General features: G+C 32.2%; 52 protein-coding genes, 7 tRNA genes and 2 riboswitches (2 of these 61 cut by a window edge). Of the genes, 39 read left to right on the top strand and 20 right to left on the bottom strand.

All coding sequences use genetic code 11. The features are described from left to right. Positions 1-8, top strand: partial view of a rhomboid family intramembrane serine protease gene (locus tag B3I31_RS07680; protein WP_286494940.1) — the final stretch only. Its footprint begins 700 nt before the window's first position; only the last 8 of its 708 coding nucleotides appear in the window; its start codon lies beyond the left edge, outside the window; it ends in the stop codon at positions 6-8. A 56-nt stretch (positions 9-64) separates the two neighbouring features. Here B3I31_RS07680 and B3I31_RS07675 read toward each other — a convergent pair whose 3' ends face one another. After that, positions 65-697, bottom strand: coding sequence for a C40 family peptidase (locus B3I31_RS07675; protein ID WP_038334971.1), 633 nt, complete (start codon positions 695-697; stop codon positions 65-67). Positions 698-915: 218 nt separating this feature from the next. On the opposite strand from B3I31_RS07675, the gene B3I31_RS07670 reads away from it, so the two are divergent. The 5 genes from B3I31_RS07670 (at position 916) to B3I31_RS07650 (ending at position 1,948) form a co-directional block, all read left to right on the top strand. Then, positions 916-987 (top strand) — tRNA-Glu (locus B3I31_RS07670). Between the two features lie 94 nt (positions 988-1,081). Then, on the top strand, positions 1,082-1,336 hold the full coding sequence (rpsT, locus tag B3I31_RS07665) for a 30S ribosomal protein S20 (RefSeq protein WP_038334974.1): 255 nt from the start codon (positions 1,082-1,084) through the stop codon (positions 1,334-1,336). 12 nt (positions 1,337-1,348) lie between these two features. After that, a tRNA-Glu gene (locus tag B3I31_RS07660) sits at positions 1,349-1,420 on the top strand. A gap of 286 nt (positions 1,421-1,706) precedes the next feature. Beyond that, a tRNA-Glu gene (locus tag B3I31_RS07655) sits at positions 1,707-1,778 on the top strand. A 98-nt stretch (positions 1,779-1,876) separates the two neighbouring features. Continuing rightward, positions 1,877-1,948, top strand: a tRNA-Glu gene (locus tag B3I31_RS07650). A gap of 131 nt (positions 1,949-2,079) precedes the next feature. On the opposite strand, the gene B3I31_RS07645 is transcribed toward B3I31_RS07650, so the two are convergent. After that, entirely contained in the window at positions 2,080-3,801 is a 1,722-nt protein-coding gene (locus B3I31_RS07645; RefSeq protein ID WP_291059791.1) for an ABC transporter ATP-binding protein, read from the bottom strand. A 192-nt stretch (positions 3,802-3,993) separates the two neighbouring features. Here B3I31_RS07645 and B3I31_RS07640 point away from each other — a divergent pair, with 192 nt between their 5' ends. Further along, positions 3,994-5,415 (top strand): hemolysin family protein, encoded by a 1,422-nt coding sequence (locus B3I31_RS07640; RefSeq protein ID WP_114998216.1) that lies wholly within the window; start codon positions 3,994-3,996, stop codon positions 5,413-5,415. A gap of 52 nt (positions 5,416-5,467) precedes the next feature. Here B3I31_RS07640 and B3I31_RS07635 read toward each other — a convergent pair whose 3' ends face one another. Further along, positions 5,468-6,175 (bottom strand): 3'-5' exonuclease, encoded by a 708-nt coding sequence (locus tag B3I31_RS07635; protein WP_038334981.1) that lies wholly within the window; start codon positions 6,173-6,175, stop codon positions 5,468-5,470. After that, positions 6,150-7,355 (bottom strand): serine hydrolase domain-containing protein, encoded by a 1,206-nt coding sequence (locus B3I31_RS07630; RefSeq protein ID WP_219034028.1) that lies wholly within the window; start codon positions 7,353-7,355, stop codon positions 6,150-6,152. Before B3I31_RS07630 ends, B3I31_RS07635 begins: the two co-directional genes overlap by 26 nt. Positions 7,356-7,490: 135 nt before the next feature. Between B3I31_RS07630 and B3I31_RS07625 the strand changes: the two genes are divergently transcribed. From B3I31_RS07625 to B3I31_RS07605, 5 genes are all read left to right on the top strand, one after another. Continuing rightward, a complete protein-coding gene (locus B3I31_RS07625; RefSeq protein ID WP_219034029.1) occupies positions 7,491-8,093 on the top strand; it encodes a superoxide dismutase in 603 nt (200 codons plus the stop codon). Between the two features lie 70 nt (positions 8,094-8,163). Then, positions 8,164-8,520 (top strand): dihydroneopterin aldolase, encoded by a 357-nt coding sequence (folB, locus tag B3I31_RS07620; protein ID WP_219034030.1) that lies wholly within the window; start codon positions 8,164-8,166, stop codon positions 8,518-8,520. Positions 8,521-8,572: 52 nt separating this feature from the next. Then, a tRNA-Cys gene (locus B3I31_RS07615) sits at positions 8,573-8,643 on the top strand. 476 nt (positions 8,644-9,119) lie between these two features. Then, the gene (locus B3I31_RS07610) at positions 9,120-12,248 is read left to right on the top strand and encodes a SusC/RagA family TonB-linked outer membrane protein (RefSeq protein WP_286494933.1); all 3,129 of its coding nucleotides are present in this window, start codon (positions 9,120-9,122) and stop codon (positions 12,246-12,248) included. 15 nt (positions 12,249-12,263) lie between these two features. Then, a complete protein-coding gene (locus B3I31_RS07605; protein WP_286494932.1) occupies positions 12,264-13,748 on the top strand; it encodes a RagB/SusD family nutrient uptake outer membrane protein in 1,485 nt (494 codons plus the stop codon). A 152-nt stretch (positions 13,749-13,900) separates the two neighbouring features. On the opposite strand, the gene B3I31_RS07600 is transcribed toward B3I31_RS07605, so the two are convergent. Both B3I31_RS07600 and B3I31_RS07595 read right to left on the bottom strand, forming a co-directional pair. Next, complete coding sequence (locus B3I31_RS07600) at positions 13,901-14,299, bottom strand: DUF4296 domain-containing protein (protein ID WP_291087851.1); 399 nt, start codon at positions 14,297-14,299, stop codon at positions 13,901-13,903. After that, positions 14,296-15,018 carry a polyprenol monophosphomannose synthase gene (locus tag B3I31_RS07595; RefSeq protein WP_114998203.1) on the bottom strand — a complete coding sequence of 241 codons (723 nt, stop codon included), beginning with the start codon at positions 15,016-15,018 and terminating at the stop codon, positions 14,296-14,298. Before B3I31_RS07595 ends, B3I31_RS07600 begins: the two co-directional genes overlap by 4 nt. 66 nt (positions 15,019-15,084) lie before the next feature. On the opposite strand from B3I31_RS07595, the gene B3I31_RS07590 reads away from it, so the two are divergent. The 3 genes from B3I31_RS07590 to recJ are packed head-to-tail and all read left to right on the top strand — an operon-like array spanning position 15,085 to position 18,265. Continuing rightward, a complete protein-coding gene (locus tag B3I31_RS07590) occupies positions 15,085-15,759 on the top strand; it encodes a DUF4271 domain-containing protein (RefSeq protein WP_038336743.1) in 675 nt (224 codons plus the stop codon). Between the two features lie 7 nt (positions 15,760-15,766). Continuing rightward, positions 15,767-16,516, top strand: coding sequence for a uroporphyrinogen-III synthase (locus B3I31_RS07585; RefSeq protein WP_114998197.1), 750 nt, complete (start codon positions 15,767-15,769; stop codon positions 16,514-16,516). A gap of 48 nt (positions 16,517-16,564) precedes the next feature. After that, positions 16,565-18,265 (top strand): single-stranded-DNA-specific exonuclease RecJ, encoded by a 1,701-nt coding sequence (recJ, locus tag B3I31_RS07580; protein WP_114998194.1) that lies wholly within the window; start codon positions 16,565-16,567, stop codon positions 18,263-18,265. Here the strand turns inward: recJ and rsmI are convergent. Further along, positions 18,262-18,936 (bottom strand): 16S rRNA (cytidine(1402)-2'-O)-methyltransferase, encoded by a 675-nt coding sequence (gene rsmI / locus B3I31_RS07575; protein ID WP_114998191.1) that lies wholly within the window; start codon positions 18,934-18,936, stop codon positions 18,262-18,264. The two genes, recJ and rsmI, sit on opposite strands and share 4 nt — an antisense overlap. Positions 18,937-19,051: 115 nt before the next feature. On the opposite strand from rsmI, the gene B3I31_RS07570 reads away from it, so the two are divergent. Further along, a complete protein-coding gene (locus B3I31_RS07570) occupies positions 19,052-19,381 on the top strand; it encodes a hypothetical protein (RefSeq protein WP_291087846.1) in 330 nt (109 codons plus the stop codon). A gap of 13 nt (positions 19,382-19,394) precedes the next feature. Here B3I31_RS07570 and B3I31_RS07565 read toward each other — a convergent pair whose 3' ends face one another. Both B3I31_RS07565 and B3I31_RS07560 read right to left on the bottom strand, forming a co-directional pair. Next, positions 19,395-19,889: a DUF4252 domain-containing protein gene (locus B3I31_RS07565; protein WP_114998185.1), complete on the bottom strand. Its 495-nt coding sequence runs from the start codon at positions 19,887-19,889 to the stop codon at positions 19,395-19,397. A 63-nt stretch (positions 19,890-19,952) separates the two neighbouring features. Next, positions 19,953-21,704 carry a 1-deoxy-D-xylulose-5-phosphate synthase gene (locus B3I31_RS07560; protein WP_291087843.1) on the bottom strand — a complete coding sequence of 584 codons (1,752 nt, stop codon included), beginning with the start codon at positions 21,702-21,704 and terminating at the stop codon, positions 19,953-19,955. A gap of 71 nt (positions 21,705-21,775) precedes the next feature. Between B3I31_RS07560 and B3I31_RS07555 the strand changes: the two genes are divergently transcribed. From B3I31_RS07555 to B3I31_RS07540, 4 genes are read left to right on the top strand one after another with little or no spacing between them, the layout of a single operon-like run. Beyond that, entirely contained in the window at positions 21,776-22,354 is a 579-nt protein-coding gene (locus tag B3I31_RS07555) for a DUF3109 family protein (protein WP_038336749.1), read from the top strand. Positions 22,355-22,364: 10 nt separating this feature from the next. Then, positions 22,365-24,026: a DUF6909 family protein gene (locus B3I31_RS07550; RefSeq protein WP_286473826.1), complete on the top strand. Its 1,662-nt coding sequence runs from the start codon at positions 22,365-22,367 to the stop codon at positions 24,024-24,026. Positions 24,027-24,031: 5 nt separating this feature from the next. Beyond that, entirely contained in the window at positions 24,032-25,036 is a 1,005-nt protein-coding gene (locus tag B3I31_RS07545) for a Gfo/Idh/MocA family protein (RefSeq protein ID WP_219034045.1), read from the top strand. Further along, a complete protein-coding gene (locus B3I31_RS07540) occupies positions 25,017-25,412 on the top strand; it encodes an acyl-CoA thioesterase (RefSeq protein WP_038336752.1) in 396 nt (131 codons plus the stop codon). The genes B3I31_RS07545 and B3I31_RS07540 overlap by 20 nt, the downstream gene beginning before the upstream one ends. A 48-nt stretch (positions 25,413-25,460) precedes the next feature. Here the strand turns inward: B3I31_RS07540 and B3I31_RS07535 are convergent, their stop codons facing one another. Then, positions 25,461-25,982 carry an acyl-CoA thioesterase gene (locus B3I31_RS07535; protein WP_219034046.1) on the bottom strand — a complete coding sequence of 174 codons (522 nt, stop codon included), beginning with the start codon at positions 25,980-25,982 and terminating at the stop codon, positions 25,461-25,463. A gap of 180 nt (positions 25,983-26,162) precedes the next feature. Here B3I31_RS07535 and B3I31_RS07530 point away from each other — a divergent pair, with 180 nt between their 5' ends. The 4 genes from B3I31_RS07530 to B3I31_RS07515 all read left to right on the top strand — a co-directional run bounded on the left by B3I31_RS07530 (position 26,163) and on the right by B3I31_RS07515 (position 32,424). Further along, complete coding sequence (locus tag B3I31_RS07530) at positions 26,163-26,558, top strand: hypothetical protein (RefSeq protein WP_125349977.1); 396 nt, start codon at positions 26,163-26,165, stop codon at positions 26,556-26,558. A gap of 156 nt (positions 26,559-26,714) precedes the next feature. After that, positions 26,715-27,797: an efflux RND transporter periplasmic adaptor subunit gene (locus tag B3I31_RS07525; protein WP_219034048.1), complete on the top strand. Its 1,083-nt coding sequence runs from the start codon at positions 26,715-26,717 to the stop codon at positions 27,795-27,797. Between the two features lie 18 nt (positions 27,798-27,815). Beyond that, a complete protein-coding gene (locus B3I31_RS07520) occupies positions 27,816-30,983 on the top strand; it encodes an efflux RND transporter permease subunit (RefSeq protein ID WP_286495287.1) in 3,168 nt (1,055 codons plus the stop codon). Beyond that, complete coding sequence (locus B3I31_RS07515) at positions 30,976-32,424, top strand: TolC family protein (protein ID WP_291059769.1); 1,449 nt, start codon at positions 30,976-30,978, stop codon at positions 32,422-32,424. Before B3I31_RS07520 ends, B3I31_RS07515 begins: the two co-directional genes overlap by 8 nt. Positions 32,425-32,502: 78 nt before the next feature. On the opposite strand, the gene B3I31_RS07510 is transcribed toward B3I31_RS07515, so the two are convergent. After that, positions 32,503-33,657 (bottom strand): SPOR domain-containing protein, encoded by a 1,155-nt coding sequence (locus B3I31_RS07510; protein WP_291059767.1) that lies wholly within the window; start codon positions 33,655-33,657, stop codon positions 32,503-32,505. Between the two features lie 88 nt (positions 33,658-33,745). Between B3I31_RS07510 and dprA the strand changes: the two genes are divergently transcribed. From dprA to B3I31_RS07490, 4 genes are all read left to right on the top strand, one after another. Then, positions 33,746-34,843: a DNA-processing protein DprA gene (gene dprA / locus B3I31_RS07505; protein ID WP_291059765.1), complete on the top strand. Its 1,098-nt coding sequence runs from the start codon at positions 33,746-33,748 to the stop codon at positions 34,841-34,843. Positions 34,844-34,901: 58 nt separating this feature from the next. After that, positions 34,902-37,154 (top strand): two-component regulator propeller domain-containing protein, encoded by a 2,253-nt coding sequence (locus B3I31_RS07500; RefSeq protein WP_291059763.1) that lies wholly within the window; start codon positions 34,902-34,904, stop codon positions 37,152-37,154. Then, the gene (gene recO, locus B3I31_RS07495; protein ID WP_291059761.1) at positions 37,154-37,873 is read left to right on the top strand and encodes a DNA repair protein RecO; all 720 of its coding nucleotides are present in this window, start codon (positions 37,154-37,156) and stop codon (positions 37,871-37,873) included. The genes B3I31_RS07500 and recO overlap by 1 nt, the downstream gene beginning before the upstream one ends. Before the next feature lie 83 nt (positions 37,874-37,956). Then, positions 37,957-39,108 carry a cystathionine gamma-synthase gene (locus tag B3I31_RS07490; RefSeq protein WP_286495281.1) on the top strand — a complete coding sequence of 384 codons (1,152 nt, stop codon included), beginning with the start codon at positions 37,957-37,959 and terminating at the stop codon, positions 39,106-39,108. A 50-nt stretch (positions 39,109-39,158) separates the two neighbouring features. Here B3I31_RS07490 and B3I31_RS07485 read toward each other — a convergent pair whose 3' ends face one another. Beyond that, positions 39,159-40,217 (bottom strand): hypothetical protein, encoded by a 1,059-nt coding sequence (locus B3I31_RS07485; RefSeq protein WP_291059759.1) that lies wholly within the window; start codon positions 40,215-40,217, stop codon positions 39,159-39,161. 124 nt (positions 40,218-40,341) lie between these two features. Here B3I31_RS07485 and B3I31_RS07480 point away from each other — a divergent pair, with 124 nt between their 5' ends. Then, entirely contained in the window at positions 40,342-40,935 is a 594-nt protein-coding gene (locus B3I31_RS07480) for a hypothetical protein (protein WP_291059757.1), read from the top strand. A gap of 2 nt (positions 40,936-40,937) precedes the next feature. Here the strand turns inward: B3I31_RS07480 and B3I31_RS07475 are convergent, their stop codons facing one another. Further along, on the bottom strand, positions 40,938-41,522 hold the full coding sequence (locus B3I31_RS07475) for a hypothetical protein (RefSeq protein WP_291059755.1): 585 nt from the start codon (positions 41,520-41,522) through the stop codon (positions 40,938-40,940). 27 nt (positions 41,523-41,549) lie between these two features. Beyond that, on the bottom strand, positions 41,550-42,029 hold the full coding sequence (locus tag B3I31_RS07470) for a hypothetical protein (protein ID WP_114998135.1): 480 nt from the start codon (positions 42,027-42,029) through the stop codon (positions 41,550-41,552). A 45-nt stretch (positions 42,030-42,074) separates the two neighbouring features. On the opposite strand from B3I31_RS07470, the gene B3I31_RS07465 reads away from it, so the two are divergent. Beyond that, complete coding sequence (locus B3I31_RS07465) at positions 42,075-42,821, top strand: alpha/beta fold hydrolase (protein ID WP_114998131.1); 747 nt, start codon at positions 42,075-42,077, stop codon at positions 42,819-42,821. Here B3I31_RS07465 and B3I31_RS07460 read toward each other — a convergent pair. After that, on the bottom strand, positions 42,818-43,258 hold the full coding sequence (locus B3I31_RS07460) for a nucleoside deaminase (RefSeq protein ID WP_115001927.1): 441 nt from the start codon (positions 43,256-43,258) through the stop codon (positions 42,818-42,820). The genes B3I31_RS07465 and B3I31_RS07460 overlap by 4 nt on opposite strands. 77 nt (positions 43,259-43,335) lie before the next feature. Between B3I31_RS07460 and B3I31_RS07455 the strand changes: the two genes are divergently transcribed. Beyond that, a complete protein-coding gene (locus B3I31_RS07455) occupies positions 43,336-44,241 on the top strand; it encodes an EamA family transporter (protein WP_291087839.1) in 906 nt (301 codons plus the stop codon). Between the two features lie 36 nt (positions 44,242-44,277). Here the strand turns inward: B3I31_RS07455 and B3I31_RS07450 are convergent, their stop codons facing one another. After that, positions 44,278-45,354: a DUF5074 domain-containing protein gene (locus B3I31_RS07450; RefSeq protein ID WP_280049930.1), complete on the bottom strand. Its 1,077-nt coding sequence runs from the start codon at positions 45,352-45,354 to the stop codon at positions 44,278-44,280. 6 nt (positions 45,355-45,360) lie between these two features. After that, positions 45,361-47,169, bottom strand: coding sequence for a TonB-dependent receptor plug domain-containing protein (locus B3I31_RS07445; protein WP_291047928.1), 1,809 nt, complete (start codon positions 47,167-47,169; stop codon positions 45,361-45,363). Positions 47,170-47,203: 34 nt separating this feature from the next. Then, a riboswitch (cobalamin riboswitch) is annotated at positions 47,204-47,346 on the bottom strand. Between the two features lie 174 nt (positions 47,347-47,520). On the opposite strand from B3I31_RS07445, the gene B3I31_RS07440 reads away from it, so the two are divergent. The 5 genes from B3I31_RS07440 to B3I31_RS07420 all read left to right on the top strand — a co-directional run bounded on the left by B3I31_RS07440 (position 47,521) and on the right by B3I31_RS07420 (position 53,594). Continuing rightward, positions 47,521-47,772 (top strand): TM2 domain-containing protein, encoded by a 252-nt coding sequence (locus tag B3I31_RS07440; RefSeq protein WP_219034059.1) that lies wholly within the window; start codon positions 47,521-47,523, stop codon positions 47,770-47,772. 158 nt (positions 47,773-47,930) lie between these two features. After that, positions 47,931-48,908 carry a pyruvate dehydrogenase complex E1 component subunit beta gene (locus B3I31_RS07435; protein ID WP_114998120.1) on the top strand — a complete coding sequence of 326 codons (978 nt, stop codon included), beginning with the start codon at positions 47,931-47,933 and terminating at the stop codon, positions 48,906-48,908. A 76-nt stretch (positions 48,909-48,984) separates the two neighbouring features. Next, complete coding sequence (locus B3I31_RS07430) at positions 48,985-51,522, top strand: DUF5686 family protein (protein ID WP_291059752.1); 2,538 nt, start codon at positions 48,985-48,987, stop codon at positions 51,520-51,522. A gap of 30 nt (positions 51,523-51,552) precedes the next feature. Further along, positions 51,553-52,035: an inorganic diphosphatase gene (locus B3I31_RS07425; RefSeq protein ID WP_038336778.1), complete on the top strand. Its 483-nt coding sequence runs from the start codon at positions 51,553-51,555 to the stop codon at positions 52,033-52,035. Positions 52,036-52,160: 125 nt separating this feature from the next. Next, positions 52,161-53,594, top strand: coding sequence for a M28 family peptidase (locus tag B3I31_RS07420; RefSeq protein ID WP_260392384.1), 1,434 nt, complete (start codon positions 52,161-52,163; stop codon positions 53,592-53,594). Positions 53,595-53,634: 40 nt separating this feature from the next. Here the strand turns inward: B3I31_RS07420 and B3I31_RS07415 are convergent, their stop codons facing one another. After that, complete coding sequence (locus B3I31_RS07415) at positions 53,635-55,011, bottom strand: tryptophanase (RefSeq protein ID WP_114998113.1); 1,377 nt, start codon at positions 55,009-55,011, stop codon at positions 53,635-53,637. Positions 55,012-55,130: 119 nt separating this feature from the next. After that, on the bottom strand, positions 55,131-55,544 hold the full coding sequence (locus tag B3I31_RS07410) for an acyl-CoA thioesterase (protein WP_114998110.1): 414 nt from the start codon (positions 55,542-55,544) through the stop codon (positions 55,131-55,133). Positions 55,545-55,673: 129 nt separating this feature from the next. Then, a riboswitch (adenosylcobalamin-variant (AdoCbl-variant) riboswitch) is annotated at positions 55,674-55,761 on the bottom strand. 126 nt (positions 55,762-55,887) lie between these two features. Here B3I31_RS07410 and B3I31_RS07405 point away from each other — a divergent pair. From B3I31_RS07405 to B3I31_RS07395, 3 genes are all read left to right on the top strand, one after another. Then, positions 55,888-57,039 (top strand): LOG family protein, encoded by a 1,152-nt coding sequence (locus tag B3I31_RS07405; protein WP_291087836.1) that lies wholly within the window; start codon positions 55,888-55,890, stop codon positions 57,037-57,039. A gap of 169 nt (positions 57,040-57,208) precedes the next feature. Beyond that, positions 57,209-57,281, top strand: a tRNA-Met gene (locus tag B3I31_RS07400). 6 nt (positions 57,282-57,287) lie between these two features. Continuing rightward, a tRNA-Met gene (locus B3I31_RS07395) sits at positions 57,288-57,360 on the top strand. A gap of 254 nt (positions 57,361-57,614) precedes the next feature. Here B3I31_RS07395 and B3I31_RS07390 read toward each other — a convergent pair. Then, positions 57,615-57,671, bottom strand: the 3' end of a protein-coding gene (locus B3I31_RS07390; RefSeq protein ID WP_286495268.1) for a hypothetical protein. Its footprint extends 345 nt past the window's final position; 57 of the gene's 402 nt are visible here — the last part of the coding sequence; the start codon falls outside the window, past its right edge — the gene reads right to left on this strand; the stop codon is at positions 57,615-57,617.

Raw genomic sequence — 57,671 nt, 5'->3', positions numbered from 1 at the left:
GAAAATAAAAAAATAAGACAAAAAAAAAGCATCAAAATTACTTGATGCTTTTTTTATGATAATGTTATAATATTCTTTTTACGTATAAGAATTTTGGTCCCCAATATCTATCATTTAAAGAAGATACCATAACACCTTGAGAAGTAGATGAATGAATAAATTCTAAAACTCCATCTTTATTTCTTCCATGAACAATTCCTACATGCGAAACTCTACCACGACCTCTTGTTGCAAAGAAAACTAAATCTCCTTCCTTTGCTTCGTCTGTACTAACTGTAAAACCTTCTCTTGCCTGATCTGCAGATACACGAGGTAAATTTTTATTGAAAGTTTCGAAAACGTTTCTAACAAAGGCAGAACAATCAATACCACTTCTTGTTGTGCCTCCGTATCGGTAAGGTGTACCAATATACGTTTCTGCTTCTTTTAATAAAAACCCTGCAAACAATTCATTCGTTTCTTCTAAAACGCTGTTTAACACAACCATAGATTTCGCTTCATCGTTAATTTCTATTGGTGTAACATCTAAATTGGCATGTTTATTGATTATTTTAGCTTGAGCTTCAATAGCTCTTGGTTTCGGTACGAAACTTCTCGAAGAATATTCTGTAGCTTCACTAACTGGGGTTAAAGATGAACATGATGTAATAAACATCGTGCAAACCACTGCAGCTACACCTAATATCGATGCTTTCATATATTGAGTATTCGTTTGTATAAATTTTAATAGCACCGCTAAAGTAATTGTTAAAATTATAACTCATTATATATAAGAGTTGTTTTGACAAAATATTAACTTCCTTAACATTTTTTAACAAAAACATATTCAAAAAAACTTTTAAATATATTTGGAAGTCCAAAAAATTGTTCTACATTTGCACTCGCTTTTCACAACAAGTGGTTAAGCCGTCATGCGGCCCATTCGTCTAGTGGTTAGGACATCAGGTTTTCATCCTGGAAACAGGAGTTCGATTCTCCTATGGGCTACATAAAAGTGTTTTAGAAAATTATTAAATTAATTTGGCGAGATAAAATATTTGTTTATATCTTTGCCGAACTAAAATAGAAAGAGATTTAAGTTATGGCAAATCATAAGTCAGCATTAAAAAGAATTAGACAGTCAGCGGTAAGACGCGATCGTAATAAATATTATCACAAATCAGCTCGTACAGCTATTAAAGCTTTAAGATCTGAGTCTGATAAAAATGAAGCAGAAACAGTTTTTCCGAAAGTTTCTTCAATGATTGATAAGTTAGCAAAAAGAAACATTATTCACAAGAATAAAGCTTCAAACTTAAAATCAAAGTTAGCGAAACATATTGCGGGATTAGCTTAATAAAATAAAAGTGGTCCCTTCGTCTATCGGTTAGGACACTAGATTTTCATTCTAGAAAGAGGGGTTCGATTCCCCTAGGGACTACAAATTAATAGATGGATTGCATTATTGCAATCTTTTTTTTCCTTGTTCATAGTTGTTGATTTTTTAAACAACCAGTAGAATACTGTGTAAAGGAAATTGTTTTTTGTGTTTTGTTTGTAAAGGTTAATCATAATGTTTAGATGATTAATCGGGAATGAAAATGTCGCTGTATAATTCAACTTGGTTCAAATTATTAGAATTATACATCGACTTTTCTACAACTCCCAACACAAAATGACGTTCATTCAAAATAAATAATATTCGAATTAATTAATTCATATTAAGTGGTCCCTTCGTCTATCGGTTAGGACACTAGATTTTCATTCTAGAAAGAGGGGTTCGATTCCCCTAGGGACTACAATTTGACTTGATTAAAAAAAATAGTATAAATTTTTCGAAAATTGTTTGGTAATAAAAAATAAACGTTTATTTTTGCACCACAATAATACGAAAGGAGGTCCCTTCGTCTATCGGTTAGGACACTAGATTTTCATTCTAGAAAGAGGGGTTCGATTCCCCTAGGGACTACTAAAAAGCATTCAGATTTGGATGCTTTTTTTATTTTGAAATAGTTTAGTTTATATTGATTTATTGCGATCAATAAAAAAGCGTTTGAGGAAATAAACTTCAAACGCTTTTTGCTTTTATAAAAGATCCTTTTATAGCTTTGGAATAGCTTCTATCAATTCTTTGGTATAGTTTGTTGTCGGATGCGCATAAACCTTGTCTGCATCGTTCAATTCTTTCATTTCTCCGTGTTGCATCACCAATAATTGATCGCTCATATATTTTACAACCGCCAAATCGTGCGAGATAAATATATAGGTAAATCCAAATTCTGTTTTCAAATCATTTAATAAATTCAAAACTTGTGCCTGAACAGAAACATCCAACGCAGAAACAGATTCATCACAAATGATAAATTTAGGATTTAAAGCCAAAGCACGAGCAATCCCGATACGTTGACGTTGCCCACCAGAGAATTCGTGCGGATATTTGTTCAAATCTTGATCTGATAAACCCACTTTTTGTAAAAGAGATGAAGCCGTTTTTAATCGCTCAGCTTTATTCAGACCAATTTTATGCACTTGCATTGGTTCTGTAATAATTTGCGCAATGGTTTGGCGAGGATTTAAACTTGAATATGGATCTTGGAAAATAATCTGAATTTCTCTTCTTAATTTACGAATTTGCTCTTTTTTTAGTTTCGTAATATCTATACCATTATAATAAATTTCGCCGGCAGTTGGTTTTTCTAATAACAAAACCGTTCTACTCAAGGTTGTTTTTCCAGAACCCGATTCGCCAACCAAGCCCATTGTTTCACCTGGATATACTTTGAATGAAATATCATCGACAGCTTTTACATTCGGGATTGTAGCGTTTCCAAATAGAGTCGAAGGATAGAAATATTTCTTCAAGTTCTTAACCTCTAAAATTGGAGGATTTACATAAATTTTTTCGTGAAAAGCTTCTCGTTCTTCTTCTGTATAGATTTCAGTTTTGAAATTTGGATTTTCTAAGAAATCTTTCACCGTAGGTAAACGTTTTGCGCGTTCATCCAATCGAGGTCGACAAGCAATTAAACCTTTTGTATAATTTTCTTTCGGATGATTAAAAATAGTTTCCACATTTCCTTGTTCTACAACATCACCACGAAACATCACCAAAACTTCTTCGCAAACATTTGCAATTACGCCCAAATCGTGAGAAATAAACAACATGCTCATGTTATTTTTTTCTTGTAATTCTTTCAATAAATCTAACGTTGCTTTTTGTACCGTAACGTCCAAAGCTGTTGTTGGTTCGTCAGCAATCAATAATTTCGGCTCGCAAGAAATCGCCATTGCAATCATTACACGTTGCTTTTGTCCACCAGATAATTCGTGCGGATAGGCTTTATAAATACGTTCGGGATTTGGTAATTTTACTTGTTCAAAAAGATGAAGAACTTTCTTTTTAGCTTCTTCTTTCGATAAATTTTGATGCAAACGAATCTCTTCTTCCACTTGTTCCCCGCAACGTAAACTTGGATTTAGAGAAGTCATTGGTTCTTGAAAAATCATTCCGATTTCATTTCCTCTTATTTCCTCCAGTTCTTTAGGCGAAAGTTTAAGCAAATCGATCATTTTATCATCTTGACGAAAAAGAATTTCACTTTCGGGATGAATTGTCACATTAGGAGACAATAAACCCATAATTGCCAATGAAGTTAATGACTTTCCAGAGCCGGATTCTCCAACAATTCCTAATGTATCACCTTGTTCTACTTTGAAATTGATGTTATTCAAAACTTGTTTATCTCCAAAAGAAATCGATAATTTTTTGATCTCGATAATATAATGTAAATCTTGCTTTTGCATGGCAAATTGTTGCTTGATAAATGAAGTGGAAATTTAGTGATTTTTTAATCATTTTCTCGAATCAATAATTTCTAAGATTTTGTATTTATAAATTTTGTAATTTTGCTACGAATCAAAACGTTGTGATTTTTATTTTTTTTTATTAATTTAGATGTATTGATTTACTGGCTTATAAAAACTTATAACAAGTCAGTTTTTTAAATTCGAAGAATGGATACATACTCCCAGATTTCGACATTGTTTTTAGTCGCTAATCACAATGTCGCCGATGAAATTTCTGTAGCAAAACTTTTGCTTACAATTTTCCTTGTTTTATTAAATGGTTTTTTCGTTGCAGCCGAGTTTGCAATTGTAAAAGTACGTTCGTCACAAATTGAAGTTAATCAAGATATTAACGAAAGAACTTCAAATGCTGCAAAACGAATCGTTAATCATTTAGATTCTTATCTTGCCGCAACACAATTAGGTATTACATTAGCTTCGCTTGGTCTTGGTTGGGTTGGAGAAAGCTCTTTAACACCTGTAATCGTAAAACTTTTTGAAGTAGTTGGTTTAACTTCTCCTTCTTGGACAGCGATTGCGCATAATGTTGCATTCCCAGCAGCTTTCGTTATCATTACTATTTTGCACATTGTTTTTGGTGAGTTAGCGCCGAAATCTATTGCGATTCAGTATCCAACAAAAACTACTTTTACAGTAGCTTGGCCTCTTCGTGCATTTTATTTTGTTTTCAAACCTCTTATTGTTTTAATGAATGGTTTGGCAAATGTAATTCTTCGTGCGATTGGAATTCATCCTATTCATGGAGGTGAAATTCACACAGAAGAAGAGTTGAAAATGATTATTACAGAAAGTTCTGAAGGTGGAGCAATTGAAGAATCTGAGCGTAATTTAATTCAAAATGTGTTTGAGTTTGATGATCGTCGAGTGATGAATATTCAAACATTACGTAAAAATGTTTCTGCAATTAATATTAATACTTCTGTAAAAGATGCGTTAGATTATGCGATTAATGAAGGTTATTCGCGTTATCCTGTTTACGAAGAAGAATTTGATAATATAAAAGGTATCATTTACGCTAAGGATTTAATCAAGCAATTATTGGAAAATCCAAATCAAACTGAAATTGAAGGATTGTTGCGAGAGCCAATTTTTATCTCAGAAAATGCATTGATTAAGAATGTAATGAAACAATTTCAGAAAAAACATATGCAAATTGCAATTGTAACAAATGAAGTTGGTGAAGTTGCAGGAATTGTTTCGATGGAAGATATTTTGGAGGAGTTGGTTGGAGAAATTCAAGACGAATATGATAACGAAGATCCGATAGTTTCTCGTGTTTCTGAAGGTGTTTATAATATAAATGCACACAACGCGATAAGCGATATTAATCGTTTAGTACCGTTTAGATTCGAAGAAAGTGAACATTATGATACGTTGGCTGGATTGATTTCTGAATGTTATCCTGATAAAGAATTAACAGAAGGAGATTTGATTGATTTGGAAGAATATACAGGAACAATTATCAAAATGTACCGAAATTCTGTTGAGCAAGTTCAATTGAAAGTGAAAGATGAATTGATTGAAAACTTTCGCGATGAACCAGATTCAGCAGAAGATGATGAAAATTAATCATTAAAAAATATAGAATAAAAAATCCGCTCATTAGCGGATTTTTTCGTTTTTATAAATCTTCTTTTCGTTGTAAAGGTTGATCGTAGCGCATTTTTCGGAAAACATTAATCAAGGTTACAACATCTTTTTCACAATAATCTTTGATGCGTTCTACATTGTTTTCATCGTAATAAACTCGTGCAACTTGTGAACCATCGATATCATCTTTTGGTGTTGGAATTTCGAAAACATTTGCCAATAAATCTAACGATGTAAAGTTCTTGTAATCGCCAAATTTCCATAATTCCATTGTATCCAAATGCTGAACTTCCCATGGCTTTTTACCAAATAATTGCAAAATAGCTGGAATTTCAATTTGATTAATCATCATTCGGCGAGCTATATACGGAAAATCAAACTCTTTTCCGTTGTGTGCACATAAAATATGATCAGGCTTGAAAAAATTTTCAATCAACATTGAATTAAAATCTTCTAACAATTTCTTTTCGTCGTGACCATAAAAACTTTTGATATGAATAAAAGAATCTTTAACTACAATTCCGACTGAAATGCATACAATTTTTCCAAATTCAGCCATAATTCCAGCACGTTCGTGGTAAAATTCTTCAGGAGAAATTTCATTATTATTGCGTTGATAAGCTGTTTTCTTTTCCCAAAGAGCTTGTGTTCTTTCAGACAAAAGATTCCAATCATCGGTTTGTGGAACCGTTTCGATATCTAAAAATAATATTTTACTGTAAGGAATTCGTTGGATCATTTTCTTTCACTTTTTGATTAATTCTCATTGCTTCGTCTACCAATCGGTAAACATCGCCATCTGCAATTGGATGATTGTTTGGTTGATCATTATGCGTTTTTCCAGTTCGAACAATAACTAATTTTTCTGAAGGAATTACAATGATACGTTGTCCCAAATGTCCTAACATTGCATAAAAAGGCGTTTTGTAATTGTAATCCATCCAAACTGAATAACCATAAATTTGTGACTCATTTGGTCCGAATGCTTTTTTGTTTGGTAAAACCATTTTCTGAACAAATACTGAATCTAAAATTTGTTTTCCGTACCAATTTCCATCATTCAATAATAATTGTCCAAGTTTGGCAAAATCTCGCGCTGTTGCATTGAAGCAACAATAGGTTTTCTCCATTCCTTTCGGATTATCTTTCGACCATTGTGCATCTAATTCCATACCCATTGGTTGCCAAAATTCTTCTTGAAAATATTGTGATAACGATTTATTTTTTAACGCGCGTTCAATCACAATTCCTAATAATTGCGTGTCACTCGATTGATATTTGAAATGTCCACCAGGTTGAGAAACAAATTTTCGAGCTAACATTTGTTTAACTATATCATCGCCATAATATGCTTTTGCAGTAGGATTTAGAGGAAAATAATAATCTTCGTCCCAATCATAACCAGAAGTCATCGCAGATAAATCACCAACGGTGCATTCAGCTCCAAATTTATCGTTTTTAAATTCGGGAATAAAATCTGTTATTTTTTGATCTAAACCTTTGATATAACCTTGTTCAATCGCTTTTCCTAACATCATTGTCGTGAATGTTTTCGCCATCGAAAAAGAATTGGTAATATCATTTTGCGCATATCCATTGAAATAATATTCGCTCAAAATTTGATTATCTTTTATAATAACTAACCCAGCAGTTCCGAAATCGTTCATCTCCTTTTCGAAATTAGCTGACAACGGAAATTGATTATAATCTAAATGTTGATGCCAAACTCGCGGTGCATCTGCCAAAATTACATTGTTATCAAAATCTTTGTAATCGTTGATATTTGCAGTGCTTTCACCTTTCATATAGGTTAATTTTACGCCACGAAAAATGTAGTCATTCCCTGTTGCATAAAGAATTAGGATTAATACACAAATGATTACGATGAACCATTTTATTATTTTCCAAAGTATTTTCATTTCAAAAATTTAGAATCTTTTACTAAAATAAGCTTTTACTATTAAATAATGTTAAAATTCTATCATTTCGGAATCATATTTGTTGAGTTATTGTGTATCTTTATACAAGAAAATTAAATCTAAAAAATAAATATTATGGCTTTTGAATTAGCAAAATTACCTTATGCATTTGATGCATTAGAACCTCATATTGACGCAAAAACAATGGAAATTCACCATGATAAACACCATGCTGCGTACACAAATAATTTGAATGCTGCTATTGAAGGAACTGATTTAGCAAACGCTACAATCGAAGAAATTTTAGCAAAAGGAACTGACAAACCTGCTGTTCGTAACAATGGTGGAGGTTTCTATAATCACAATTTATTCTGGGAAATTTTAACTCCAGGTGGTGCTAATCAACCAACTGCAGAAGTTGCTGATGCAATTAACGCTGCTTTTGGATCTTTTGAAGCTTTCAAAGATGAGTTTTCTAAAGCTGCTGCAACACGCTTTGGTTCTGGATGGGCTTGGTTAATCGTAAAAGATGGAAAATTAGTTGTTACATCAACTCCAAATCAAGATTCTACTTTGATGCCGGTTGCTGATGTACAAGGATTTCCAGTTTTAGGATTAGATGTTTGGGAACATGCTTATTACTTAAACTACCAAAACCGTCGTCCTGATTATATTGAGGCTTTCTTCTCTGTAATTAACTGGGATAAAGTTGCGGAAAGATATGCATCTGCAAAATAATAAGGTTTAAAAAAATTAAACAATACAAGACTTGTGTAGAAATACGCAAGTCTTTTTTTATCTTTGAACTATGGGAATAATTATTTTAGAAAATATAAAAATATATTCGAATCACGGATGTTTAGATGAAGAAGCACGTATTGGTTCTGATTATTTGGTTGATTTGGAAGCGCATGCAGACTTTACGAAAGCAACAGAATCGGATGAATTGATAGATGCTTTGGATTATGTTTCGTTAAATAAAATTGTGAAGGAAGAAGTAGGTATTCGTTCAAAACTTTTGGAACATGTTTGTAAAAGAGTCTTAGATCGTATAGGTCAAGAACTTACGAATGTCACGTATGCAAAAGTAAAATTATCTAAGCTGAATCCTCCTATTGGTGGGCATGTAGAAAAAGTGAGTGTTATTTTAGAAAAATCGTATTAAACTTTTTTTTTCTGAAATTATTGCTATATTTGCAATCCAAAACAACGGGAATGGTTCCTTGACCGAGAGGCTAGGTAGCGGTCTGCAAAACCGTCCACAGCGGTTCGAATCCGCTAGGAACCTCAAAAAGCACTAATCAATTTGATTAGTGCTTTTTTTATTTTCGTCCATTTATTTTTCCACAAAAAAACCTCACAATAGGTATCGAAAAGCTTTTAAATCTATCAACTATTAACTGCTTTTGATAGTTATTATCTTATGCAATATTGTGAAAACAACAATATTATATATAAGGATGATTTTAGTTGTTTTGAAGTCTGTTTGATTTTTATATTAAGTCATTTTGTAAGAAGCATAAAAATTTATTTTTTACAATTTTTTTCATCTTCTGAAAATCAGGTTGTGCGTTTTAGTACAATTATTATGTTAAAAATAGTTAAAACGTCATGTTTAAAATTTTACTTAATTATTCCATTAAATAATAAACAAAATCATTCATTATTTATGTTAAGTAAATTCTAATTAAAATTGAATGAAAGTTAAAATAATCTCGAAGTTAAAGATGTCAAATATCATTGTAGCATCAATTTATATTAAACATGAGAAAAAAATTAACTTCATTAAGCTTATTCGCTTTTCTTGGTTTTGCTGCATTTTCGTATGGGCAAACGAAAGGAATTATAAATGATGGCAATGGTTTTCCAGAAGCAGATGTGCAAATTAGAATCAAAGGTTCAGACAAAGTAGCTTACACAGATGAAAATGGAGAATTTGATATTGATGCTAAAATTGGTGATATTTTAATCATTAATGGAAAAGATTATGTTGTTTCGAGCAATCATTTAGGTGTTATTAAATTACAGTCTAATACTACTGTAGATCTTGCAGAAACGGTTGTAACCGCTTTTGGTGTACAGAAAAAGGAAACTGTAGTTGGTTCTGTGGGAACTATAAAAGCTGAAGATATAGAAAACAGACCTTTATCTAATGTGGCAAAAGCTTTAGATGGTGCTGTAGCTGGCGTACAAGTTTCAACTGGTTCTGGTCAGCCTGGTTCTGGATTGGAAGTGCAAGTTCGAGGAGTAGGTTCTTATAACTTATCTAGTTCGCCATTGTATGTTGTAGACGGGGTTATCTACACAGGAAGTTTACAAGATTTGAATCCAAATGATATCGAATCATTGACCGTTTTAAAAGATGCTGCTTCAACTTCTTTATATGGAGCATCAGCTGCAAATGGAGTTGTTATGGTGACAACAAAAAAAGGTAAAAAAGGTAAAGGATCTTTTAGATTATCTTCAAATACAGGAGTTGTAACGAGAGCTATACCAGAATATTCGAGAGTTGGAGCAGGAGATTATTATGTTGCTACTTGGGAATCTATGCGAAATGGCTATTTAGCTTCAAATTCTTCTGCAACATTAGCACAAGCGAATGCTTATGCTTCAACGAATTTAATTACAAATAATCTTAAAAATAATATTTACGGAGTTGCCGATAATCAAGTTGTTGTAGATGGAGTTTTAACTTCATCTGATGCTTTATACAATGATTTTGATTGGCAAGATTATATCTCTCGTGTAGGGTCTTTTCAAAAGTATGATATAGATTATTCGGGTGGTGATGAGAAGACAACATATTTTGCAGGTTTTGGTTATAATAAAGAATCTGGTTATGTGATAAAATCTGATTTCGAACGTTATAATGCACGTGTAAATGTAGATTCTCAAGTTACAGATTGGTTAAAATTAGGAACTAATTTATCAGGAAGTTTAATTAAATCGAATCAAGCTGATTCTAGTGGAGGTTCTTCTTATATCAATCCATTTTATTTTACACGAGCAATGGGGCCAATTTATTCGCCTTATTTGTATGATGCAAATGGACAACGTGTTTATGATACAGAAGGAAATCCTGTTTATGATGGAAACGAATCTCGTGGTAGAGGTTCTAGTGCAAGTTCTGGACGAAATGTGTTGCAAGAAACTTTGTTGAATAATCAATATCAAGATTCTAATTCTATTAATTCAAGATTTAATGCAGAGATTAAACTTGCAAAAGGTTTAACATTTACTTCAAACTTATCATATGATGTAAGAAATTACAAATACAAAGAATATGGTAATAAAGAAATTGGAGATGCGTCTGGTACTGCTGCTTTAGAAATTACGGAATATAAGTATACAGGTACAACATTCAATCAAATCTTAAATTATAGAAAATCATTCGGTTTACACAACTTCGATGCAATCTTAGGTCACGAAAGTTTTGAGAGAAAAACTGATTATTCTAATATTCGTAAAACTGGAGAAACTGTTTCTGGTATTTATGAACTAGTCAATTTCTTGAATACAACAAGTGCAACGGGGTACAATTACATCATTAGAAAAGAAGGATATTTTGCACGCGTTAACTATGATTATGCAAGCAAATATTTGTTGTCTGCTTCTGCTCGTTTAGATAAGTCATCTCGTTTTTCGGATGAAAATAATCAAGGTATTTTCTGGTCTGTAGGTGGTGGATGGAATATCCACAAAGAAGATTTCTTAAAAGATTCATCAGTTATTAATGAATTAAAATTACGTGCTTCTTATGGACAAGTTGGGAATGATGGCGGAATTGGCGAAGAACCAGGTTATGAGGTCGATTTAGATTTATATTCTTTGGGATATAACAATGGGACAGAATCGGGAGTCTTACTTGGTCAAGTTGGTAATTCTAACTTAACATGGGAATCTAAAAATTCGTTTGATGTAGGATTAGATTTTGCATTGTTCAGAAATAGAATTTCAGGATCATTAGAATATTATTTACAAGATGTAAAAGATATGATTTTCGCTGTTCCTGTGCCAAATTCTGCTGGAGTTCCAGGAAATTCTATTTATCAAAATATTGGTAAAATGAGAAATCAAGGAATCGAGCTTTCATTAAACTTTGGGATTGTTAGAAATGATAAATTCTCATGGGATTTAGGTCTGATTGCTGCTCATAACGAAAACGAAATGTTGAAAATGGCTAATGGAAAAGATGATGCAATTATCAATGGAACAAAACGTATTGCAGAAGGTCATTCTTTGTATGATTTCTGGTTGCGTCAATGGTATGGTGTAGACTCTTCGGATGGAGCAGCTTTGTATGTTCAAGATCCAACAAAAGCAGACGATTCTAATACACGTACAGTTAACGGAACTAAAGTAACTACTAATTATGCGAATGCATTGTATGATTATTCAGGATCATCATTACCAGATGTTTATGGTAGTATTACAAATAATTTCAGAGTTGGAAATTTTGATGCTTCAATTATGTTGAATTATCAATTAGGAGGAAAAACATATGATAGTAATTATGCGTTATTAATGAGTTCTTATCCACAAGGACAAGCAATTAGTACAGATATGTTATCAGCTTGGAAAAGTCCAGGAGATGTTACAAATGTGCCAATTATGAGTACTGCGAATACAACAAATGCTTCTGCTGCTTCGTCAAGATGGTTGGTTAGTTCAGATTATTTAACAATCAAAACAGTACAATTAGGTTACAATTTCGATAAACGAGCAATTGAAGGAATTGGTTTAAGCAATTTGAAAGTTTATGTTTCTGGTGAGAATTTATATTCTTGGACCGCAAGACAAGGTTTAGAACCAGCGCAGTCATTCAACGGTACAACAACTTATCGTTACACTCCGTCTCGAACAGTAAGTTTAGGACTAAATGTTTCTTTCTAAAAAAATGAATTTACAATGAAAAAGATAAAATTATTACTAGTAGTTATTGGATTATCATCATTTTCGTTATCATCATGTAATGATGATTATTTAGATGTTGTTCCGACATCCTCAGTAAGTGATCAAACAATTTATTCTACAGCAGATAACTTAATGGCTGCAATAAATGGAATGCATAGAAATATGTATGTTAGACAAAATGAATCTCAAGGTAATAATGGTTATACAGCACAACTGATTATTACAGATGTAATGGGAGAAGATGTTGTATTTCCTTCTACTGGAAATGGCTGGTTTGTAAGTGAATTAAGATGGATTTCTCAAAGCAACAATTCTTCTACAACTTCATCTTATCCTTGGACATTTTGGTACGAAATGATCAAAAATGCTAATAACATTATTACATACGGAGATGATGCATCGGGAGATCAGGATATAAAAGATCAAGCTATTGGAGAAGCCTATGCTTACCGTGCATTTGGATATTTTCAATTAGTTCAGTTGTATGGTAAAAGATATGTAGCAGGTGCCGCAAATTCTGATTTAGGAGTTGTTTTAAGAGATGATCCAAAAGATGTTGATCCAAAAACGCGTGCAACTGTACAAGAAGTTTATACTGAAATTTGGAATGATTTAGCCAAAGCAGAAACTTATTTAACAGGAAAAAAAGCGTCTAATGCTTCACATTTTTCGATCGAAAATGTAAAAGGTATTATGGCAAGAGTTGCTTTGGTTCAGCAAGATTATGCAAAAGCTGCTGAATATGCTAACGAGGTAAAATCACAATTTTCGTTAATGTCACAAACGCAATACAAAGCTGGGTTTAATGATTATTCAAATCCAGAATGGATGTGGGGCGTAACAATTCAAGAAGATCAATCCGACTATTTCGGAAATTTCCATGCTTATATGTCTCGAAATTACAATTCATCTCAAATTCGTACTGCTCCAAAAGTGATGAATACCAATTTGTACAATGCTTTTCCAACAACAGATGTTCGTACGCAAGTTGTGGATCCGACAGGAAAGCATACAAGTTTAGATTTACCGTCTAACTATTCACTATTTGCATATACATCTCAAAAATTTTTAGCACAAAGTACATCAAGTTCTTTAGGAGATGTACCGTTTATGCGTGTGGCAGAAATGTATTTGATAGAAGCAGAAGCGTTATATAAATTAGGAAAAGAAACAGAATCTAAAGCAGTATTAACAACTTTAGAAAAAGCAAGGGATACATCTTTCACAGGATTTACAACTTCTGGGGATGCATATTATCAACAGATTTTACTGAATAGACGAATCGAATTATGGGGAGAAGGATTTAGATTCTTCGATTTAAAACGATTAGGTCAAAAATTAGATCGTACAGGAGCAAATCACAATGCAACTGTTATTAACAACGTTTATACAATAGAGCCAACAGATTTAAAATGGCAATGGATAATTCCTGTCGCTGAAATCAATTCGAATCCGTTGTGTGAACAGAATCCATCGTGATAACATTTTTTATATATATCTTCTCCTCATAGAGAAATATAACATTTTTAGAGGTTTTCCATTTGGAAAGCCTCGATTTTATTTAAAAAAAAATTATGTATACTAAAATATAGTAAACAAAAAAAAACTCAAGTGATTCACTTGAGGTTTTGTTATTTTTCTGCTTCTATAACGTTATTTAAGCTATTCTTTTGATTTTTTTGACGCTCTTTTTCTTCGTCCGATAATTTATCTTCAAGATTTTTTTTCACATCATTCAGCATTTCTTTGAATTTTTCGGGCTGCATCATATAATATTTGTAGCTCTCCGAAAACTGATGAAATGTGATATCATAACTTTTCATAATATCTACCGCATCTTTTGCTAAATCTATACTTTGATCTTGGTGTTGAGTAGGAAACATTTGTATTCCTTGCTGACTAATATATAAATCAGTAAGAATATCAATCATTTCAGATTTACTGATAAGATCTTTTGGTTTGTCGTAATTTTTTGGTGCACAACTAAAAATACTCAAAAAAATCAGTGATAAGAAGATCAAGTTTTTCATAATTTGCCAAATATTTTTCTTAATCGTAACGAAATTACACCAAAAACGGCTTCTCCAATAATATCAGAACTAATTTTTGATTCGCCTAAAGTTCTGTCCGTAAAAATAATCGGAACTTCTTTTAGCTTAAACTTCTTAATCCACGTTTTATACTTCATTTCAATCTGAAAACCATAACCTTTGAATTGTATTTTATCCAAATCCAAAGATTTCAACACGTTTGCTCTATAACCAACAAACCCTGCTGTAGCATCATGAACAGGTAGTCGCGTGATGATGCTCACATATTTCGACGCAAAATATGACAATAAAACTCTGTTCATTGGCCAATTCACAACATTTACACCGTTAGAATAGCGTGAGCCAATTGCTAAATCGGCACCATCTGCTAAGGCTTGGTATAAGCGAGGTAAATCATTTGGATTGTGTGAAAAATCGGCATCCATTTCGAAAATATATTCGTAATTATTTGCCAAAGCCCACTTAAATCCATGTACATAAGCGCGTCCTAAACCATCTTTTGTGGTACGAATTTCTAAATGCAAACGTCCATTAAATTCAGGAATCAAGCGTTTTACAATATCATTTGTTCCGTCTGGAGAACTGTCGTCAACAATAAGCACATCAAATGCTCCGTCAACAGCCAAAGCTGCACGAATAATGGCTTCTATGTTTTCTTTTTCGTTGTAGGTCGGGATAATAACTAATTTGTCCGACATAAATATTATTTTGTGGGCATAAAGATAGTTATAAGATTGTTAGTCTTTTGTATTTTTGAAAAAATTATGAAAACAAACGATTTAATCTCGATAGGAAAAAATACACTTGGCAATGATACTGTTCTTATTGCTTTGACGGTGTGTTTGTTATTGGTTTGTGCAGCAAAATACTTGTTTGCTAAAAATTTCAAAACGCTAGATAACAAAACCGAATACATGAGTTTTACGGATGATAATACGACATTATTTAGTTTTATTGTCAATGGTGTGACGGTTTTGTTGATAAGTTTGTTGTTGGTTTCTTATTTTGATATCACGTATAATCATATTCCAAATTTTAAGTTTTATTATCTTTCTCGTGTCGGAATTACCTTTGGTGTAATCAGTTTGATTATGCTTTTTAGGTTGATGATTGAGGTGGTTTTTTATCGTGTTTTCTACGAATCTAGTTCTGTTTCATATTTTATGAAAAGTTCGAGTTTTGTCAATGCAAAAAATGTTTTACTCTTACTTATTATTTGTTTTTTGTTTTTTTATACACAAATTAACAAAGATTACTTGATGGTGATTGGCTTTATTTTGTTGTTTTTGAATAGAATATTCGAAATTTATCATATATACGCAAAACAAATAAGTGACAATAAATCAGTTTGGTATTATAATATTTTGTACCTTTGCACCCTAGAAATTTTACCTATAATGGTATTAGCAAAACTATTAATTGTAGGTAAAGTAATCTAAAATTACTATGAAAGTTAAATCAATATTAGTATCTCAACCTAAGCCTCAGGCAGAAAACTCGCCATACTACGAGATTGAAAAAAGAAATAAAATCAAAATTGATTTTAGACCATTTATCCAAGTTGTCGGAATAGACGCTAAAGAAGTAAGACAACAAAAAATTGACTTTAGCAAAGTGACTGCTGTAATTTTTACAAGTAGAAACGCTATTGATCATTTTTTCCGTTTAGCAGAAGAAATGCGCTTTACTGTTCCTGACTCTATGAAATATTTTTGCGAATCAGAAGCAATTGCATTCTATTTACAGAAATACATTGTTTACAGAAAACGTAAAATTTATATTGGAGAAAAAGTTTTTGCGGATATGGTGCCTTTATTTAAAAAGCACAAAGACGAAAACTTTTTATTACCAGCATCTGATGTTTTAAAACTAAATGTTCCTACTTTACTAGATAGTTTAGGATTAACTTGGCAAAAAGCAACTTTGTTTAGAACTGTATCGAGTGATTTATCTGATTTGTCTGATGTAAAATACGATATTTTAGTATTTTTTACACCTTCAGGAATCAAATCATTATTCGAAAATTTCCCAGATTTCGTGCAAGAAAATACAAGAATTGCCGTTTTCGGAAAATCGACAGTAGATCAAGCAAAAGAGATGGGATTACGTGTAGACATTGAGGTGCCAACACCACAAACGCCTTCAATGACAATGGCGTTAGATAAATACGTGAAAGAAGCAAATAAATCAAAATAATATTCGCTTTACCCTTCTCTCTAATTAAAAAATATGTAAATTAAAGAGATGGAAAAAAGATGGGAAATAAAAGAACAGCCCAATACTGAAGTTGTTAAGGATTTAAGAGAATCGCTTAACATTTCTGAGGTGCTTGCTATTTTATTAGCCCAACGTGGAATTACGAATTTTGCGCAAGCCAAATCGTATTTTAATCCATCCTTAGACGAATTGCATGATCCTTTTTTGATGAAAGGAATGTCTGATGCGGTTTCACGTATCAAAAATGCAATTGATGACGAAGAAAATATCTTAATATTTGGAGACTACGATGTAGATGGAACGACAGCCGTAACTTTGTTTTACGAATTTCTGACTTCTATCTACTCGAAAGTCTTTTTTTATATTCCAGACCGAAATAATGAAGGTTATGGAATCTCTCAACAAAGTATAGAATTCGCTGTACAAAACAATATTTCACTTGTAATTGCTTTAGATTGTGGAATAAAAGCACATGAAGAAATAAAATATGCCCAATCAAAAGGCATCGATTATATTATTTGTGATCACCATTTACCAGATCGTTCTGTGCCAAAAGCGTACGCCGTTTTAGATCCGAAACAAAAAGGTTGTCGTTATCCTTACAAAGATTTGAGTGGTTGTGGCGTTGGGTTTAAATTGGTGCAAGCTTATACAGAGAAATTCAACCTTCCGAAAGAAAATCTTTTGCCACTTTTAGATTTAGTTGCAGTAAGTATTGCGGCTGATATTGTTCCAATTACAGGAGAAAATCGTGTGTTGGCCTATGCTGGCTTGAAACGATTAAATTCAGATCCTCGTTTGGCTTTTCAGCAATTAATTCCGACTAATATTAAAAATAATGTCAATATTTCTAATGTTGTTTTTTCTATTGCACCAAAAATTAATGCTGCAGGTCGTATAAAACATGGTTCGGAAGCGGTTCGTTTTATGTTGAGTACAGATGAAGAGGATTGCCGTAAATATTTGAATGATATTAATTCATTAAATAACGAACGCAAAACCTTGGATCTTGATATGACGCATGATGCACTCTTTCAATTGGATCAAATCAATACCAAAGAAAAATATTCGACCATTGTTTACGATGCGTCTTGGAATAAAGGTGTAATCGGAATTGTAGCTTCTCGTTTGGTCGATTTGTATTATAAACCAACCATTGTTTGCACGAAGAATAATGAAGGTGAAATTGTAGGTTCAGCCCGTTCTATTCAAGAGTTTGACATACATTCGGCAATCGAGAAAAACAAAGATTTGTTAACACAGTTTGGTGGACATATGGCTGCTGCTGGTTTAGCAATGAAAGAAGAAAATTTCGAAGAATTCAAGATTAGATTTGATCAAACAGTGAAAGAAATGTCGAATGGAAAACATTTTACGCCATCAATTTTGATCGATAAAGAAATTTCTTTTAATGATATGACGCGTTCTTTCTTGGAATCGGTGATGCGAATGGCGCCTTTTGGACCAGATAATATGAATCCAGTTTTTATTTCGAAGGATTTATTAGCAACCGATTTCCGATTAGTTGGTAAAGAACACGCGCGTTTGTACGTACATCAGCGAGATACACGTATTACGTTTCCTGCAATTGGTTTCAAATTAGGGAAATTTGGACCAAAATTAGAGAAAGGACAATCGTTTGATATGGTATACACAATCGGAATGAATTATTGGCAAGGAAAAGGAACTTGGCAATTGAATATCAAAGATATTCGTTTCAACGATTAATGATTTCCTTCTACAACTAAAACCATTTCACCTTTCAAATTTCTTTTTTCGGCTATTTCGGCTAATTCAGTTAATGTTCCGCGTAAAGTTTCCTCAAATTTTTTCGAGATTTCACGAGATAAACTTGCTTTGCGTTCAGCTCCAAAAGCTTCGGCTAAATCTTTTAAAGTGCGTCCAATTTTATGTGGAGATTCGTAGAAAATCATCGTTTTCTTTTCTTCTAATAATGAATCTAATTTCGATTTTCGACCTTTTTTTACAGGTAAAAATCCAACAAAAGTAAATTCGTTATTTGGTAATCCAGAAACAACTAATGCAGGAACAAAAGCTGTTGCACCTGGTAAACATTCTATTACAATATTATTTACCACACATTCTTTTGCTAACAAATAACCTGGGTCAGAAATACCTGGAGTTCCAGCATCTGTAATAATTGAAATGATTTGACCATCTTTTAACTGACGAATGATATCCTCAGTTGCTTGATGCTCATTGTGCATATGATAGCTACGCATTGGAGTAGAAATTTCGAAATGTTTCAGTAAAATACCACTATTTCGCGTGTCTTCTGCCAAAATCACATCTGATTCTTTTAGCACATCAACCGCTCTAAATGTCATATCTCCCAAATTTCCGATTGGCGTCGGAACCAAATATAATTTTCCACTCATGCGACAAAGTTAAGAAGAATTGTTTTGAGATAAAATTTATCTATCTTTAATGTATAACTCTAATTTCATTATGATGAAAAACTACCGATTTCTTGGATTTATAATTCTCCTTTTTATGTTAAATAGCTGTTTGATGGTGAAATTGCCTGAAACTAAGACAGAAATAATAGTTGTGAAAGACTTTGGTAAATCTTGTTTAAATTATGATGAAGAAGATTATTTAGCTGAAAAAACTCGAAAGTCAAAAAAGAATTTCACGACTTCTCTTTATACAGTAAAAGGCTGTAAAGATTTATACGTTTTAGATGATAGTAAATTTGATTTTAGATCGTTTTATGATAATCAAAAATTATTTATAAATCATCAAGCAATAGTTTACTTTAGAGAATATAATTTTAAAGGAAAACCGATAAAAGTCGTGTATAAAATAAAGCCAGCTATTTAGCTGGCTTCTTATATTATTTCAAAATATCTGCTAAATCTGCAATATCTTCAGCCGAAACTTTGTCCAAAATTTTGTCTAAATCTGTTCTTGGAATATCTAATTTAGAATCGATAACCAATACATTTCGCAAACCGTTAATTCCAAAAATCATTTTCTTAACTCGTCCGCCATCTTCTTGTAATGAAATGTTCAAACGGCTATCTTTCGCTTTGAATTTTACCAAGTTCTCATATTTTTCACCACGCATAGAAGATTGCAAATCATTCATAATTCTTTTTTGTTTTCCTTGCCCTGCATCTGAAACAACAAAAACTTTAGCCGATTTTAAATAATTAAATAAATCTGTACCACCAGCTTTTCCAGCTAATTTCAACGCAAAAGAAGGTAAAGGAATTACAGTAGATTGATTATCATATTTTGTGTAGAATTCTTGCATGTTGCTTGTTGTTCCGCAAGATTGCAACGTTAACAATACTGCTATAAAAGATAAACCGATTATTTTTTTCATTGTTGTTGTGTTTTATAAATTAGAGAAAGCTATAACAACTCTCGTACCGAAAATTATTAATTTTTAGGATTGTTGAATTTTTAGGTAAGAAAAAAGCATTTCTAATATTGATGAATCATCTAAACCAACCATTTTTTCTAATTCAGAAATCGAAGCATGTTCGATAAATTCGTCCGGATATCCATTAATTGTGATATTTCCTTTGTAATGAATAGAGTTTAAAAACTCTAAAATTCCACTTCCGAAACCACCTTTTTTTATTCCATCTTCAAAAGTTAGAATGGTAGAATATTTTAATGAAATAGCTTTTAAGCGAGATTCATCCAAAGGTTTGATAAATGGAAAATCAATCAAAGCAACTTTATCTTGAAGATGATTTTGAATGATAATTTCTTCAATTCGAGAACTAATTAATCCAGTCGAAAGAATTGCTAGTTGATTTCCTTCAAAAATAATTTCAGATTGACCAATTTCTATTTTTTTGACTTTAAAATTGCTTGTTTGAATATTATTTTTTGGATAACGAATTGCAAAAGGTTGAGTTGTAAACTGCGCTGTGTACAATAGATTTTTGAAATCTTTTTCGTTTCGAGGCGAAGACACAATCATATTCGGAATTTCGCGCAAATAAGCAATGTCAAAATAACCATGATGCGTCGCGCCGTCTGTACCAACGAATCCTGCACGATCAATACAAAATACAACAGGCAGATTCTGTAACGCTACATCGTGAATGACTTGGTCGTACGCACGTTGTAAAAATGTCGAATAAATCACACAATACGGAATGGTATTTTGCGTCGCCAGACCAGCAGCAAAAGTTACTGCATGTTGTTCTGCAATTCCAACATCAAAAACACGTTCGGGGAAATCTTGATGACACTTTACCAAATTACTTCCTGTTAACATTGCAGGCGTTATCGCAACGATTTGTGAATTTTCTTCAAGTAATTGATGCATGGTTTCACCAAAAACATCTTGATACGATTTTTCTTTTTTCTTCGATTTTATTTCGCCCGTTTCTTTATCAAACAAACCTGGAGCATGCCATTTTACTTGATCGATTTCGGCTTGTTCGTAACCTTTTCCTTTTATTGTTTTGATGTGTAAAACTTTCGGACCTTTGATTGAATCAGTTTTATTGAAAGCATTCAATAATTCATCAAAATTGTGTCCATCAATTGTTCCAATAAAATTTAAACCGAAATTGCTAAAGAGATTTTCGGATTGATTTTCTAATGATTTAAAATGTTTTTTCAAACCACCAACCGAAGGATCAATTCCGATATCATTATCATTCAAAATCACTAAAACATCCAAATCTGTCGATCCAAGATGATTTAATGCTTCTAAACTCATTCCAGAAGTAATCGATGCATCACCAATAATTGCAATGTGTTTTCTATTGATTTGATTAATTTTATCCGCAGTTGCCATCCCAACAATTGCTGAAATAGAGGTAGAAGAATGTCCCGTTCCAAATGTATCAAACTCACTTTCTATACGTGTAGGAAAACCGGAAATACCATCTTTTTGACGAAGTGAATCGAAAATTTTTTGACGACCTGTCAAAATTTTATGAGGATAACATTGATGACCTACATCCCAAATCAACAAATCTTTTGGTGTATTGTAGTGATAATGTAGTGCAATCGTTAATTCAATCACACCCAAACTAGCACCTAAATGTCCTGGTTTTACACTCAAAGTATCCAAAATAAACTCGCGCATCTCGTGAGCTAAAGCAGTTAATTGAGACGCTTCAAAAGTCCTAAGTTCCTTAGGATGATTGATTTTTGAAAGTAGATTATCCATTATTCTTTTACAAAAATACATTTTTCTGAGGAATTTTCCGTACCTTTGCATGTTACAAAATTTAATGTAACATGTTCCAAATAGGAAAAACCCTTGTATCTGAAGAACTACTAAATGAAGATTTTGTTTGTAATCTGAACAAATGTAAAGGGATTTGTTGTGTAGAAGGTGACGCAGGAGCGCCTTTGAATGATGACGAACTAACTGTATTAGACGATATTTATGAAGATGTAAAACCTTATTTGCGTCCCGAAGGAATTGCGGTGATTGAGCAAGAAGGTAAGTACACAATGGATACTGATGGCGATTGGGTAACTCCATTAGTCAATAATCGCGAATGTGCCTATTTAGTTTTCGAAGAAAATGGTTTTTCAAAATGCGGTATTGAAAAAGCATACGAAGATGGAAAGGTCGATTACAAAAAACCAATTTCTTGTCATTTGTATCCAGTTCGTGTTAAGGAATATTCAAATTTCACTTCTGTTAACTATGATGTATGGGATATCTGCTCGGATGCTTGTACCTTAGGAAAAGAATTGAAAGTGAATGTTGCAACATTTGCAAAAGATTCGTTAGTCCGAAAATTTGGACAAGAATGGTACGATGAATTAATGGCCATTCAACAAGAATTAAACAACCAAAAAAAGTAAAAAAATTATTATGTCAATAACAAGAGCAAGAAGATCTACTGACGCTATTGAAAGATTATATATCTCTATGCGTCATTTATTTCATAGAGGAGTGTACCGTCCATCTGGTGCGCCTGGAAAAATATTAAGAAATTTATTATTCGAAATTAATCCAGAAATCTACGGATCAATGACAGATCCAAACAAAGTAGAATTAAGCGGATTAATGTACGTTTTAGATCGTTTACCAGAAGGAATCGTAGAAACACCTTATGTGTCTTTTACATCTGACGAAGGCTATGATCGTTCTATTTTCACACCAATTATTCCTGCAAAACGTCGTCGTTTTTGCTATAGAATTGATGATGATCAAATGAATATCGAGATTTCTCGCGGTCGTTCTGATATCTATGATGTGTTGACGCACTTAACGTTTTTATACAATGAGGCGGATAAAATCAGAAATAGAGCATTCAGTAATGAAACACTTTCTAAAAGTAGAGCGTGGGAATTTATTGAAAATGTTGTATTCAATGAAGTTGAAATTTCTCGAAAAGAACGTGAAGTTGCTTTGATGCATTTATCGACTATTTTAGGAAGAACGTTTGAAGAAACACAAGAAATTCATCATTATTTCAGTAAAGCAGACGACAAAGATTATTTTTTCCGTGTAGTTTATTGGATGGGTTACACAAGTCAACAAGATCGTATCGGAACTAAGAAACGTGAAATTACATTTACATCAACTTTACGTGAATCGATTGGTCATCATATGATTGGAGAAAAATGGGCGAATGAAATCAAACGTGTATTATTCGAAAATAATCTTCAAGATAAAAACATTCACATCATTTCTGCTAATATGCACAGTGTGTCTAACATGTTGTATGCGTATGATGGATTGAAAAGAAAATATAAAAATGATGGAGTAGAAATTTACGAAGATTTGAGTGCAGCAAACAACAAAATGTTGCGCGATTCGTTAAATGATTACACACAACAGAATGGTTTAGTTTACATCAAAGATCAATCAGGAACAAATATCGATGTTCAAATTATTGATTTATCTAAAGTAAACATTGCTAATTCTGCATTTTCTTATGCAAAAGATAAGAACAATGAGGTGATTATTGTGATGGATTATGCTTTTGGTGAGCAAGCATTCGAGGCGATGGATGAATTGTTGAAACCATACAAAGTTGGAGATGTAAAATTCAAAATGAATGTAAAATCTGTTGCGATTATGGGTAAAGCTGGAATTTTAGAAGGAAATAAAGGTGATATTATGATTGCTACAGCACATGTTTTCGAAGGAACTACAGATAATTATGTTTTTGATAACGAATTAACTGCTGCTGATTTCGAAGGTCAAGGTTTAGGTGTTTACGAAGGACCAATGATTTCAGTTTTAGGAACATCATTACAAAATAAAGACGTTTTAGAATATTTCAAAAATTCGTCTTTCCAAGCAATTGGATTAGAAATGGAAGGAGCGCATTACCAAAAAGCAATTCAGGTTGCATCAAAAATTAGACATCACATCGATAAAGATGTTAAAGTAATGTATGCATATTACGCTTCAGATAATCCTCTAGAAACAGGAAGTACATTGGCTTCTGGTGGTTTAGGATTAACAGGTGTAAAACCAACATATCTAATCACACAAAAGATATTAGAAAAAATTATTAAATAAATTCAATGAAGAATTTTTCCATTTTAGGCTACGGTCATATTGGACGTGTACATCAACAAGCAATAGAGGAAACGGAAAACGCACAATTAATTTCGGTGATTGATTTCAATTTACCAGAAGATTTACCTTTCAAAGGTTATTCAACACTTGAAAGTTTTCTGAACGAAGATCAAGAAACTGATGTTGTTGTGATTGCTACGCCAAATGGTTTGCACCGCGAACATGCGATTCGTTGTTTAAAAGCGGGAAAAAATGTTTTGATTGAAAAACCAATTGCATTAACTGTAGAAGATATTACTGAAATACTGAAAGTTGCTGACGAAAAGAAACTTAGAGTTTTTACGTCGATGCAGCTTCGTTTTTCTCCAGTTGTGCAATATGTAAAGAATTTGATAGATAATAATTCATTAGGGAAAATTTTCATGGTGAATATTAATTGCTATTGGAATCGTAACAAGAATTATTACAAGTTGCGTGAATGGCACGGAAACCAAGAAATGGATGGAGGTGTTTTATTTACTCAATTTTCGCATTTTGTTGATATCATGAATTTTTGGTTTGATGAGGTAATTTGTACAAATTCAAAAAGTTTCAATTTTACGCATCAAGAAGTGACAGAATTTGATGATTCGGGTTGTGTTGATTTTACTGCCGATGGAGCAATCGGACATATGATTTATACAACGTCAGTTTTCAATAAAAATTTCGAAAGTAATATCACGCTTATTGCTGAAAAAGGAACAATAAAGATTGGAGATCAATATCTTAATCAAATGATTTATTCTGATTTAAAAAATGTGTGTTGTTCAAACAAAATTTCTACTGAACAAAAGAATTTTCATCCTAACGCCATTGCCGAAATTTCTGACGCGTTAATCCGTCATAATGAATCTTTGTTAGATGGAAAATATGCTGTAAATTTAGTCAAGTTTATTTCGGATGCGAATCATTTGGCAACAGAAAATAAGCAAGAACTTAAAATAGAAAACTATGAAATTTCACACTCGTAAATGGGTAAAACCAGAAGATCTTAACCCAAACAAAACACTTTTTGGAGGAAAGCTTTTGGCTTGGATTGATGAAGAAGCGGCGTTGTATAGCATTGTGCAATTAGAAAATTCGCATGTTGTGACCAAATATATGTCGGAAATCAACTTTATGGCTTCGGCTCGTGAAGGTGATATTGTAGAAATTGGAATTGAAGTGGTGAAATTTGGAACAACTTCATTGGTTTTACAATGCGAAGTACGTAACAAAATGACGCATGAAACCATTATTACAGTCGATCGAATTACGATGGTAAATTTAGATGCAGAAGGAAAACCAAAACCACACGGGAAAACACAAATAGAATATGTGGTGGATCGTTTAGCTGGAAAAGGTTAAAAAATTATATCAATAAAAAAGTCGAAACATTGTTTCGACTTTTTTATTTTATTCTGTAATAAACAACGATTTTAATTCGTGTGCATCAGCAGGATTCATTCTGCCAGCCAAAATCAAACTTAATTGTTTACGACGCAAAGCAGCTTCATAACGCTCGATTTCTTGTTCAGATTCTGGAATTAATTCAGGGACTTGAACAGGTTTATTATCATTATCAACGGCTACAAATGTATAAATACCGCTATTTGTTTGGTTATAAACACAATTTTCGTAATCGTAAACATAGACATCAACATACACTTCCATCGATGATTTGAATGCGCGAGTTACTTTAGATTCTAACTTCACTGTACTTCCCATCGGAATCGGAATGTTAAACGCAACGTGATTGACACTTGCTGTTACAACCAAAAAACTTCCACCATGCATTTTCGCAGAAATAGAAGAAATTCTGTCCATAGAAGCCAATAATTCGCCTCCGAACATGTTTCCTAAGTTGTTGGTTTCATTCGGTAAAACCAAGTTTGTCATTACTGCTAACGACTCTTTTGCTGTTTTTGCTTTCGCCATAAACTTTTGTTTGTTGGGTGCAAATTTCAACAAAATATTCGAGTTTTGAAACAGTTATTATCGTTGTGTTAAGTATTTGTAATTGAGTTTTTTATTAAATCAATAAAATTTTATAGTTAAAAAATGTTAATATAGATTATTGTATTATTTCAAGTCTTACATTTGAACAGAATTATGAAAATGTTTATCACATACTTGCTGTCTGCTTTATTTCTGCTATTTTTTGCGGAAACTAAAGTGTTTGCGGGTACTCAACATTTTCAAGGAAATTTAACTTCGCAGACAGTTGTTAACGATAATACACATATTTATCACGCAAGTAAAATTGTTGAAACTAAATTTTCTAAAACTTCAAATTCAAATCAATTTCAAGAATTTAATCCAAGTATCGAAACGATTGATGATGATTTTCAGACATCAAACAAAATCGATTTAGAAACTTGTATCAAACTATTAAGTGTTGTTCTGGTTTTAAACTTTATGATTCAAGGTTTAAGAAAGAAGCACATCTTCTACAATAAAACCATCAAATTTTCGAGTTGTAAGTACATTTTGTTACGTACAATCAGAATTTGATTGATTTCTTAAATTTTTAAAATTACACCAAAAATTAGTGTTCAGTTCATGAATAGCTGAATGTTAACCAATTTTTGTATGTAATATTTTTTGGTAAAACTACTTCTGCCAAGAAATCCATTTCATCAAATTTTACATTTAATAGTTAGAAGAATTATGAAAAGAGTCGCATTATTTGTAGCTCTAAGTACTGTATTGTTGACAACAAGTTGTTCATCAAAAAAACAGGAAAAAGAAGAAGTGAAAGATTATCCAATCACAACGCCAATCAAAATGGATACGATTGTAGATAAGGATTATGTAGCCCAAATTCAATCGGTACGAAACATCGAAATTCGTGCGCAAGAAAAAGGTTATTTGCAAAAAGTTTTTGTGGATGAAGGTCAACATGTACAAGCTGGTCAATTGTTGTTTCGCATTATGCCTTCGATGTATCAAGCCGAATATTTAAAATCGAAAGCTGAGGTAAAAGAGGCACAAATTGAATTACAAAATTCAGCAACTTTGGCTGATAATAATGTCGTTTCTAAGAACGAAAAAGCCATTGCGCAAGCACGATTAGAAAAATCGAAAGCAGAAATGCAATTGGCTCAATTACATTTATCATTTACAGATATTCGTGCACCATTTTCTGGTGTTATTGATAGAATTCCTATGAAATTGGGAAGCTTGATTGACGAAGGAATGTTATTAACAAATTTATCTGATAACTCATCAATGTTTGCTTATTTCAACGTTTCTGAACCTGAATATTTAGATTATCAAACAAATATTCAAGATAGAGCGAATAAACAAGTTTCGTTGATTATGGCGAATAATAAACCTTTACCAGAAAAAGGTTTGGTAGAAACGATAGAAGGAGAATTTAACAACGAAACAGGAAATATTGCGTTTCGTGCACGTTTTGCAAATCCAAATCATCTGTTAAGAAATGGTGAAACAGGGAAAGTAAAAATGACAGTTCCGTTACATGATGCTTTATTAATTCCACAAAAAGCAACCTACGAAATTCAAGATAAAACCTATGTTTTTGTAGTAGATAAAAATGGTGTTGTCAAATCGAGAAATATCACGATTGGTCTAGAAATGCCTGATGTTTATGTGGTAGAAAGCGGACTTTCGGAGAAAGATAATATTTTGTTAGAGGGTGTTCAGAAAGTGAAAGATGATGATAAAATCAAAACGAAATTTATTGCACCAAGAAAAGTTCTTTCATCGTTGAAATTAAAATCAAACTAATCTAAAAAATTCAAAGTTATGTTTGATAAATTTATTCGAAGACCCGTTCTATCGATTGTCATTTCGTTGATTATAGTTTTCTTAGGAATTCTATCATTAGTCAAATTACCCGTAACGCAGTTCCCTTCAATTTCGCCACCAAAGGTGAATATTACAGCGGAATATCCGGGTGCAAATAATGAATTATTAATCAAATCGGTGGTAATTCCATTAGAACGTGCGCTAAATGGTGTTCCAGGAATGAAATATATTACATCTGATGCTGGGAATGACGGTGAAGCGTCTATTCAAGTGATATTTGATTTAGGAACTGATCCCAATATTGCAGCTGTAAATGTGCAAAACCGTGTTTCTTCGGTTGTCAATAAACTTCCGCCTTTAGTAGTTCGCGAAGGAGTGAAAATTACACGCGAAGAATCAAACATGTTGATGTACATTAACTTGTACAGTAACGATCCAAAAGCTGACCAACAATTTTTATATAATTATGCAGATATCAATATTTTATCTGAGTTGAAACGTATTAATGGAGTTGGAGATGCAGATATTTTAGGAAACCGAGAATATGCAATGCGTGTTTGGTTAAAACCAGATAGAATGCAAGCCTATAATATTTCTGCGGATGATGTGATGAAAGCGTTGGATGAACAAAGTATTGAAGCTTCGCCAGGGAAAACAGGGGAAAGTTCTGGAAAACGTTCAGAAGCTTTTGAATATGTATTAAAATATTCAGGTCGATATAACACAAAAGAACAATATGGAAACATCATTTTAAGAGCAAATCCTGATGGAGAAATCTTACGTTTAAAAGATGTTGCTGATATAGAATTCGGAAGTTCGATGTATGATATTTACTCAACATTGAACGGAAAACCTTCTGCCGCAATTGTGATAAAACAATCGTACGGAAGTAATGCGAGTGAAGTGATTAAAAATATCAAAGCATTAATGGCTGATCTTAAAGAGAATAATTTACCAAAAGGAATGGATTACGAGATTTCATATGACGTTTCGAAATTCTTAGATGCTTCAATGGAAAAAGTGGTACATACACTTTTTGAAGCTTTCGTTTTAGTTGGGATTGTTGTGTTTTTATTCTTAGGTGACTGGCGTTCTACATTGATTCCTGCGTTGGCGGTTCCTGTTTCTTTGGTCGGAACTTTTGCGTTAATGAGTTTCTTTGGAATTACATTAAACTTGATTTCATTATTTGCCTTAGTTATGGCGATTGGAGTTGTCGTCGATGATGCGATTGTGGTGATAGAGGCTGTCCACGCCAAGATGGAAGAGAAAAATCTCTCGCCTTTACGAGCGACGGAAGAAGCGATGCGCGAAATTAGTGGAGCAATTATAGCAATCACATTTGTAATGGCAGCTGTTTTTATTCCAGTTGCGTTTATGTCTGGTCCAGTTGGAATTTTTTATCGTCAATTTTCGATTACGATGGCAACATCAATTATTTTATCAGGAATTGTTGCCTTAACGCTTACACCAGCTTTGTGTGCAATGATTTTGAAAAATAATCATAATCAACCAAGAAAGAAAACGATGCTAAATAAATTTTTGTTGAAGTTTAATAATTTGTTCAACAAAGGTTCTTTTAAATACGAAAAAGTTTTAACCAAAACAGTTAACAAACGAACTGTTACATTCGGAATTTTACTTGCATTTTGCGCTGGAGTTTTCTTTTTGAATAATAGTTTGCCTTCTGGATTTATTCCAAACGAAGACCAAGGAATGTTTTATGCAATTATTCAAACACCTCCAGGTTCTACGTTAGAAAGAACGAATGAAGTTTCTCAAAAATTACAAAAAATAGCGGAAGGAATTGATGGCGTTTCATCAGTTTCATCTTTGGCTGGTTATGAGATTTTGACAGAAGGTACAGGAGCAAACTCTGGAACTTGTTTAATTAACTTGAAAAGTTGGGACGAACGTTCTAAGTCTGCGGAAGAAATCATCAAAGAATTAGAAGAAAAAGCTGGAAATATTAATGGTGCGAATATCGAATATTTTCAACCACCATCTGTTCCTGGATATGGAGCTGCAGGAGGTTTCGAGTTGAGATTATTGGATAAAGCGGGTAGTGGAGATTATCATAAAATGGAAGAAGTGAGCCGTGATTTTATAAAAGAATTAACTCGTCGTCCAGAATTGAGCTCTGTATTCACATTTTATAGTGCTTCCTTTCCTCAATATGTCTTGAAAATTGATAATGATATTGCCGAACAAAAAGGAGTTTCGATCGAAAATGCGATGGATAATTTATCAACATTAGTTGGTTCTAATTACGAAACAAGTTTCATCAAATTTGACCGACCTTATAAAGTGATGGTACAAGCTTCGCCAGAATATCGTGCGCTACCGGAAGATTTATTGAAATTGTATGTGAAAAATGATCAAGGTGAAATGGTTCCATATTCAGCTTTCATGAAAATTGAAAAAGTATATGGTTTATCAGAAATTACGCGTCACAATATGTATAATGCAGCAGAAATTAGTGGTACGCCAGCTTCTGGTTATAGTAGTGGACAAGCGATTGCAGCGATTAATGAAGTAGCTAAGAATACTTTGCCTCGTGGTTTTGGAATTGATTGGGCAGGAATATCGAAAGATGAGGTTTCTCGTGGAAATGAAGCAGTGATTATTTTCGCCATTTGTTTAATTTTCGTTTACATGATTTTAGCAGCACAATACGAAAGTTTTATTTTGCCTTTACCAGTTATCATTTCACTACCAACAGGGATTTTCGGAGCATTTTTCTTCTTGAAATTATTAGGATTAGAAAATAATATTTATGCACAAGTTGCAATGGTGATGTTGATTGGACTTCTCGGTAAAAATGCGGTGTTGATTATTGAGTTTGCAGTACAAAAACATAACGAAGGTTTATCAATTGTAAAATCAGCGATTGAAGGTGCGGGTGTTCGTTTCCGTCCAATTTTGATGACATCATTTGCGTTTATTGCAGGTCTTATTCCGTTGGTTATTGCTTCTGGTCCGGGAGCAGTAGGAAATAGAACAATTGGTACTGCTGCTGCAGGCGGAATGTTGTTCGGAACTATTTTCGGGTTGTTTATTGTACCCGGTTTATATGTTGCGTTTGGCGCTTTGGCGGATAAAATGCAATTGGTGAAATATGAAGATGAAAATCCTTTAACAGAAGAAATCACGGAAGATGAATAAAAATAGTTTAAAAAATATAATTGCAATAAGTCTTTTTGGAACAATGATTTGGAGCTGTAAAGCTCCTGCGGTAAGCAAAGAGATTGAAAATCATCAAGCACCAAAAATTCCAGAAGCTTATCAAAATGTGCAAAATGATGATGCACCAAGTTCTGGGTTGACGCCTTGGAAACAATTTTTTACTGATCCAAATTTGGTCGTTTTGATTGAAGAAGCGTTAAAAAATAACCAAGAATTGATGATTACACTTCAAGAAATTGAGATTTCTAAAAATGAAGTGTTGTACAAAAACGGAAAATTATCGCCAAATGTTTCAGCAAATGCAGGAATTGGAGTTGAGAAAGTTGGTCGTTATACAAGTCAAGGTGCTGGTGATGCTTCGACTGAGATAAAACCCGGGAAAGAAATGCCTGATCCTTTGATGGATTATGCGATTGGATTGAGCGCTGATTGGGAAGTTGATATTTGGAAAAAATTACGTAATTCGAAAGATGCTTCGATTGCGCGATATTTATCAACGGTAGAAGGAAAGAATTTTGTTTTGACAAATTTAATTTCAGAGATCGCATCGTCTTATTATGAATTATTGTCTTTAGATAGTCAATTGGAGTTAATTCATCGAAATATTGAATTGCAAAAAGAATCACTGCGTGTGGTAAAAATTCAAAAGGAAGCTGCTCGTGAAACAGAATTAGCGGTGAAAAAATTTGAAGCAGAATTATTAAAATCTGAAAGTGAAGAGTTTAATATTAAACAAGATATCACAGAAACTGAGAATAGAATTAATGCATTATTGGGTAGATATCCGCAAATGATAAAACGTGATGGTTCGTCTTTTATGGATTTGATTCCGCAAACAATGCATGCAGGAATTCCGTCTGAATTATTATCAAATCGTCCTGATATCAAGCAAGCAGAATTAGAATTAAAAGCTTCTGCTTTAGATGTGAAAGTGGCTCGTGCAGAGTTTTATCCGTCGCTTAATATTTCTGCGGCTTTAGGACTAAATGCGTTTAAACCATCTTATTTGGTAAAAATGCCAGAGTCAATTTTGTATTCATTGGCAGGAGAATTAGCTGCACCTTTGATAAATAAAAGTGCGATAAAAGCGGAGTTTAATACAGCAAATGCTCATCAAATACAAGCATTGTACGAATATGATAAAACAATTTTAAATGCGTATTTAGAAGTGTCAAATCAAATGTCGAAGATTAATAATTTAGAACAAAGTTATTCGTACAAAGATAAACAGGCGAAAGCACTTGTAGAATCTATTGATATTGCGAATCAGTTGTTCAAAAATAATCGAGCAAATTATCTAGAAGTGTTAACAACTCAACGTGATTTATTAGATGCAAAAATGGAATTAATAGAAACAAAAGAAAAACAATTAAGTACAGTTGTCGCTATATACAAAAGTTTAGGTGGTGGCTGGAACTAGTTTTCATATTCATTCTAACAAAGAAATAAGCTGCCTTTTGGGCAGCTTATTTCGATATATATTGTATTGAAAAATGATTTAATTTTCAGTTCTAACCCAAGTTCCAGGAGACTTTTTATTCACATCATTCATATATTTTTGCGCATCTTCTATGTTATTGAAGCTGCTATATGTAACATAATAATAGCGACCTTTTACATAAGAAACTCCAGCATCTTTATAACCTTGTTTTTTCAATTCTCCAACCAAACGATCAGCATCTTCTTGACGTTTTAGCGAAGCCGCAATTACTTGATATTTTTTATTGTTAGATTTTGCAGTTGTTTTAGTTGCAATTTCTTTTTTGTCCTCAACTTTCTTTTCAGCTGTTTTAGGAGCTTCAACTTTCGTTAATTTTTTTGTTTCTGTTTTTACAACTTCTTTTGTCGAAGGTTTTTCCTTTACAATTGCGGTAATTTCCTTTTCAGTCTCATTCAGTTTTGTTTCCTTTACAACTGTAATTTCAACTTTTTTAGGCGTTTCAATTGTATCTGTTTTCGTTACGGTTTCGGCAATTTGATATTCAACCAAAGAAGGCTCAGCAATCGTTTGTGGCATATTATACACATCGTATTGCACTGTAGGTTTTTCAGTTTTGGTTGCGTCATCTTTACCAATCATTGGTAAAACCAAACCGCTCCATTGCTCCGTTACGAATTCTTGCACGGGTTGCGGCGTATTAAAATATAGGAAGCCACCAACAATAATGGGAATTAATGAGGCTGCGGCTAAAAATTTTGACATGTGTTTGTTAGAGGTTTTAGTTTTAGACGAATCTAAAATGTAATTGGCTTGTAAATTTGAAAGACCGTAAGCGGCAATGAAATAATTTTGAGCATTTTCTGGTTTGAAGTCAATTTTTCCAGCGTCATTAAATTGTAATGATCCGATATTTTGTAAGGTTAAAACTTTTCCATATTTCAAATGTTCTTGCCAAAAATAAACTTGTTCATTCAAAAATGTTTGCGCATTTTCAAAAGACATTGGCTCATCTTCTACAATTTTATTCACCAAAACACCATCACTTTTTGTTAAAGTTGTATTGAAAGAAAGCTCTTTTCTTGGTGGAATAAATGTGTTTGTTTGCTCGTCAAACGCCACATTAGCAGTGTTTGAGATAAACGCACCAAAGTTTGGAACGATTACACAATCGTGCTGAAATAATAATTGACTAATATGCTCTTCTAACCTCATACTACGAAATTAACATTTTTTTTAGATTTAGCAAAAAATAAATACTTAAAATTATTCTTAGTTGGTTTAATATTAATAATTTAACAAAATGAAAACCGATTTACCATATATTTTAGCACTTTCTTTCCAGAAAGGAATTGGCGATATCACGGCTCGAAAAATTATTCAATTTTTTGGTTCGGCAGAGGCTGCTTGGAATTGTAAACCAAAAGATTTGATGCAAATTTCGGGAATTGGACAGCAAATAAGCAAAGATTTTGGAAATAAAAAATGGTTAGATTTAGCTTTTAACGAAATAGAATATTGTAAAAATAATCAAATCAATATTTTAACTTTTTATGATGAAGCTTATCCACAATTCTTAAAAGAATGTATTGATGCACCTTTAGTGATTTTTTGCAAAGGAAATTTAGAATTTAATCATCTCAGTAATAAAAAGATTTCGATTGTCGGAACACGAAAAATGACCAATTATGGACGAAATTTTATTACTGAATTAATTGAAGGTTTAGCTGATTTTGATGTTACAATTGTGAGTGGATTGGCGTATGGTTGCGATATTGAAGCACATTCATATGCGCTTAAAAATAATGTTGTAACATGGACGGTAATGGGAACAAATTTTGAACGAATTTATCCTGCAGCTCACAAAAAAATTGCGATTCAAATTTTACAAAAAGGAGGTTGGATTACGGAGCAACCAAGTTTTAAAATTGCTACACCTGAAGCATTTTTACAACGAAATAGGATTATTGCAGGTTTGTCGGATATTACAATTGTGGTAGAGTCTGCTTTTAAAGGAGGAAGTTTGGTGACTGCGAAGTTTGCAAATGAATATAATCGCGAAGTATTTGCTTTACCAGGAAAATCGACGGATGTGTTGAGTATTGGGTGTAATTATTTGATAAAATCTCATCAAGCTTATTTGGTCGAAAATTCGAAAGATATTATTGATTATTTTAACTTCAATTCGAAGAAGAAACCAAAACAAATAGATTTGTTTATTGAGTTTTCTGATGATGAAAATTTAATTGTAAATTATCTAAAAACCAATGGAAAACAACATATTGATAAAATGTCTTTTGACTTAAATTTGAAATCCTACGAATTGATGCCAACTTTATTAGATTTAGAATTGAAACAAATAATTTCTACTCTTCCAGGTAAATTTTATGATTTATTGTAACAAGCAATACAATTTTTAGCAAGTTATTTTGTTATAAATTACAGTATTTTTGTGCATTATGAAGACAAAATTGTTCATTTTCATCACCATGATTTTCACAAGTTTAAACGCTCAAAATGATAAAGTGCGTTGGACTGATCTTTTTTCTTACAATAATGTGAAATTGTTGGAAGAAGTAAATGGTGTGATTTATTGTGGAACTGAAAACGGAATTTTCTTATTCAATCCTCTAAATCCTACAAGTGATTGGATTAAATTAAATAAAACCAATTTTTTGAACAATGTTGGGGTTTCTGCAATGGCTTATGATAAAGATTCCGATTCGTTTTTAGTCGGGTATGAAAATGGAGGTTTAGATTTATTGAAATCTGGAGAATCGACAATGGTTTTGGATATCAAATGGAATGGTTTTTCGGGTGATAAAAAAGTCAATCATATTTTTATAAATGATGGAATTGCGTTTATTTCTGGAGCTTTTGGAATTGTTTCTTTCGACATAAAAGAGGAAGAATTTAAAGAGACAACACGTACAAATTCGACAATTGTAAATGATGCAACAATTTTTGGAAACAAGCTTTATATTTCTACTGATAAAGGTATTTATTTGAGTGAATTGACAACTAAAAAATTAAATAATCCAAATTTTATTAGTTGGGGAAATCCTATTGTTCTAGGAAATATTTCGAATATAGAGTTATTTAATGATGATATTTATTATTCTGAAAACAATAATCTAAAATCTCTTAATGGTTATTTTCAGAGTTATAATTTTATTGAAGATCTAAAATCATCAAACAAACAATTAATCATTGCTCAAAATAATCAAGTTTCTATTTTGAATGGACTAGATTATCCTGTAGCTGATGAAGACGGAAATGCTGTAAATTTCAATACAGGAATTTTTATAAACAACATTTATTATGGAGGTTCTGTAAATCATGGAATTATTAATTTATCTGATCATAAAGAATTTTATCCCGATGGACCTTTCAATAATAAAGCATGGTCTGTAACGACAAAAAGTGGGAAAGTATGGATTGCTCCTGGAGGAATGGGAGATGTTTATAATACTCCAGCTGAAAATGTAGATGGTTTTTCATATTACGATAGTAAAAATTGGAAACATTTTTCTTTCTCAAAAATTAAAGCAAAAGATATAGTACAAGTAGAAGTGAATCCATTAGATGATAATAAATTTGTAGTAGGATCTTATAATTATGATGTTAGAGATGTAGATGGACGACGAGATGTGTTAGAGTTTAATTTAGCAGATAACGATGAGCCAAAAATAATTTTACAAAAAAATGATTTTTCTAGTTCAAGAATAGCAGGTCTTAATTACGATCTTTTAGGAAATCTATATGTTGCAGCTTCTTTTCCTGTAGATAAAGCGGCAGGTGCTGGATATCCTGATTCAAAATTTAATTATTATGCAAGAAGAAAGAATGGAAATACTTCTTGGGAAATTATTGGATCTGAAAAAAATATAGCTTCTACTGCTGTAAAACCTATAGCAGGTAGCCAATATACTTTTTTTCCTAATGCACGTTATGGTGGAATCTCTGTTGTGGATAACTCAAATTTTAAAGAGATTGTAAATATAAAAGTTGCAAATGGAGACTTACCAAGTGATGATGTACATACAGTTTCACTTGATAAAAGTGGAAATCTTTGGATCGGAACAGGGCAAGGTTTAGTTGTGTTGTACGGAGCTGATAATGCTGTAAGTTCTAATAATATAATTGCCGAGCCTGTTGTTATTATTCAAGATGGAATTCCGGAAGCGTTGTTAACTGATGTTGGGATTTACGCTATAAAAGTAGATAACGCAAATAATAAATGGATTGCAACAAATGGGGCAGGAGTTTATTATGTTTCGGATAGTGGAGAAACGACGAAATTACATTTTACGTCTAAAAATTCACCTTTACCTTCGGATGTTGTGTACGATGTTTCGATTGATGAATCGACAGGAAAAGTATATTTTGCAACGGAAAAAGGTGTGGTTTCGTATAACGGAGATGTATCGACAGAAGCGAATAATTTTAACAATGCAATTGCTTATCCTAATCCTTATCGTCCAGAATATAAGGGGAATGTCACGATAAAAAATCTTCCAAATCGTGCGTTGGTTAAGATTACAGATATTGTTGGAAATTTACTTTTTGAGAAAAAAGCAGAAGGAGGAATTGTAGAATGGAACACAAATAATGCAAAAGGAAAGCCAGTAGCTTCTGGAATTTACTTAGTTTTGATGACAAATGCTGATGGTACAGAAACCAAAACATTAAAAATTGCAGTTGTCCGTTAATGAAAATTTTAGAAACCAAAGCCATTGTACTTTCAAGCTTAAAATATGGTGACACGAGTTTAATTATTCGTTGTTATACACAAGATTTTGGCCTTAAATCATTTATAGCAAAAGGAGTTTTCTCCAAAAAAAAGCGAAATACTTCGTTGTATTTTCCGCTAGCAGAAATAGATTTGAGCTTTCAACCGAAATCAAATGAACAACAATTGGTTTTCTTAAAATCAGCTCAGACGTCGCATTATTATGAATCGTTGCATTTTCATCCCATCAAATCGGCGATTGTTTTTTTCTTAGCTGAAATCCTAAACTTAGTTCTAAAAGAAGAATCAGATAATCCAGAATTATATTTTTACATTGAACATTCGTTAAAAGAATTTGATCAAAAAAAAGATGATTTTGCAGATTTTCATTTGATTTTTTTAATTCAATTATCACATTTTCTTGGTTTTTATCCCAACTTAGAAATTGATGGAAATCTATTCGATTTAGAAAATGGATTTTTCACAAATTCGAATTCATCTATCAATATGTTGAAAGCAGATGAAGCTGTTTTGTTCAAAAAATTGTTAGAATTACACTTTTCCGAAGATTCAAAAAATACATTCAACCAATCGCAACGTTCTCTTTTACTCGAAATTCTAGTGAAGTACTATCAAATTCACACCAATAATTTTAAGAAGCCAAAATCATTACAAGTTTTATACGAATTGTTTAGTTAATCTCCCGAAATAAATTCTAACAAATCTTTAAAACAAAGAATAAATAAAACTCCATATATTTGCTATAGTTAAAAGCATTTACAATGAAATTCAATACAAAAGCTATACATGGAGGTCAACAACATGACCCTTCTACAGGAGCCGTAATGACTCCAATTTACCAAACATCAACATTCGCGCAAAGATCACCAGGAGATTACAAAGGATACGAATATTCTCGTGGTGCAAATCCAACAAGAACTGCTTTAGAAAATGCATTAGCATCTATCGAAGGTGGAGTTGCAGGTTTTGCATTTGGTTCTGGTTTGGCAGCAATCGATGGTGTATTAAAATTATTTAAACCAGGTGATGAAATCATCGCGATGGACGATTTATATGGAGGTTCTTACCGTTTGTTTACACGTGTTTATGAAAAATTTGGATTGAAATTCCATTTCGTAGATATGACAAATGTTGAGGCTGTTGTTGTATTAATCAATGATAATACAAAAATGGTTTGGGTTGAAACACCTACAAATCCATTGATGAAAGTGGTTGATATCAAAGCGGTAAATGATGCTGTAAAAGCAAAAAAATCTGATATTTTAGTCGCTGTTGATAATACATTTGCTTCGCCTTATTTACAACGACCAATTGAGTTGGGAGCAGATATAGTGATGCATTCTGCAACAAAATATTTAGGAGGTCACTCAGATTTAGTTGCTGGAGCAATTGTGGTTAATTCAGAGCAATTGGCAACTGATGTTCACTTCAATTTATTTGCAACAGGAGGAATTTTAGGACCACAAGATTCTTACTTAGTTTTACGTGGAATCAAAACTTTGGCTGTTCGTATGGATCGTCACTGTTCAAACGGAATGAAGATCGCACAATTTTTAGAGGCTCATCCAAAAGTTGCGCACACGTATTATCCAGGTTTGGAAAATCATCCGCAACACGAAATTGCGAAAAAACAAATGAAAGATTTCGGAGGAATGGTAACGTTTACGTTGACTTCTGGGAAGAAAGAAGATGCTTTCAAAATTTTAGAAAACTTAAAAGTTTTCACTTTGGCTGAATCTTTAGGTGGTGTTGAATCATTAGCAAATCACCCAGCTACGATGACACATGCGTCTATTCCTGCTGAGAAACGTGCTGAAATTGGTATTACAGATGATTTAATTCGTTTGTCTGTTGGTATCGAAGATATAGATGACTTATTAGAAGATTTAGAACAAGTTTTGAATTTGATTTAATCGATATAAGGAAAATAAAAAAAAACGGAATCTATAAGATTCCGTTTTTTTTATTGAATTGGAGTTAATGCTTCAGAATTACGAAGAATTGCAACGTATTGAAAATAATCAGTTGTTTTTAAATTTTCTTTTGGCGTAATGTTTTCTCCAAATAATCTTGACTTTATTTGAATTAAATTTTGAGAAGATTTGTATGGTGAATTTTTCGCATTAAGATTAAAAATTGAAATGGAATTAGACTTTGCAAGTTCTTTAAAATCAAGAATACCTTTTATTAACATCATCGGTCCATCAGCATTTACCCAGTTTATTTTTTCATTTTCTGGAGTAGGAAATTGATCATTTTTAGGTAAATACATTTCACTGTCCAATGTATAACTTACGATGCTTGTTACGTTATATTTATTGTCTAAAAGTCTTTCAGCAAAAGGTTTTTCTTTATCATTCATACTTTTTTGAAGTGTATGAAAAAGACCAAATAATCCATAGAATTTTTCATTTTGTAGATGATTCTTTGAAATGATATGATTAAAATTTTCAATCATTGCAGAATCTCTTGAAATTTTGTTGTTAGAATCATCAAAGTTTGTATCAATACCCAAAACAACGATTTTAGATGAATCATTTAATGTTTTATTGTAATCATACAAGTTGTTCCATTTTTTTAGTAACTCTTGACTTGATTGTTGAGGAATTCTTTTTTTAATAGCTAAAACAACTTCTTTTAATAATTTTTCATTTTTAACATCGGAGCTTAGAAATGTGTTTAATTTTTTAGAATTTAAACTGTCCATTTCGGCAATGTAATAGTTGAATCCAAGATTCTTATTCAAATATTTAAACATAAATTCATCTAATTTTTGATTGTCAGCAAAACCATGAATTTCACCTAATAGAATAACATTTGAAGTGTTGAAGTTATTATCAAAAATCTGAGAATCAAAGTTGCTGTCAATTGTTGTTTTATTATTTTTTAGATAGCCAATATTTGTTTCATTTTTAGAAGCTAAGAAAATTTTATTACTAATAAATAAATACAAAAAAATAAGTGTAATTATTGAAATTAGAGCAATAAAGAAGATTTTTAGGATTTTGATAAGTGTTTTCATGTTGTTAATTTTTATCAAAACTATAGTTAGCAAAAGACTTGTATAAATATATGTTTACGAATTGTTGATTTTTTAGGATGAATTGAGAAAATCATTTACTGAAAATTTTTTCTATTTTTATAAAATGAAGTTTCTAATTCTTTTCTTACTTTCTGTGATGAGTTTTGCTCAAAAGTTGGATACGATTAATCTCAATCAAGTTGAGGTAGTGAATTATTCCAATTACAAACAATTTCGTCCAAAGTTTAAACAAGTGGTTCGATTAACGGATAACACAAGTTTCGGACTTAAAATATTTTCGAATTTATTACTTCCAAATGAGAAAGAAATTGAAATTGTCGCAATTGAAATTTTGTTTGAATCAAAAGTGAAAAAGAAAAATTATTGCAACGAATATTATTATTTCAAACCAATGATTCTAAAATCGATTGAGGATAAACAAAGTTTGATTGAAGAAAAATGGTTTGAAGTGGATAAAGATTATCAAGGAAAATATATTTTTCTGATTCATTTAAAACTTAAACCTTCCGAAGCCAAAAACTATTTTATTGGTTTAGAAACTTCTTACGAAAATCCTTTTTGTCCCGAAGGAAATGGCTATTTTGATTTGATTGTAACAAAAAAATCAGTCGAATATTACAATGAAATTAATGGTGAAATGATTAAACAAGATATTTTGAAAAATCATTCACTTAACTACAAAATCTATTACAAATAGATTTATTTCCACAATAATTTCAATTCAACTTTATATTTCCCAGCGTATGGTTTTGGGGTTGTTGGTTTCTCCGAAATCGAGAATTGATACACGCCACGCGCAGGTAATTCGAAAATGGTTTCTTTGCCAAAAGGACCACCTTTTATAGAATCCGCAGGTCCTTTGATGTGATTAATTCTAATATTCGCTGTAGAATCTTGTGCAGAAATTTTGATCCAAACTTTCTTTGCAGAATCTGCATTAAACGTAAACGTATTGGTTTGTCCCGCTATTTTAGTCGGTTCCGCTTTTGCTTTTGCATAACTTACTTCAAGATTCTCTGTAGTGTTATTAGCGCTTAAAGGAACAATTTTATCTGTATTAGATATAATTTTTTGCTGAGGTTTTATCACAACTTTTTTCTGAGGAGAAGCTGTTTTTACCACTTCTTCTTTCATTACATCTTCTGTTGTTGGTTTATCTTTTTTTACCAAATCCTTGTACGCAGAATCAACTCCAATCTTGCTTGGATAAATGGTTGGTGTAGATTTGTCTTCACAACTATAAAGCGTAATCAATGTAATAAAAGCGATAAAAGTCCATTTCATAACAGAAAAATTCTGTTGTAAAAGTAACTATTTTAACTGCAATTTCAAGGTATATTTTCCTTCAAATGGATCGCCTTGCATCAAACTTTCGCCAATTCGAATTTGATACAAACCTTTTTCGTTTAAATCGTAATTGATTTCTTGTCCAAAAGGACCATCTTTTTCATTATTTGGAGAGATAAGTTGATTAATTCTAATGTTTCCTAGTTTATCTTGAGGAATTATTTGAATAAAAACAGATGAAGAAGAATCATTTCTAAAACTAAATGTTTGTTCTTCTTTTGCTACTTTTTCAATTTCAAATTTACCTTTTCCTTGTATTAATTTCAATTCAGAATTATTCATAATCTTTGGAGAAGCAAAAGCAATTTCCTGAATAGAAGAATCTTTTTTAATTTCTTTTTGTACAGAACCTCCAATTATAAGTGATTTATTTCTTGTAATACAATAAATAAGAATAGCACCAATAGCTATTGTGAGTATTATAATAGGATTATATTTTTTCATTGTTGTAAATTTGTATTTAATTAATTACAAATTCTGAACCAAAATATGTTGTTCTACGAAAGTATTGGAGTTGGGAAACCTATAGTTTTCTTACATGGTTTTTTGGAAAATCATAAAATATGGAATCGTTTACAGAATGATTTATTTCATCACAATCAAATTATTACAATTGATTTACCTGGACATGGAAATTCTGAAAATTTTCAAGAGGTGAATACGATGGAAGAAATGGCAGAAAAAGTGATTGAAGTTCTGGATGAATTAAATCTTGAAAAAGTAGCTTTTGTAGGACATTCGATGGGAGGATATGTGACGTGTGCGTTGGCTGATCTTTTTCCTGAACGAGTAGAAAATATTGTTTTGATTAACTCCTCGACTTTACCAGATGATGAAGCGAAGAAAAATCAACGTTTGAAAGCGTGTGAAACTGCTCGTAAAAATTTCAATGCGTTGGTGAGTTTTAGTATGCCTACTTTATTTGCAGCGCATCATCGAGATCAATTCAAAGATGAGTTGAAATTTGTAAAAGAAATTGCTTTAAAAACTCCAATTGAAGGTGTTTGTGCAGCTTTGAAAGGAATGCGACAGCGTCCAGATCGTTCGTCGATTTTGTATGATTTCAAAGGTGGAATTTATATTATTGTTGGAATGAATGATGAAACAGTTAATCCTGAATTATTTTTAATCTTAATTCCAAATTTACCTAATATTCATTTGTACAAATTTGATGGCGGACACATGGCTTTTATAGAAAATTATGATGAGGTTTTATCGATTTTGAAATCAATTTAGCGCTTACGTTGGAAAAATTCTTTCATCAATTGACCGCATTTCTCTTCCATAATTCCCGAAACAATTTCAGTTTTTGGATGTAATTCGCCAATTTTTGCTTTAAAACCGCGTTTTTCATCCGAAGCACCATAAACCACTTTCGAGATTTGGCTCCAATACAATGCTCCGCCGCACATGACGCAAGGTTCTAAGGTTACATACAATGTGCAATCTTGTAAGTACTTTCCACCTAAATAATTTGCTGCAGACGTAATGGCTTGCATTTCTGCGTGCGCTGTAACATCAGTCAATGTTTCCGTTAGATTATGTGCTTTCGCGATAATTTTGTTGTTGCAAACAATCACAGCTCCAACTGGAATTTCGTCTCGCTCGAAAGCTGTAACCGCTTCGTTAAAGGCGATTCGCATAAAATATTCGTCTGTAAAAAGATTTTCCATTTCTATAAAATTTAAGGCAAAAATAATCATTTCCAAATTGGATATTCGATACATTTGTACAAATTGATGCCTCTTTTATGAATCAATCAAAATATATCATTGCAGCCATTATAACCTACTTTATGTGGGGATTTTTTAGTTTCGGATTGAAACCGATCGCCGGTTATCCACCTTTGGATATTCTATTTTTCAGATTGTATGTTTCCGTTTTCTTTTTAGTGGTCATTAATGTTGGATTTCGACGTAATAAGATGAAAGCTGATTATGATTTATTCAAATCATTTGATAAAAAGAAACAGAAAAAATTAGTAAGTTTAATTGTTGGCGGATCATTGATTTTGATGACGAATTGGTTGATGTTTATTATCGTGATGAATCATATTAGCGTACAAGCAGCATCGCTTTCGTACTTGGTTTGCCCGATTATTACTACCGTTTTGGCTTTCATTATTCTGAAAGAACATTTGACCAAAATAAAATGGATTGCAGTTGGTATTAGTCTTTTAGCATGTTTGGTTATTTCTATAAGTCATCTTATAGACTTGGTTTATAGTTTGATTGTAGCTTGTACATTTGCACTCTATATCATTATTCAGAGAAGTTTGAATGTTTTTGATAGTTTCAATTTGTTGATGACACAATTATTAATTGTAGCCATTCTGATGTTACCATTGGTTTTCATCTTTTCAGGACCAATTCCGACCGAAACAATTTTCTATCAATGTATCATGATGATTGTGATTTTGTTCACTATCATTCCAATGTTCTTAAACAATTTTGCTTTAAAAGGAATTGACTCTTCAACTGTTGGAATTTTAATTTATTTGAATCCAATTATGAATTTTGTTTTAGCAATTTTCTATTACAAAGAAGCCGTTTCTCTAATGCAAATGATCGGTTATAGTTTGATTTTACTCGCGATTGTAGGGTTTAATTCACAAACAATTTTCAAAATGAAAAACATAAAAAAATCTGAAGTTTAAACTTCAGATATTTTTATGTTGATTTTTCAGGAAATATTATTTGATGTAAACAGAATTTGGTGAAACTCCAGTTGTAATTGCTGGATTTTTAAGACCTCCTTGTGCATTCTGAATTAATAATCGTCCATTAGAATTGTAATCTTTTGCGTCTAAAACATAAAAAGTATCACCTTTTACATAGAAACCATATACACTATCAGCACCTGTTATGTAATCTGCTTTTGTAGGCAAAGCTGTTGCATTTGTAGCCATAGAATAAACAGAATTATTAACGATGTAATACAATTTACTATTCTCCGCAACTAAGAAATTAGGATGTTGTCCATCAGGAAAATTCATTTCTAATTTATCTTCTGAAGTTAAATTATAACGAACCAATTTTCCTTTTGTAGTAGTTCCCCAATTAACACCTTGAGAAAGCACAAATAAATTTCCGTTTTGAATTGTTAAATCTGTCGGAACATCACCAACATTTATACTTTTTTTATCATTTGTTTTAAGGTCAATAATTGTAACTGTTTTACCTGTTCCCCAGCCACCTTTTTGTGCAACATAAAGTTTGTTATTGTCAAGAATCATTTTTTCTGGACCTTCATCTACTTTATATTTTTCTACAAATGTTAAATCACTGATTTTGTATTTTGCAATAAAATCATCTGTCGTTACATTAGGATCTCCCCAGTTTGAGATATACAAAAATTGATCATCAGAAACGATATAACGAGGGTTGCTCATATTATCTGATGATGGAATTGTACTAATTTTTTTGAAAGTTGTGTTGTCTACAACTTCTACTTTATTAGAAACATTAAGAACAATATAAGCTTTGTTTCCTTTGAAATACATGCTTTGTCCTACAGAACCCAATTGTGCACCAGCGTTCGCAGTCTTGAAAATTTCTTGAATAGGATTTGTTGTACTTACATCTTTTGTTGGATCAAAATAAGTGATTTCTGCGTTAGCTGAATTGAAACCTCCTTCATTCAAAATAAAAACTCCTTTCGAGTAGTTTCCTTTTTCAGGATCATTATTTGGCCCATCATCGTCATTTGAACAAGATTGTAAAAATACTCCTGCCAAGGCTATAAGTGCGATTGATTTAAATTTAGTCATAGTTTTTTAAAATTTTATTTGTATTTGTATGTTATAATTTGTGCCGGGTTGCCAACGATTTTCTTGCGTTTGATATTCTTGGTTAAACACATTATTCACACTCATAGAAACGCTATAAAGTGGTGAAATCGTAAAATTTAAACCTAAATTCGTTAGCCAAAAACCATCAAGTGTTCTTTCTTCTTCCGAATCGGTAAAAACTTTACTTGTATAAATATTTTGTAGAAAAGCAGATAAACGTTTGTAAGTGTATTGTGCGCTCGCCGTCCATTTATGATTTGGGGAATACATCAATTCCTTATTTTTAAATTTATCTTTTGTTTTGGTGTATGCATAAGTTGTATTGAAACTAAATGCATTCCATTTGTAGCTTCCAATCATTTCAAAACCATAGGTTTCAGCTTTGTTGATGTTCACAGGAACCCAATAAGAAGTGTTTTGCGAACTCGGAATCCATTGAATCATATCACTCAACTTATTATAAAAAATATTGGTTTGAATGTTTAAATTTTTGTTGATAAAATCATTTCCAAGTTCAAATTGATAAGCTGATTCTGATTTCAAATCTGGATTTCCACCAGTTTTCCAAAATAAATCATTGTAGGTTGGATTTCTGAAATTTTTCGAAACATTTCCTCTCAATTGATACGAATGAATCGGACGAAAATTAAAACCTAAGGAATAAATAAATGGATTTTGGTACGTATCAGAAAAATCTTGACGAATACTCGCTTCGTATTCCAAAACATCTGATAATTTATGCTTCGCGATTAAGGCAAAATTGATTGAGTTTTGATCGCTTTTATTCAAATTATTTCCACTTCCTTGATTATAATTAGCTTCAGATAAAAATGAAAGCTCGAAATTATTAGTCAATTGATGATTCAGATAATATTTTAAAACATAATTATCCACCTGTAAATCGTCCGAATAAGATTTGTGAATATTGTTGAAATAACTGTTTTCTTCTCGGATATATGCCAATTTTAACTGCGATAGCCACTTTTCATTTGGATTGAAATTCCATTCTGTCATCAAACGATAATCCTTATTTTCGTACCCAGAAGGCGTTGAACCAATGTCAACTAAAGGAAATTCGCGCTTCCCAAAATTGATCATTGAATAAAGTTTCAATTCGTTTTCAGGATTAATTTTATAGCCAAAATTTCCATTAATTGTATTGAAATAATATTTTCCGTTCAAATTCTTCTTCATGTGATTCGGAATTTTATAATCATTATCAGATTGATTTCGTTCGTAATCGATTGAAGAACTAAATTTTTCTGTACTATATTTCAATTGATATTTTCCCGACCATGTATCGTAACTTCCGTATCCTAAATTTATTTTTTGCTGTAAACCTTTGTCATACTCAAATTTATTCAACAAATGAATTGTACCGCCGATAGAACCTGTTCCATACGCAATACTTCCGCCTCCTGGTTTCACTAAAATTCCGTCAAACGAATTACTTGCAAATAAATTAAAATCCGTTTGTCCTGTTGTTTGCGAATTGACATTTATTCCGTTCCAAATTACCGCTGTATGCGAAGCTAAAGTTCCACGAAACGAAGGCGAAGAAACCATTCCTCGTCCATTTTCTTTAAAATAAATTGGCGTTTGCGCTTGTAAAACTTGCGTCAGTTGATTAGGATTTTGCTCTAAAATACTATCATTAAGTTTGATAATACTTTGAGATTTGTAATGATTTTTAAGAAAAGCATCGTTCAAAATCAAAGGTTTCAAATTGATGGTATCCGTCTGTGCAAAAGCAATTCCAGCGATAAGATTAAAACAAAGAAAAAGTTTTTTCATATTAAAATCTGTTTTTCCTCCGAAAACATTTTCTATTAATTTGTTAGCAATGGCAGGTTTCCTGACTTATTCTTTTACAAAAAGTATGTTAGAATTTACAGTTGCGGGGACAGTTTTGGAATTGAACCAAATTCCCTTTTAACTCACTCGTTGAGCACCATTTTATGCAAATGTAAAGAAAAGCAATTGATTTTATAAAAAGTAGATTGTTAAATCGTTAACCTTAAATTAAGATCAGATTTATTTTATTTGTACAGTATTCAAAATCATTATATCTAGTGATTTTTAAGAATGATGGACAAATTAAATTTGTAACCAACAAAAACAATTATTATTTAAACTTTAAAAACGATGGAAAACAATCAGCCGTACAAATCAGAGAAAAAAATCATTGCTGGAATTTTAGGAATTTTAGTAGGATATTTAGGAATTCATAAATTCTATTTAGGATATACAAAAGAAGGAGTTATTCAAATTATTGCCACTTTTGTAACATTTGGATTTGCTGGACTTATTGGATTTATTGAAGGGATTATTTATTTGACTAAATCTGACGAAGAGTTTGATAAAACATATGTAGAAGGTCACAAAGGCTGGTTCTAAAATAGAGATTACATTCTTTTTTAAATATTTTTCGATCCCAAAATAACTTTAGATTATTTTGGGATTTTTTTATTGAATGAATTCGTTTTAAATAATTCGCAAGTTTTTTATTACATTTGCTTTAGGAAAAAATATAATAAAGAACGAAATCGCATAAAATGGCTATAAAAACATTTAGAGAAGTAATCGCAGAGGCAATGAGTGAAGAAATGCGTCGCGATGAATCTATATTTTTAATTGGAGAAGAAGTAGCAGAATACAACGGAGCGTACAAAGCTTCGAAAGGAATGTTAGACGAATTTGGAGCAGAACGTGTAATTGATGCGCCAATCGCAGAGGCTGGTTTTTCTGGAATCGCAATTGGATCTACAATGACGGGATGTCGTCCAATCGTAGAATATATGACATTCAACTTCTCATTAGTGTCTATTGACCAAATTATCAATAACGCTGCAAAAATTTATCAAATGTCAGGAGGACAATTCAACTGTCCAATTGTATTTAGAGGACCTACTGCTTCTGCAGGACAATTAGGTGCAACACACTCACAAGCTTTTGAGAATTGGTATGCAAATGTACCAGGTCTTAAAGTAATTGTTCCTTCAAACCCTTATGATGCAAAAGGTTTATTAAAATCTGCAATTCGTGATAACGATCCAGTAATTTTCATGGAATCTGAACAGATGTATGGAGATAAAATGGAAATGCCAGATGAAGAATACACAATCGAAATTGGTAAAGCAGAAATCAAACGTGAAGGTACAGATGTAACGTTAGTTTCTTTCGGGAAAATCATTAAGCAAGCTTACATTGCTGCTGATGAATTAGCTAAAGAAGGAATTTCTGTAGAAGTAATTGATTTACGTACAGTTCGTCCATTAGATTACGATACAATTTTCAAATCTGTTAAGAAAACAAATCGTTTAGTAGTTTTAGAAGAAGCTTGGCCTTTCGCTTCAGTTGCTTCAGAAATTACGTATATGGTTCAACAAAAAGCATTCGATTATTTAGATGCACCAATCAAACGTATCACAACAAAAGATACATCAGCGCCTTATGCTCCAAACTTGTATGAGACTTGGATTCCTAATGCAAAAGATGTAGTTGAAGCTGTAAAAGCTGTGATGTATAAATAATTAAGATTTATAAACTATATTTGTAAAGTCTAGCACACATTTTGCTAGGCTTTATTTTTTTAACCAAATCTAATTGATGAAAAGTTATATAACAGCTTTTTTTATAGTTGTTTTAGCGTCTGTGCACGCGCAAGTAAAAATTCAAGGAAAGGTAATCGATTCTGAAACTCAGAAGCCTATTCCTTACGCAGATATTCGTTTACCAGAACTTAAAGTAAGTGCAACATCAAACTCTGATGGTACTTTTTATATCGAATCTAGTTCGAATACAAATAAAATTGTCGTATCAAAAAATGGATACGAAACTTCTGATTATGTTATCGAAAATAAAATCGATTATAATTTTATTGCTCAATTATTTTTAACAGAAGACAATACTTCAGAAGAAGATGGCGGAACGGTAGATTTACAAACTGCGGTTGTTTCGGCAAAGAAAAAACGTCCTAAAAAGAAAGAAAATCCAGCTTATGCTATTTTGCGTGAAGTATGGAAGCGTAAAAAGAAAAATGGGCTAAAATTAGCGCCACATTATCAATATGATGAATACGAAAAGTTGCAATTTGATATTAGTAATATCGATTCAACTTTTATGAAACGTAAGATTTTTAAAGGAATGGAGTTTGTTTTCGAGAAAGTAGATACTTCTTCTATTAATGGAAAAACATATTTACCAGCTTTCTTGAATGAGTCAATTTACAATGTTGCAGGAATTAATAAACCTTCTACAAAAGAACGTCGAGAATTAATTGCGAATAAAACATCTGGTTTCGAGAAAAATGAAGTGGTAGCTTCTACGGTAAAAAATCTTTTCCGTGATATTGATATTTATGATAATCGTGTCAATATTTTAGACATCAAATTTGTGAGTCCAATTGCTACAGATGGTTTCGCAGTTTATGATTACGAATTGAAAGATACAGTTGATGTAGATGGAATAGAATCTTATCGAATCAAATATTATCCGCGTCGTGAAGGAGAGTTGACATTTAAAGGAGAATTATATATTTCGAAAGATGCTTATGCGGTGAAAGAGGTTGTGATGGAAACAACGAAAGAAATGAACGTGAATTTTGTACGTAATATTTTCATGAATCTAGAATATGATATTCCAAACGATTCTATTTTCTATCCAAAGAAAGAATACGCGATGTTGGATATGTCGTTGTTGAGTAAAAAAGAAAATGCGAAAGGAATTTTTGCACATAAAACGGTGAATTATTACAATTACGATTTCGATACAACACATCCCGAAGCTTTTTATTACGAGAAATTAGATCCAGCAAAAGCTGCGCTTAACGAAAAAGATAATCAGTTTTGGGCAGAAAATCGTCCTGAAGCTTTAACGAAAGATCAAGAAGGTATTTACGAAACATTAGAGCAATTAAATAAAGTACCAAAATTCAATAATATTGTGAAAGCAATCGAGATTTTTGGTTCTGGATATTACAATGTCGGAAATGCAATTGATATCGGGAATTTATATTCATCTTTTGGATACAACCAAATCGAAGGTTTCCGTTTGAGAGCTGGAGCTCGTACATATTTTTCGCAAAATGATATGTGGCGTGCGCAAGGTTTCTTGGCATATGGTTTTCGAGATGATAAATTCAAATATGGAGCAGATTTTCGTTACATGTTCAATAAATATAATCGTTTTCAAGTCGGTATCGGAACAAAACGTGATGTAGAACAATTGGCAGCAACGTTAACGGCTTCTGACGGGATTATGACGCGTAGTTTTGCTTCGTCATCAATCATCAATCAAGGAGATAATACATTTTTGAGTAATAATAATTTGACAAATGTGTATGCGTCGATAGAGCCTTGGAAAAATGTAACGTTTCGTGTTGATGGAAATTATCAATTAATTAAACCAGCAGATGCAGAACATTTCTCGATTGGATATGAAAAAAATGGTGAGATTAAAGAAACTTTAACAAACTCAAGTGTAAGTGTTTCGGTAATTGCTCGTCCAGGTGCAAAATATTCGCAATATGGAATTGATCGTTACGAAATGACAACACTTGCACCAACGTTAATGTTGCGCTATACAAAAGGATTGAAAGGTGTAATTAATTCAGATTTTGAATATGATAAATTACAATTTTTATATACACAACCAATTTTGATTGGATCTTTTGGTAAATCATTGGTAACTGTAGAAGCAGGAAAAACATTTCAAGGTGTTCCTTTATCATTAATGAGTGCGTTACCTGGAAATGAGAGTTACGGACAAGTTTATGGTACATTTTCACAATTAGATTATTATGAATTTGTAACAGACGAATATGTAACGATGAACTGGGAACATCATTTTAACGGTTGGATTTTGAACAAAGTTCCGTTAATCAAAAAATTAAAATTAAGAGAAGTTGGATTCTTGAGAGCGGCTTACGGAGACATTTCTGAGAAAAGTAAAGCTATTAATCGTTCGACAATAGAATATTTTGCACCAAATCAACAAATCTACTACGAATACGGGTTTGGGATCGAAAACATTGGTTTTGGAAACATTAGACCAATACGTGTTGATTTTAATTGGCGCGGAAATTATAATAATTTGCCAGATGTTCGTAAATTTGGCATCACAATCGGTTTAGATTGGAATTTTTAGAAAATACATAATAAAAAAAAGAATATTACAATGACTTTTGATGCAATCATTGAAATCCCAAGAGGATCTCGCAATAAATATGAAATGGATCACGAAACAGGAAGAATCCGTTTTGATCGTGTTTTATACTCTCCAATGTTCTACCCAGCTGATTACGGTTTCGTAGAAAATACATTAGGATTAGACGGAGATCCAATTGACGTATTAGTTTTCTTAACAGAACCTACTGTTCCTGGATGTGTAATCGAAGTAAAAACAATCGGTGTTCTTAAAATGTCTGATGACAAAGGACAAGATGAAAAATTAATTTGTGTACCAGTTGCTGATCCAACATGGAACCAATTAGAAAACATCACTGATATGAATCCTCATACATTGAAAGAAGTTGAGCACTTTTTCAGAGTTTATAAAGACTTAGAAAATAAGACAACAACAATTGAAGGGTACGGTGATAAAGCAGAAGCAGAACAATTATTGCAAGATGCAAGAGAGCGTTTCGTACCAGCTCATTAAGAAATAATTTATAATTTCATATAAATAGTCCTCATTTTTTGAGGACTATTTTTTTTAAGTAAATTTTTCTTCCATTCTATCAACTATTTCCAAAAACATTTTTAAGTTTATAGAAATACTCACACATGAAATCGAAATTTTTATTAACACTAGGTTTAATCTCTACAATCATGAGTTTATCTGCTCAAACTAATCAACAAGTTTTAGACTTGATTAACAAAGAAGTAAAACAAAATTCTGAAGCTTATCAACAATTAAAAAAAGCAACCGAAACAATCGGACATCGTGCAACAGGAACAGAAAATGGACGAATAGCAGAAGAATATGCAGCAAATTTGTTGCGTTCGTATGGTTATGATGTGTCTTTTCAAGAGTTTACATTTAGCGGATGGAATCGTAGAAGTTTAGATTTAAAAATCAATAATCAACCTATAAAAGCCGTTGCTTTGGCGCATTCGCCAGAAAATGTTAGTCTTTCGGGAGAATTGATTGATTTAGGAAATGGACTTGAAGAAGATTACAAAAAGATTGGTGATAAAGTAAAAGGAAAGATTGTTTTTGCTGCGCTTGGTTTGTTGGATGGAACGCCAAAAGAAATAGAAAATCTACATCGTTCCGAAAAAACAGCTTTAGCAGAAAAGTACGGAGCGAAAGGAATTATCTTGTTTAATCGCCCTGCTGGAGGAATTCTATTGACAGGAACGGCTTCTGTAACGGGAGAAATTATTAAAATTCCTGCAATTAATATTAGTTTAGAAGATGGATTGAAAATTAAAGAAAATCTATCAAAAGGAAAAGAAATTGCTAAAATCGAAATGAAAAATGATGTTGGACAAATGAAAGGTCGCAACATTATTGCAAAGAAAATCGGTTCTAAATTTCCAAACGAAAAAATAGTTCTTGGAGGACATTTAGATAGTTGGGATTTGGCTACAGGAGCGATTGATAATGGTGTTGGAAGCTTTTCTGTGATGGATATTGCGAGAACATATAAGAAGTTAAATCTTCAAAATGATCGAACAATAGAATTTGTTTTATTTATGGGCGAAGAAGTTGGTTTGATAGGTTCTAAATATTACGTCAATCGAGCGCTGAAAGATGGTTCTATCAATCAAATCAAAGCAATGTCGAATATGGATATGACAACAAATCCAAAGTCTTATTATTCGACAATGGAAAGTAATTTACCTATTTTAACTGATTATGCGAATGATGTGCAAAAAGTAATTCCAGATTTTAAATTGAAAACATTTGCGAGTGTAGATTTACATTCAGATCATCAACCGTTTATGTTGCAAGGCGTGCCTATTATTGGGCTTTCGGATAGTCAATTTACAAAAGGAGCGTTAAATTGTTACCACGCGAATTGCGATACATTTGATTATGTAGAAGAAATTGGTTTGAAAAATAATGTGATTTTGGAAACCTATTTGTTGTATCGTTTGAGTAATTTGAAAGAAATTCCTTCAAAACGTTGGAACGAGCAAGAAGTAAAAGAAGCCTTAATCAAAGGAAATTTAGAAACTCCACTTCGTATTTCGGGCGATTGGAGATGGTAATATCAAAAAAATCCTTCAGAATTTCTGAAGGATTTTTTATTTATTTCTTTTTCAATTTTACAGTGAAATGTCTTAAAATTTCAGATTCCCACGAAATTTCATAACCAGAATTAATTTCGTTTCGTCGATCAAAAATATTTTTCAACGCAACCGCGATATAATCCATATGACTTTGGAAATAAGTTCTTCTTGGAATTGCTAAACGCAATAATTCTAATTTTGGATAACGATTTTCACGTGTTTTAGGATCACGATCTGCCAAAATAGTTCCGATTTCTACACCACGAATTCCAGCTTCTTTGTACAATTCGATTCCCAATGTTTGTGCAGGAAATTCTTCGCGCGTTACATTTGGTAAAAACTTTACAGCATCAACAAAAATAGCGTGTCCACCAATTGGCTGCTGAATTGGAATCCCAAATTCAATTAATTTATTCCCTAAATATTCAATTTGTTTGATGCGCGATTGTAAATAAGAATATTCTGTAGATTCTTGTAAACCTTGTGCTAAAGCGGCTAAATCGCGTCCAGCTAAACCGCCATAACTTAAATATCCTTCATAGATAATTCCAAAATTTCCACAAATTTTATATAGCTCTTCATTATTCAGTGCAATAAATCCACCAATATTTACCAAACCATCCTTTTTCGCAGACATCGTCATTCCATCTCCGTAAGAAAACATTTCTAAAACAATTTCTTTAATCGTTTCCGTTTTGAATTCTTCTTCTCTTTCTTTGATGAAATAAGCATTTTCCGCAAAACGAGCGCCATCAAAAAAGACTGGAATTCCATATTGATTAGACAATTCACGAACTTGACGAATATTTTCTATAGACACAGGTTGACCACCAGAAGAATTACACGTAACAGTGATTAATGTGAATGGAATTTGTTCTTTCCCATATTCTTTGTAGACATTTTCTAATTTTTGTAAATCGATATTTCCTTTGAAAGGATGAATCAATTCGCTGTCAAAAGCCTCATCAATAGTACAATCAATTGCGTGCGCTTTTCTAAATTCGATATGACCTTTTGTTGTATCAAAATGCGAATTTCCAGGAACAACATGACCTTCTTTTACAAGAGCTGAAAATAATACGTTTTCTGCTGCACGACCTTGATGCGTTGGTAAAAGAAACTCAAATCCAGTAATGGTATTAATGGTTTCTCTCAGTTTTAAGAAAGATTGAGAACCAGCGTAGCTTTCGTCTCCAGTCATCATTGCAGACCACTGTTTATCAGACATTGCTCCAGTTCCAGAATCAGTTAATAAATCAATAAATACTTTGTGGCTTTCTAGGTTAAATAGGTTGTAATCTTTTTCTTCGATCCACTTTTCGCGTTCTTCTCGAGTAGATTGATAAATTTCTTCGACCATTTTTATACGAAATGGTTCGGCAAAAGGTAATTCCATTTTTCTTGTGTTTAATGTAAAACTAAGAAACCTTTAGAATATTATCAATTATTAATTGAAAATCATAAAAAAATCCTCTATCAAAAAGATAAAGGATTAAAAATTTTCTATAGCTTGTGTTAGTCAATAACAGGAACTGGTCGTTTGTTTTCGTTAATTGCAACTAATGTAAACGTTCCAGAAATCGCTTTATCACGTCCGTCACGATACATACTTTCGATAAAAACGTCAATTTGTACATCCAAACTTGAACGTCCTACACGTACCACTTTTCCTACCATTTCTACGATAGTTCCTGCTGGAATTGAGTGTTTAAAATCAATTTTGTCACTACTTACCGTAACAATAGGTTTGCGACAAAAACGAGTTGCTGTCATAAAAGCAATTTCATCCATCAAATACATTACTGACCCTCCAAACATTGTGTTGTGGTGGTTTGTATCTCCTGGAAAAACAGCTTTGAAAATGCGAGTTTCAGAATTGATGATACGTTGTTCGATCAACTCTTCTCTTGGTGTTTTTTCCACTTCCATTATCATAATATTTACACGTTACTTTTCTTCATTATTTTTTGAGTTGATAATGTTTTTTTGTGGTGGTTTGATGATTTCATAGAACATAATTTTTACTTTTTTCGCGAAAGTTTTTGACTAATTATTAACTCAATTAGTGGCATTCTGACTTATCAAAAATATTGATTCACAGTTGCGCGACAGTTCGTGAATTGCACACGATTCCCCAATAAGTTGAGCACGAATTTGATGCAAATATAAATTAGAAAAATGAAAATTAGCAGATTTATTGTGCCGAATTCGTTGGTTTGGAATAATTCGTGTAAATTCATTTTACGAATTTTTAATGAAGTAAGAAAAAAGAATGAAAATAAAACCAATCAAAGATTTAGTTCATAATCTATCAGAATGGAATGAATTAGTTTCTCAAACCAAAGATTTAACCGATAAAGTAGTTCAAGATATTAATTTTTTGCGTCAAGAAATTAATTGGGAAGAATATAATTTATGCAATACATCGTTTTTGGGTTGTAAGTTTAAACAACACGAAGCGATCTATTTAATTGAAAAAGGAGCATTTGTTTATCCAAAATTTGAATCAGTTCCTTATAATCCTTATCGTGGAAAATTATACACTTGGCAAGAGCTGATGGAAGGTTATAATCCAGATAATGACCAAAGTATCGATCTTAAAATCTATAAACATTTTAAAAAACATAAATATAATCCGTCTGTTTCAGAAGCTTTGGCACAACGCTTACATGATTTGTCTATTGATGATGGTTTGCGTCGAATTTTGAAATATGATGATAATGGAATGACGAAGAAAAAAGTGGTTGGCTTTATGGGGGGACATTCTACTGCGCGTAATTCTGAGTTTTATAATGAAACGGCAAAAGCGGCGAAATTAGCAACTGAAAAAGGGTATTTTGTTGTTTCTGGTGGAGGGTCTGGAATTATGGAGGCTGCTAATCTAGGAGCTTATATGGCAAATTATTCGGATGAAGATTTGATGAATGCAATTCATATTTTGGCTGATTTAGACTTTATTGATGAAGATAAAACTGAATATTTGGCGAAGAATTTTATGACGAATGCTAAAAAAGTTTTAGAAATCTATCCAAATGGTGCTGAAAGTTTGGCAATTCCTACGTGGTTTTATGGTCATGAACCAAGTAATTTATTTGCCACGAATATTGCAAAATATTTTTCAAATAGTATCAGAGAAGATATGTTGTTAACAATTAGCTTGTTCGGTTTGGTTTATGCGCCTGGAAGTGCAGGAACAACCCAAGAAATTTTTCAGGAAGCAGCTCAAAATCATTATGGAACTTCCGGATATTACAGTCCAATGATTTTTTTGAGTAAGAAAAGATATGTAGAAGATACAGCGATTTATTCGGTTTTGCATCAATTAGCAACAGGAAGACCATATAAAGAGTTATTATTTTTAACAGATAGTGCTGATTTAGCAATTGATTTTATCGAAAATCATCCACCAATCAAAGCGATTTAAAATTATTTTAGAAGATTATTAAAAATAAATTTAATTATTTAAAACTACATAAACCTCTTTAATAAAATGGTTTATGTGGTTTTTATTTGTTTTATGTCCGAATAAAATAAAATAATTTCGAAAAATGTTTGGTATTTTAAATAATGAACGTATATTTGCAGTCCAATAACGCGAGATGGAGCAGTAGGTAGCTCGTCGGGCTCATAACCCGAAGGTCACAGGTTCGAGTCCTGTTCTCGCTACTAAATCGCGAGGTGGAGCAGTAGGTAGCTCGTCGGGCTCATAACCCGAAGGTCATCGGTTCGAGTCCGGTCCTCGCTACTACAAAGAGAGTTTCTAACAAGAAGCTCTCTTTTTTTATGTCTTTAACTGAGAATTAAGATTGGATAAACTATTTTTGTATGATGAATGTAGAAGAATATAAAAAACAATATAACGCTAAACAGCGAAAACTGAATAGCGTTTTTATCATTTGTAAATAACAGTTAAAAGCTTATGATTTTTAACTCATTTTTACACCTATTTTTATATCGTTTTTTACGATGGATTTTTATATTAAAAATTACACTATCATTTTAATTGATTTTATAACCTTTTTTCTCAAGTAAATCTATTAATTTGGTATAATCATC

The organism is Empedobacter sp. UBA3475 (genome assembly GCF_002378465.1).
Taxonomy (GTDB): domain Bacteria; phylum Bacteroidota; class Bacteroidia; order Flavobacteriales; family Weeksellaceae; genus Empedobacter; species Empedobacter falsenii_B.
Note: the sequence above shows the minus strand (reverse complement) of the source record. Positions and strands in the feature narration are given on the sequence as shown.

What these genes read in the sequence shown, in the direction of transcription:
- B3I31_RS07675 (WP_038334971.1), bottom strand. Translation starts at nt 697, where the DNA reads ATGAAAGCATCGATATTAGGTGTAGCTGCAGTGGTTTGCACGATGTTT.
- rpsT (WP_038334974.1), top strand. Translation starts at nt 1,082, where the DNA reads ATGGCAAATCATAAGTCAGCATTAAAAAGAATTAGACAGTCAGCGGTA.
- B3I31_RS07640 (WP_114998216.1), top strand. Translation starts at nt 3,994, where the DNA reads ATGGATACATACTCCCAGATTTCGACATTGTTTTTAGTCGCTAATCAC.
- B3I31_RS07635 (WP_038334981.1), bottom strand. Translation starts at nt 6,175, where the DNA reads ATGATCCAACGAATTCCTTACAGTAAAATATTATTTTTAGATATCGAA.
- B3I31_RS07630 (WP_219034028.1), bottom strand. Translation starts at nt 7,355, where the DNA reads ATGAAAATACTTTGGAAAATAATAAAATGGTTCATCGTAATCATTTGT.
- B3I31_RS07625 (WP_219034029.1), top strand. Translation starts at nt 7,491, where the DNA reads ATGGCTTTTGAATTAGCAAAATTACCTTATGCATTTGATGCATTAGAA.
- folB (WP_219034030.1), top strand. Translation starts at nt 8,164, where the DNA reads ATGGGAATAATTATTTTAGAAAATATAAAAATATATTCGAATCACGGA.
- B3I31_RS07610 (WP_286494933.1), top strand. Translation starts at nt 9,120, where the DNA reads ATGAGAAAAAAATTAACTTCATTAAGCTTATTCGCTTTTCTTGGTTTT.
- B3I31_RS07605 (WP_286494932.1), top strand. Translation starts at nt 12,264, where the DNA reads ATGAAAAAGATAAAATTATTACTAGTAGTTATTGGATTATCATCATTT.
- B3I31_RS07600 (WP_291087851.1), bottom strand. Translation starts at nt 14,299, where the DNA reads ATGAAAAACTTGATCTTCTTATCACTGATTTTTTTGAGTATTTTTAGT.
- B3I31_RS07595 (WP_114998203.1), bottom strand. Translation starts at nt 15,018, where the DNA reads ATGTCGGACAAATTAGTTATTATCCCGACCTACAACGAAAAAGAAAAC.
- B3I31_RS07590 (WP_038336743.1), top strand. Translation starts at nt 15,085, where the DNA reads ATGAAAACAAACGATTTAATCTCGATAGGAAAAAATACACTTGGCAAT.
- B3I31_RS07585 (WP_114998197.1), top strand. Translation starts at nt 15,767, where the DNA reads ATGAAAGTTAAATCAATATTAGTATCTCAACCTAAGCCTCAGGCAGAA.
- recJ (WP_114998194.1), top strand. Translation starts at nt 16,565, where the DNA reads ATGGAAAAAAGATGGGAAATAAAAGAACAGCCCAATACTGAAGTTGTT.
- rsmI (WP_114998191.1), bottom strand. Translation starts at nt 18,936, where the DNA reads ATGAGTGGAAAATTATATTTGGTTCCGACGCCAATCGGAAATTTGGGA.
- B3I31_RS07570 (WP_291087846.1), top strand. Translation starts at nt 19,052, where the DNA reads ATGTTAAATAGCTGTTTGATGGTGAAATTGCCTGAAACTAAGACAGAA.
- B3I31_RS07565 (WP_114998185.1), bottom strand. Translation starts at nt 19,889, where the DNA reads ATGAAAAAAATAATCGGTTTATCTTTTATAGCAGTATTGTTAACGTTG.
- B3I31_RS07560 (WP_291087843.1), bottom strand. Translation starts at nt 21,704, where the DNA reads ATGGATAATCTACTTTCAAAAATCAATCATCCTAAGGAACTTAGGACT.
- B3I31_RS07555 (WP_038336749.1), top strand. Translation starts at nt 21,776, where the DNA reads ATGTTCCAAATAGGAAAAACCCTTGTATCTGAAGAACTACTAAATGAA.
- B3I31_RS07550 (WP_286473826.1), top strand. Translation starts at nt 22,365, where the DNA reads ATGTCAATAACAAGAGCAAGAAGATCTACTGACGCTATTGAAAGATTA.
- B3I31_RS07545 (WP_219034045.1), top strand. Translation starts at nt 24,032, where the DNA reads ATGAAGAATTTTTCCATTTTAGGCTACGGTCATATTGGACGTGTACAT.
- B3I31_RS07540 (WP_038336752.1), top strand. Translation starts at nt 25,017, where the DNA reads ATGAAATTTCACACTCGTAAATGGGTAAAACCAGAAGATCTTAACCCA.
- B3I31_RS07535 (WP_219034046.1), bottom strand. Translation starts at nt 25,982, where the DNA reads ATGGCGAAAGCAAAAACAGCAAAAGAGTCGTTAGCAGTAATGACAAAC.
- B3I31_RS07530 (WP_125349977.1), top strand. Translation starts at nt 26,163, where the DNA reads ATGTTTATCACATACTTGCTGTCTGCTTTATTTCTGCTATTTTTTGCG.
- B3I31_RS07525 (WP_219034048.1), top strand. Translation starts at nt 26,715, where the DNA reads ATGAAAAGAGTCGCATTATTTGTAGCTCTAAGTACTGTATTGTTGACA.
- B3I31_RS07520 (WP_286495287.1), top strand. Translation starts at nt 27,816, where the DNA reads ATGTTTGATAAATTTATTCGAAGACCCGTTCTATCGATTGTCATTTCG.
- B3I31_RS07515 (WP_291059769.1), top strand. Translation starts at nt 30,976, where the DNA reads ATGAATAAAAATAGTTTAAAAAATATAATTGCAATAAGTCTTTTTGGA.
- B3I31_RS07510 (WP_291059767.1), bottom strand. Translation starts at nt 33,657, where the DNA reads ATGAGGTTAGAAGAGCATATTAGTCAATTATTATTTCAGCACGATTGT.
- dprA (WP_291059765.1), top strand. Translation starts at nt 33,746, where the DNA reads ATGAAAACCGATTTACCATATATTTTAGCACTTTCTTTCCAGAAAGGA.
- B3I31_RS07500 (WP_291059763.1), top strand. Translation starts at nt 34,902, where the DNA reads ATGAAGACAAAATTGTTCATTTTCATCACCATGATTTTCACAAGTTTA.
- recO (WP_291059761.1), top strand. Translation starts at nt 37,154, where the DNA reads ATGAAAATTTTAGAAACCAAAGCCATTGTACTTTCAAGCTTAAAATAT.
- B3I31_RS07490 (WP_286495281.1), top strand. Translation starts at nt 37,957, where the DNA reads ATGAAATTCAATACAAAAGCTATACATGGAGGTCAACAACATGACCCT.
- B3I31_RS07485 (WP_291059759.1), bottom strand. Translation starts at nt 40,217, where the DNA reads ATGAAAACACTTATCAAAATCCTAAAAATCTTCTTTATTGCTCTAATT.
- B3I31_RS07480 (WP_291059757.1), top strand. Translation starts at nt 40,342, where the DNA reads ATGAAGTTTCTAATTCTTTTCTTACTTTCTGTGATGAGTTTTGCTCAA.
- B3I31_RS07475 (WP_291059755.1), bottom strand. Translation starts at nt 41,522, where the DNA reads ATGAAATGGACTTTTATCGCTTTTATTACATTGATTACGCTTTATAGT.
- B3I31_RS07470 (WP_114998135.1), bottom strand. Translation starts at nt 42,029, where the DNA reads ATGAAAAAATATAATCCTATTATAATACTCACAATAGCTATTGGTGCT.
- B3I31_RS07465 (WP_114998131.1), top strand. Translation starts at nt 42,075, where the DNA reads ATGTTGTTCTACGAAAGTATTGGAGTTGGGAAACCTATAGTTTTCTTA.
- B3I31_RS07460 (WP_115001927.1), bottom strand. Translation starts at nt 43,258, where the DNA reads ATGGAAAATCTTTTTACAGACGAATATTTTATGCGAATCGCCTTTAAC.
- B3I31_RS07455 (WP_291087839.1), top strand. Translation starts at nt 43,336, where the DNA reads ATGAATCAATCAAAATATATCATTGCAGCCATTATAACCTACTTTATG.
- B3I31_RS07450 (WP_280049930.1), bottom strand. Translation starts at nt 45,354, where the DNA reads ATGACTAAATTTAAATCAATCGCACTTATAGCCTTGGCAGGAGTATTT.
- B3I31_RS07445 (WP_291047928.1), bottom strand. Translation starts at nt 47,169, where the DNA reads ATGAAAAAACTTTTTCTTTGTTTTAATCTTATCGCTGGAATTGCTTTT.
- B3I31_RS07440 (WP_219034059.1), top strand. Translation starts at nt 47,521, where the DNA reads ATGGAAAACAATCAGCCGTACAAATCAGAGAAAAAAATCATTGCTGGA.
- B3I31_RS07435 (WP_114998120.1), top strand. Translation starts at nt 47,931, where the DNA reads ATGGCTATAAAAACATTTAGAGAAGTAATCGCAGAGGCAATGAGTGAA.
- B3I31_RS07430 (WP_291059752.1), top strand. Translation starts at nt 48,985, where the DNA reads ATGAAAAGTTATATAACAGCTTTTTTTATAGTTGTTTTAGCGTCTGTG.
- B3I31_RS07425 (WP_038336778.1), top strand. Translation starts at nt 51,553, where the DNA reads ATGACTTTTGATGCAATCATTGAAATCCCAAGAGGATCTCGCAATAAA.
- B3I31_RS07420 (WP_260392384.1), top strand. Translation starts at nt 52,161, where the DNA reads ATGAAATCGAAATTTTTATTAACACTAGGTTTAATCTCTACAATCATG.
- B3I31_RS07415 (WP_114998113.1), bottom strand. Translation starts at nt 55,011, where the DNA reads ATGGAATTACCTTTTGCCGAACCATTTCGTATAAAAATGGTCGAAGAA.
- B3I31_RS07410 (WP_114998110.1), bottom strand. Translation starts at nt 55,544, where the DNA reads ATGGAAGTGGAAAAAACACCAAGAGAAGAGTTGATCGAACAACGTATC.
- B3I31_RS07405 (WP_291087836.1), top strand. Translation starts at nt 55,888, where the DNA reads ATGAAAATAAAACCAATCAAAGATTTAGTTCATAATCTATCAGAATGG.